Below are 57,671 nucleotides of genomic sequence, written 5' to 3' on the forward strand. Positions count from 1 at the left end.
CATGTGTTAGGCACGCCGCCAGCGTTCGTCCTGAGCCAGGATCAAACTCTCCAATAAAGATTTTTATTGAAGCCATTTGTTGGCTCTATAAATCAAATTAAGAAATTGTTTTTTGGTTGTACTATCAAATGAAATTGCTTCGCTTTCGCTTGCAATGACCTTGGTAGTACGCACGCACATCTGGCTTTTATGATGCATTACTTACACTGTTCAGTTTTCAAGGAACGATGCACATGGGATGTGCTGGTGTCGAGGACGTATTATGGACAATACTCTTTTCCCGAGACCGTCGTGCATGGAATGCACTAGTTACGGACGCATCATATAAAACATAATTTGATTTGCCCGAACATTTCGTCTGTTTGTGACGGAATTTTATTCTAGCATTTAGCTTTCGTTATGTCAATAAAATTATTCATGCCAATTATTTCCGCCGCTTACAGCGACTCTTATAGAATATCATTTTACTTGTAACATGTCAACTATTTTTTACAAAAGGAAATGGTCTAACCTCCTTTACGAAAGGTTAGACCATTTTGGATCGTTACCATTAATTATCGTTCGGCCAATATTTCTTCAGCCCATTCCTCTCCAACGCCCGCACGCGCCAGGATTTCGGTAAATATCGGCTGACACCAGTCACAAGTAACTAAACTACCGCTTTTAGTTTTTAAGAATCAAACAGCTATCTTTAGTAATAGTAAAACAAAAAGCGAAGTAATCAATGTTATAATCAATGAAAATATGAAAGCGGTGCGAATAATCTGGTTTTCCTGTCCTAATTTATCAATAGAAGCCGCCGCATTTTGTAGTTTGGCTGGAGATATCACACTTGCCAGACCACCTCCAAAAGCCAGCCCGGCTGTAATAATAATTGTCCCTAATAAAGTCATATCAAGGTTCTTCGCTGTTGTCATCGTATATTTTGCAAACATAGCAATTGTTGATGCCTCACTGCCAGTAATAAATCCACCAAACAACCCGATAAACGCTACGATAGCCCCGTATGTATCGTGAAAATAGATAGCGGAGTAATCTGCCAGCACTTTCACCATACTAGCTGTTTCAAACTGTCCTGTGGCCATACTGTAGCCAGACATATTCATGATTTCACCTATGGAAAAAAATATGGCCGCGGAAAAAACCGGTCTTGGAGCCCGTTTCCACCAGCTAGTCAGAGTCCTTTTGATTTGTTGACTCGTGGGGCGAATAAATGGTATTGACATAATAGTACTGATCAATATCCATGTATATGCGTTCCACAACGCTCTCGTATCAATTGCACTACCATTAGCCGTTATACCAGTAATTGGTAACTTTAGCGTTCTATATAAGAAATTAAAGATGTCTTTTGGTATGTTTAATAGTAGAATAAGAACGATCAATATAATCCAGGGAGTTAGTGCTCGCCACAAAGAATATTGACGCTCGTACGCAATCTCCTCGGCAGTTAGTTTACTCTTATCAATTACATTTTTCCCTGATAAAACCAGCAACATTACCATGGCTATAATGACAGCAATGCCACATAACACCCCTGTAAGTACGACTAAATTATCATATTTGTTAGTGAAATATGATACGATACCAATGATCGTTCCAGTAATCAGGCAAGGAATTAAGCCTTCTTTGATTCCTCTCCATTGTCCTACAATCCAGAGCATACACAGTCCAATTAAGGTAGAAACTACTGGCAGAAACATGTAAAAAGCCATTCCCGCCTGTGCCAAGCTAATCTCGTTTCCTTTACCGAAAAAACTGTTGGCTACATCGACAAACACAACAATTGGAGCACCTAAAAGCGCATAGGTACACAAAGAGTCATACCCTATTGCAGGCAAAGCAATAGCAACCGTAGTCGAGTAACCCATCGCCAAAAGTATCGGCGGCAAAAGCGAAACCGGAGTTGCACCAACTGATACCATTAAGGTACCGAATCCAATATTAATCAGCATAATTTGAATTCCCCGGCTTTCACTGGCTATTGTTTTGATAAAAATGATAATTCGCTTAAGCGCCCCTGTTTGTTCCATAAAAGCCATTTGTAACAAGGAAGTCGCTACAATAAGCGAAACAGCAAATGATCTAATAAAACCTGCAACTGTCGAACGTAGTATTACTTCAATACTCGTCTGAAATACAAAATAAGCAACTACTGAAATCGCTAACCATCCTACAATGCCACTTACATCTGCTGCCTGTTTCCAAATGATCAGCATAGCTAAAATAACAACAATTGGCAACAGAGTGAATACTAAGGTCTCCATTTTAATCCCCTTCCTACTTTTGCTAACATCCTAGCAATTTTCTGCAAAAATCCCTCCTAAAATGAAATATATGAAAGACTTGGCTTGTGGGGAAATCCTCTAGGACGCCGGCAGAAGCCTTAGTCGTTCAATCCAGGGAAAGTTAACCTTTCCCTCTGAATATTAAAAAACTCCCGCCCCTTAATTAAATAAGGGACGGGAGTATATTCCCGCGATACCACCCTTGTAGAGTCGTTAAACCGGATTGGTTATTGACTCCGCCTCTGCAGAGTACGGGCAGCAAAGCACTAAGCTTACCGATACTCCCTTCCCAATAACGGCGGAAGTTCCGACCACGCCTACCAAGTTCAAAATTATAATAGTTGAACCCTTCAGCTAGCAACTCTGAGGTGTACTTCACGATTCAACTCCAGTCCGGACTTTCACCAACCGCCGGTTCTCTGCGCTGTAATTGAAGGCTACTCTCCTCTTCACAGTCTTTAGGATAGCTATGTAATCAATTGTAACACTACTTTTATCTTATGCATTTTTCAGTCAAAAGCAGTAGATTGAGTATAATATAACAGTACAGATGTATTTTGTCAAGATTCTTTGCTACATAAACTTTCAGAGATTACTCCCTAAAACGTGTTATGAGTCCTTTTTTCTGCTGACTTCTCAATCCCCATATAATAATCTAAGCTGTATTTACCTGGACCAATAAAAGCCGCGCCGAAAAAGCTTATCCCATCCTCCAGCGACTGCGATGCTTTCTGCAGACCTGTACCGCCGATCATCTGACTGGTGAAAGCTACTATCATATTGCTAACCAGTAACAAACAGGCTGGACGGTAAAATAGACCAAGCGCCAAAAGCAGCCCGCCGCCAAACTCAGCAAAGCTGGACATGAATCCCCAAAAAACCGGGGCAAAATCAATCCCAAAAGTCCCCATCGCCTTGCCAAGCCCTGCCCATTTTTCAGTTCCACCGATAATCTTAGGCCAACCATGCCACATAAACATTCCACCTAAGCCTAGACGGAATATAAGTAGGGCCAGGTCTTGGTAGCGAGAAACTGCTTGCGCAAAATACCGCAATAATCGTTTCAATAAAATCACGTCCTCTAAATTATCGTTCAAAATTTAATGATAAAACACCCATACAGGGCCCTTTTGCGCTTCTGCTTCCATTAGCTAACTCTATGTTTAAAACTATCGCACTCTGTTTGCGTGTGATATTCCACCTTGTCTCCACTAACCTGAATAGTATCTAACCGGCAAAGTTTGTTATCGTTATATATACAGGTTTCAACTGCGCATTTTAAACAATCACAAGAACCAGAATTTAACACATTGCTGGTCAACTGGGAATAATGGAGCTTGTTCAAATAAGACCCACAGCAAGTATGACTTTGCTCGGTAGCTGAATTACCAACTATATCAACACAATTGGCATAACATATACCGGAATTATTATGCGAACAACTAGTAACCGTACAATTTATTTTTGCCATCTTTCCTGCGCCCCCTTTTATTTGAAATATCTGTCAAGCAACCCCTTAAAAGCGCACCCATGCCGTGCTTCGTCCTTACACATTTCATGAACGGTATCATGGATGGCATCTAAATTGTGTTGTTTTGCTAATATAGCCAGTTGTTTTTTGCCATCACAGGCTCCATATTCAGCCTCGACTCTTGCACTTAGATTGGCTTTGGTATCGGCTACAACTACCTCGCCCAACAGTTCCGCAAATTTCGCAGCATGCTCGGCTTCCTCAAATGCAATCCGCTTATAGGCTTCTGCCACCTCGGGGTATCCTTGCCGGTCTGCTTGACGTGACATGGCCAGATACATGCCCACTTCAGTGCATTCACCCATAAAATTAGCCCTTAAACCTTCTACTATCTCTACCGGAACTGCTTGCATAACCCCGATCCTGTGCTCATCTGCCCATGCCAGATCTCCTGTCATTTCTTTAAACTTATCTTTGCTGGCTTTACAAACCGGGCATTTCTCCGGAGGCTCTTCTCCTTGATGAACATACCCGCAAATGGTGCACACAAATTTTTTCATTGAATTTCCTCCGTCTTATCCAGAATGAAGTGAACTTGCTTCAGCATAGCTGAAACATCGGCGGGTTCAGGTGGGGAGTCTACCCCACCTGAACAAACGCCGCCTGTAGAGGCGGGAGTCTTAACTCGTCGCAAAGGATCAACCTTCACGAATATAGTATTGGGATTTTTTTTTATAACAATACCTTAATATGTTCAAAACCGGCATTCATCCCGCGAAGAAAGACTACCTGACTTGACGTAAATCGGACAGGCCTGAACACGGAAAACCGATAAATGCCGACCAAAATAAAAAGCACCCGCTAATGAGCATACGCCCCCTACCGCCAGTGTATAAACTACACCTATCTGGCTTGTCAAAAAGCCGGCAAGCAAACTGCCTATCGGCCCAATTCCCATCAATATCATCGTGTAAAAACTCATCACCCTGCCTCGCATTGAATCATCCACCATACACTGCAATAAGGTATTGCTGCCGACAACCTGGATCAAAAAACCAATGCCCAGGATAAACATCAGTACAGTAGATAACCACAGGCTCGCAGGCAACATAAAACCAATAAGCCCAATTCCGATGGTAGTAGCAGCAACAACCAATAACTTCTCTAAGCCCTGAAATTCCGACCTGGAAGCAATAGCAAGAGCTGCCAGCAGCGAACCACAACCAGAAACCGCCATCAAAAATCCCATAACCCCTGCACTGGCACCTAAATTTTTCGATACAAACACCGGCAACAATACCGTATAGGGCATTGCAGTCAGACTAATAATTCCCAACAATACCAGAATGTTGCGCAGTGGCAGTTGCTTAAAGGTATATGCATAACCTTCTTTAAAATGTTCAAGCATATTGTTATGAAACTGTTTGCTACTTACCAATTTTAGTCGTAAAGCAACAAGGGATACAAGAGAAATACAGTAGCTGATAACGTTAAGCCCAAAACAATAGCCTTCACCAATCAATGGAATAAGAATACCTGCTATCAATGGCCCCAACAGCCTCGCCATATTATATGTAACTGAATTTAAAGCAATAGCATTCTGTCGTTCTTCCTGGGTATCTATCATCTCCACCGAAATAGCATGGCGTGCCGGCACGTCAAAAGCATTAACACAACCCAAAAACAGGCTTAAAAACAAAATGTGCTCAATCCCAATCATATCATGTAAAGTAAGCCAAGCTAAAAGTAAAGCCTGCACTAGGCTAAGCAACTGAGTTACTATAAGCACCCTGCGTTTCCCAAATCGATCAAGCCATACACCAGCAAAGGGTGCCAACACAAAGTTTGGAATCTGCCCCATAAAGGCCACCCAACCCAACATAAGTGCTGAATCAGTAAGACGATAACTTAACCAGCTTAAGGCGATATTTTGCATCCATGTTCCAATAACAGACAAGCCCTGACCTGTAAAAAAAATCCGGTAGTTGCGGTTATAAAGCGCCTTTATGATGTTTGCCATATTCCTTCCCTCCCTAAGATACAGTCTTCGCGCTAAAAAAGGATTATCCTACCAAACTAAGCGGAACCAATTTTTGTAGCTTTGTGGTACAATAATATCATTACACTCAGGGAGGCAAGCTATGACAGATCTATCACTGTTAAAAGATCATTTATATACTATTTATTCTGAAAATCCTTTTGTGGCATTGCTGCAAATGGAGATTATTGAATTGGAGCCTGGCAAAGCCACCCTATCCATGCCGATAAAAAACAAACATACTAACTTTTATAATTCGGCGCATGGTGGTGCACTGGCTGCCTTAGCCGATACCGCCATGGGGATGGCCTGTACCACTACTGGTAAAAAGGTAGTCACTCTTGACATGAACTTAAATTATATTCGTAATGTTCCCTGCCAGGAGACGCTCACTGCTGTTGGATTGGTAATCCATAATGGCAGCAGAACCATTGTTGCAACAACAGATATTTTTAACAATACAAATCAGTTAGTTGTTTCTGCCAGAGCCACTTTTTTTGTAACAAGTACCTTTTTCTAAAACAATAGGATAATCGCTAAAAAGGCCCTGCAATCTAAAATAGACTGCAAGGCCTTACAAGCCAACAATTTTACACGAAATAATCACTAATTCCTCGCGCTACCGCTCGCGACATCTCTGTCTGCCAAGCTAAGCCTGCCAGTTTGGCAGCTTCCTCAGGATTAGAAATGAAGGCCATCTCCAAAAGCACTGCCGGCGCATCCGTATAACGCAATATATAGAAATTCTGCTCCTTGTCCGGATCACCATCATCCCAATCAGCCCTAAGCTGTAAGTCTGAAAAACTGGCTGTTACCTGATTTATAATGCAAGTAGCTAAACGATCCCCATCGGTCTCTCCCACTGTTGTATAAATCTCAGTCCCATTAGCTTGTTCACTGGCAGCTGAATTGCAATGAAGAGACACCACTAAGTCAGCTCCCCAATTATTAGCCAGTTCACACCTATACTCCAAACTATCAGTCTCTGCCTGTTCTTCCTTAGTTCTAGTCATCAACACCTCATAGCCAGCAACTACCAAATGCTTTTTCACCTGACTAGCAATGGTTAAATTTACTGTCGCCTCTTGTAACCCCGTTTTACCATTAACTGCGCCTGGATCAATATTCCCGCCTGCATGGCCGGGATCAAGACATATCCTAGCCATTCTTTTCCCCCTCCTTTGTCATTCACTATACTATATTCCATGATTAGTTAATTTTTAACGATAACAATTAAAATGTAAAAAGGACTTTACTTTTCCCTAGTATGATAGTATAATTATAATTGTCCCTATAGGCACAAGGAATATTTCCATTAGTCCTTCTCATTTAGAGAAGCCCAATGAGTAAATCTTCTAAAGTTAAGCCAGGGTAATCTTTATGAGGAGGTCATATAACATGGCCGAAGACAAAACATTAACATGCCGCGATTGCGGCGCTGAGTTCGTATTCTCAGCATCAGAACAAGATTTCTTTGCAGAAAAAGGGTTCACCAATGAGCCTGGCCGTTGCCCGGAATGCCGTGCAGCTCGCAAACAACAAAACCGTGGTGGTTTTGGTGGTGGCCGCAACTCCAACTTCCAACAACGTGAAATGCATGACGTAACCTGCGCAGCTTGTGGTTGCCAAACCCAAGTACCTTTCCGTCCAAGCAGTGATCGTCCTGTTTATTGCAGAGAGTGCTTTAGCCAACAAAACAACAGACGTTACTAGGATACAAACTCCTTTGCTTCCAGCAAAGGAGTTTCCTTATTTTTACCCTAACAGAAAGTTTAACTTCTTAAAAGCAGGATAAGAGTACCATCACATCGGCTTGCGCCAAAAAAGAAAACTCGGCGCAAGCCGTGTTTTCTTTTTTGGCTGTTTATCTAAATTTTTTTCATTAGCAGTACTTCGTTGCCTAGCGCATTATAGATTATTTGATCACAAAACATTTTCATCATCATAATTCCCCGGCCTCGCTCTGACAGGCCCAATTGTTCAAACTCATTGTCTACATCCTTTACACCTAGGGCATTTACCTGTTTAGTGCTAAAACCTGTACCGTTGTCTTTAACTCTTACGACTATTCTGCTACCTGTTCGTTTCAGTTTCACTTGAATACGTTCACTGGCGACTAGACCATTGTTAACGGCCTCATTAATCGCTACCTCAAACAGGACAACGCATGTTGGCGCATGTTGCGCAAGGAACTCGGCTATCATTACTTGCGCCTGAGCAAGCTCGGCAGGGTTTTGGATATTGCATATGCTTATTTTTGTGTTTTTCTCCACAATTTCAATACAAACGACAGAGTAATCATCCATTCGTTCAGGCTGACATGCTAATTTTTTAAACCAGTTTACATACTGACCAAAATTTTCCTGTCTACGTACTCCAAATATTTCAAGCAGGTCAGAGGCGCCATCGCTCAGCATGCAATATATTTCTCCCGGCTTAAAAGGCATTACCTTTGTCTGTACTTCAGCCTTATCAAACATTCCCAGGTAACCACTAAATACAGGTACCAGTTCACACTTAGCCGGTTGTGCTGCCCCAAAAAAGTGTATCCCGCCAGTGATAACCTTAAAATTCCGTTTTTAATGCCAAATTGCTCAAAAAGCCTGTTAATTATAAGGTATTGTCCATTCCTGTTTTTCATCCAAGCCAAACTTGGCATATTATCCAGCAATAATTGTATCTGTCCTAACTTTTGAACTACCACAGCATGATCTCTCCCTCAATCAAACTAAGAACAAGCAATCTTCGAATAAGTTTGGCTCTAGACTGAATTTCCTATCTTTCAGCCTAGAGCCTTCTTACCATTTCTATTAATTTTAACAGCTAGCAAACTAACCCACCTTACTCGATATGTAAAACCTTATCAAGCCTTGTCCGTTTTAATATCTCAGCCGCCATCCCTTGAATACCCTTCAATACAAGCTTACCATTCTTATCCAGAGTACGTTTATGAACCATTACTAACACTCCCAAACCAGAGCTATCAATATACTCCAGCCGTGAAAGCTCCATACTAATATCGGTAACGCCACCTTCGATTGCTGCTAGAAGTTCATCCCGGATTATTCCCGCATCATGTGCATATATTTTCCCATCTAAGGATACCGTAGCATGATTACCGTTAATTGTAAGCATATGTTTCATTTTTCAGCCTCCTGTCCGTCCGTTATAACCTTACTAATCAAACAAAACCTTGCATTGCGGCCTCTTTATTTCCCTGCTTAATGATCTGTTGCTTCATATCCCCAGGCATATACCAAAACCAACTATTTCCACAAAATATACATACAAAATAAATTAAGCAACAGCACCATTGACATACCTAGGACAAAGCTTTTATGTAAAGTCTTAAATTTAGCATATCTAGATAAGCTTGGTAGGCAGACTATTCACTTTAACTTCATTGGGAATAACAATCTTATCTACACTATTAAATTTAGAAAAAACTACGGTAGTAACCAGCCTAGTATTGCTAAATACACCCTGAATGATCGACTTCTGTTCGGCAGGAACCGCCTTATCATTAGCGATATTATTACCAATTGCAGCTAAAATTCCCGACATATCTATAACACTTTTGACAATAGTAGCCGTTTCTTTGTTAATCGTTACCTGATATGTAATATCACCTAAATTCTTAAAAAGTTCATCTGAGAAGCTTACCTTTTTCATATTGGTAGAATTCATAGCCTGTTCCAAATTTTCCTTTAAATAACTTCCATCCATGGTAACCGCAAAAACCGCTACCTCAGCATTCTCCTCAACTGGAATCACACTGGTGATGGCTTTGGAGTAACTAGCATATTCATCAAGCGGGTTATACTGGGGCATATACTGTTTCTCCCAACAACCATTCATATTGGAGTATATCGCAAATTGTCCTTTAGCTTCTTCAATATATTGCACAATCTTTTGCTCATTTTTAGCAGAGGCGTCACCTACGGTAATGGTCATAACATTTTTGGCTACCATCGGTTTTACTTGCGTATCACATTCGCCGTTCATAACCATGTTCATGGTTTGGCCCAGGAAAGACATAGAGCCGGTAGTTTCCAATGTCATATGGTAACTTTTAAGTGCAAACAATTTCTCATAGGCCTGAACCACAAGTTCCTTGTGATCGTCATTTATTGCCGCCATAGCATTACCGATGCTGCAAACAGAAAATAGCATCGTCATTAGATAAACCATTATTATTTTTGCCAAAAATTTTGTTCTACTCATCTAATCGCTCCTTTTCCGGTAAACCTAGAAAATTAAATATCTTACTGTGGTGCAACGACAATCTTTACTGGTAAGTTCGATGCACCTGGCGGGCTGAAAGTAAACGACAGTGGATCACCGCTTTCAAAAGTACCTAAGAATGCAAAATCCTGCTGTTTATGATTCCCGATGAAATACAACCTATCGCGTGGTATTGCCAGTGGACTCCAATATACCTCAGGATGGTTTATCTTTATAGCACCGGCATAGTGCCCAGCTAGCGGCACAAGATAACATGCAATTCTGCTGCCTTTTTTAGAAGGAAGCCGCACTTGATAGACGACGCCATAATTTCCATAATTGACAACCTTGCTGCCATCAGTAGCATCAATACCCTGCAAGTAAGCATCTACTTGATTGTCTGCTAAGGTTATGCCTATTGCGCCATCATGAACAGGATCATACTCATTAAGCGGAGAAATTTCCCGGTTGGCCCCCTCAAATGTACCTCGTAAATGGCATTGATCTGCCGGTAGTACCTTTAATTTTTTGGAAAAATTCACACTATCTTCATTGACGGGTAGCATCACGACTTTCACATTGACCGGGCCATCGACTGATAAATCATAAATACCATTAATCAGCATATTCGGCATCATCATGGATTCTATATCTGCTGCTAATTGCTTCACGCCCCCTGGGGGAATATTGATCTGGTAAGAAGCACTCTTATTTTCAGAAAAATATTGTGTCTGTGCTTCCTTTCCTACCGCCATCCAGTTGTATCCCGGTCCACCAAGGCTAGCTTGACTGACAGTAATATACGCTGTTTTTTTCCCCTTATTTTCTAATAGTACTGCCATCTTTTTAACATCACTCGATGCGTTCACATGGTAGAAGAATAAACGCACCTTTCCTTCTACCAGGTCTTGATACAAAATACCATCATGTTCAACCATCTCCGGACTATCTGAGAATAGAAGTTTACCACCTAATGAATTACTTCTCATTTCCAACTCTGGAAGATTATCAACATCTAAACTACTAGGCCCTACGGCGGCAAATGTTGCCCCACCTCCCCAGTTTCCAATCACCATTATAACCAAAATCAGCATCAGTACTTGTTTCATAGTGTCCCCCCACACGGATAAGATACAATAAGACTTGGCTTATGCCAAGTCCTTTAGGACGCTGGCAGAAGCCTTAGTCGTTCTATCCAGGGAATGTTAACCTTTCCATCTGGATAGAGAAAAAAACAAACAATTCATTTAAATTCTGCTAAACTATGAAATGTCCTGCAACAATTTGTATTTTTAAATCAGATAATATCGTATAATAAAAAAACCACGATTTTCCTGCCATATCAGGAAGATCGCAGTTTTACTATTGCAATTTTCAAAACATTGTCCCTATCAAACATTTTTCCCTTTTATATAATTAGTAGGAATATATTCCGTATAAGCCTGGACATGACCGGCATTTATCTCGTCAAAATCCACAATGAAGACTTCCGGGTTTTTCTCCAAATCAAGTTCAATAAGCTTGTTGACTTCGGTACCATCCTCGCTGGAGATAATGCGAACCACAGGAGTATTTTTACTTTTTATGCCGACTCCTAAAATCAAGGCACTTTGCCGGTTATTAAGCCGTACCGTTTTGCCCATAGGATAGATAGCCACATTCTGGTTAAATTTATCGACAAGCTCCGGGTTAAAATATTCTCCTGCCGCCTTATTCAAAATAGCAGCCGCATAATACACAGGAGTAGGACGGCGATGCGGCATTCCCGCAATCAACCGGTCATACACATCGGCAATACTGATAATCTGCGCATACTCGGAAATAGCATCTCCCGTAAGCCCCATAGGATAACCGCTGCCATTCCAGCGTTCATGATGTTGAAAACAAGCATTAACAATAGCAACAGATAAGTTCTCATTTTGCCGCAAAATCTCTAATGAGTAAAAAGGATGCTGCTTGTATTCCTCCATACCTTCATTAGTTAAATAGTTAGGATACTGCAGCGCCAGGTTCCTGGAAAATTTAACCTTGCCGACATCATGAAACATAGCCGCCAAACCCAATTCATACAGCTGCTTATTATCATATCCTTTGGCAAGACCGGTCATGACCGATAAAATGCACGTATTTACCGCATGCGAAAACATATATTCTTCCTTACGGCGCATATCCAAAAGATGAATCATATTTTCCGGCTTCTGGTCAAGCTGGTTGACCAAGTCGCTGACAATGCTTTTTATTCGATCAAGCTTTACCCCTTTGCCGAGACGAAAGTGGTTGATAACCTCCCTCGCGGCGGTCATTGCCTGCTGCCGCTGTTTGGGGTCATCGCGTTCTTCTTCTATTTCCTTAGCAACCTCTGGGATTTGGGGATCTCCAACAAACAAAGATATAATCCCTTTATCGCGAAGATACTGAATATATCTTTCCTTTATTTCTATGCCCTCATGCAATAAAACGGTACCATCTGCTGCCATGAGCGGCTTTGATAAATACATACCTGGCTGTATTTCATCTAATGATATGCTCTGCATAGAATCACCTCTTACAATAAGTATAATATGCCACCCTATTATATATATCGAGAATAGTGCAAAATACTTAACGCTGAATGGCAAACAAAATTCGACAACGTCATGGTATTCATTTTCTATTCTATAGCAATGCTAGCTTTTGAAAACCATCATAAGAGAACCAACAACCCAGCAAAATAAGAAAAGCTGCACAAATCATCAGTACCCCTTGGTACAGCCTGTCACTAATAAAACTACGACCAGTATGAATGATAAACGAAACCAAGGAAAACCAAGCCAAATCTGATAATATATGCCCCGCAAAAAACGTTATTAAACCTATAGTTCCCAAGCTCATCGCCACCACGACATAGCTCACACCAACCGTAGCCCACCAGAGAGACCAGTACGGATTGGTAAGGCTGAGTATTATGCCCGAAATCCAAGGACGCATAGACTGCCGTTCCATTGTTCTTTCTGAACTATTTCCCAACTCTGAAAAACCCAGCGAAACTTCTCTGTTTTTTGCACTTATATATATTCCCCAGCCAAACCACAGCAGGACTAAGCCTCCTATAAGCCCTATCCCTCCAGTCACGATAGATTGCTGAATATAGTAGGTAAGCCCGCCAGCCAGACAAACTACCAGCAACAATTCAACAATAGTGTGACCTAGAACTATTTGCGGACCTACCCAAAAGCCCCGTCTGGGCGTTTCGCTTATTGTCACTGTAAGCATGGGTCCTGGCATCATGGCACCAGATAGTCCAACAAGAAATGCTGTTGTAAATAAAGTAATATAATCCATACTACTTCTCCATCCCCCTATTCCTATGTGAGCACTCTTAAGACAGCACCTTAATTATATCATTAAATGTTGCTTCCTAATACCATACTTTCTCTGCACTCATTTTTCCTAATTTCAATAGCTTTTTCACTTACCATATACAAAGAAAGCAACATCGTTTTACCGCCAAAACGGTTAAACGATGTTGCTGTATACGGGCCTGGCCTTTATAAGATAAAGTTATCCTGGTTATTCTGCTTAAGAACTGCTCAGCGTCATTCGACGTTGTAATAACCGGGCATAGGTTGATAGTGCATAATTTAATACGAAATAAGTGACAGCAATCATCCCAAAGAGAGTAAACACCTGTGCCGTCGTACCATATTTGCCCATAATAATCATACCTTTGCCAGTTAGTTCTTCAATACCGACAGCCCAAACAAATGACGTATCTTTTATAACCGTTGTCCCCTGTGAAACAAGGGGTGGAATCATATTTTTCAGCGCCTGGGGCAGCACAATATACCGAAGAACCTGGACATAATTCAAACCTTGAGATTTGCCCGCCTCCCATTGTCCACGGGGGATAGAGTTCAATCCACCACGAACTATTTCCGCAACAATAGCCGAGGTAAATACCGTCATGGCAGCGATCCCTGCCTGCACTGGCGGTAAATTGGTCATAAACCTAAATCCGAGAATGAACAATAAGGTTGGGGTATTTCGCACTATTTCCACATATACGGCTGCAATTGGCGAAAAAAAACGCTGACCTGAAAACCGGGCTACACCCAAAACAATACCCAGCACCAGACTAAGCACAATGGATGAGATAGCAATTTCAAGCGTGATTAGCAATCCATCAGCTAAAAATAAGAGAATTTCAGGTTTAAAAAGATCACTAATCATGTATTCACCGCCGCCTTTTGCTCCAGTTTTCTAGCATAAGCTGCTAGTGGCAGGCAAAGAATAATATACAGTACCCCTGTCGCAACATAGGCGGGTCCATAGTACAGGTTAGTAGATGACCAAGAATCAGCCTGATACATAAGTTCTCCCCCTGCCACCATGGCCAATACAGAAGTATTTTTTATCAGACTTACCGCTTGATTTGTCAGCGGTGGAAAAGCCATCCGTTTCGCCTGCGGAAGAATAATATGACGCATAGCACTCCAGAAGGAAAAGCCCTGTGAATAGGCAGCCTCAAGCTGCCCTCGCGGAACAGCTTGGATGCCGGCACGTACTACCTCGGAGATATATGCTCCATGATAAATTCCTACCCCTAATACACCTACCGCAAAGATCGGCAGCATAACACCAAGGTGAGGCAACCCATGATACAGAAAAAACACCTGAATTACCAACGGGGTATTTTGAATGCTTTCTACGTACACCCGCGTAATAGCTTGAAAAAACGTAAACTTAGAACTGCCCAATACACCAAACAGGATACCTAACGCCAAGGCCAATACAAGAGCAAAAAACGATACCAGCACCGTATTAGCAAAACCTTCTCCAAATACGGCCCAATCGTGAGCTAATGCGACCCACTTATAGTCCGCAAAAGGTCCGTTCACTATTTAATACCCCACTTTTGAATTAATTTATCTAATTCACCATTCTTTTTCATTTCAGCAATCACTTCATCTACCGCCTTAGCCAATGCAGTGTTAGATTTTTTCGAAGCCACACCGTACTCCTGGGGCGCAAAGCGATCGTTCAAGATGGTAGTGCTGTCATCAAGATAGCCGGCTAAGATTGAACCGTCAACAGAAAATACATCAACACGGCCTGAGTCTAAAGCAGTCTTAATTTCAGGATAGGTACCAAACTCAAGGAACTGAACCTTAGCACCAGCCTTATCGGCTTCTTCCTGCAGTGCTTTACGACTAGTCGCGCTTTGTGCCACACCGATTTTCTTCCCATTCATATCTTTAACAGACTGAATACCTGAGCTTTTCTTAACCATCATGGCAACGCCATCCTTAAAGTATGGCTCGGAAAAATTATAACTTTGTTTGCGTTCATCAGTAATAGTAAATGTAGCAATTACCAAATCAATTTCACCATTATCAAGCAACGGGCCTCGTGTCTTAGCAGTTACACCCTGGACATCAACCTTAGTAGGGTCACCAAGAATTTTTTTAGCAACAGCCCGGGCAATATCAATCTCTAAGCCGTCAATCTTATTTGTTTGCGGATCTTTAAAACCGAACTTTGGTACATCAACCTTAACGCCAACTTTTAGTGAACCGCGGTCTTTAATCGCTTTTATATCAGCTGCAGCATCACCCTGCGCACTTTGTGCCGGCTTATTTGTGCCACAGCCGACTACCAGAAGCCCAAACACCATTACTATACATAATAAAAAAGCACTAAAACGTTTCATACTCACCATTCCTCTTTTTATAATAGTTTACTTATCAATGGGAACGAAGAATCTTGCTCAAAAACAACTTGGTCCTATCATTCTCTGGGTTAACAAAAAAGTGTTCTGGTGTACCTTCTTCCACAATTCGGCCCGCGTCCATAAAGATCACACGATCAGCAACCTGCCGGGCAAATCCCATTTCATGAGTTACTACTACCATCGTAATGCCTTCTTTTGCTAAATCCACCATAACGTCCAATACTTCTTGTATCATCTCAGGATCAAGCGCCGAAGTAGGCTCATCAAAAAGCATGACCCGTGGTTTCATAGTGAGAGCACGAGCGATTGCTACCCGTTGCTGCTGTCCACCTGACAATTGAGCTGGATAGGCATTCGCTTTTTCCTTAAGACCAACCCGGTCTAAAAAAGCCAGTCCCGTTTCCTCAGCCTCAGCCTTAGGCACTTTTTTAATTAATATTGGTGCCAATGTTAGATTTTCCAAGACTGTCTTATGAGGATAAAGATTAAATTGCTGAAAAACCATCGCAACTGATTCTCGCACTTTGGCAACATTTGCTTTAGGCGCTGTCAATTCTACTCCATCGACAAAAATTTTGCCGCTTGACGGTGTTTCAAGGAGGTTCATGGAGCGAATTAATGTACTCTTCCCAGAGCCACTTGGCCCAATCACTACAACCTTTTCCCCTGCAGCCACCTTCAAATCAATGTCCTTAAGAACATGATTTTGGCCGAAATGTTTCTGTACCCCTTCCATTGAAATCAAGTTTCTCCCTCCTCTCTTAAACAACTAAAAAGACACCTGTCTCTTAATAGAGAACAGGCGTCTTTGCCATCAAATATAATATTAACCTTCATTAGTATATGTTGATAGTATAATTGAAACAAAACATGCTGTCAATATATGAGTTAAGTATATTAATCTGTTGATAGAGTCCGGAGACAGTGGATCTTTGGATATTATTCTTCTCCTTAGAAGCATTATTGAGGTTTTCGAGAAAAAGTTTAACCAAAAAATCATCGTGTCAAGGACACGATAAATTTTATTTATTAAACTCATTAACGATTTTTTTCAAGACCGCTGTGAATTGTTTTTTCTCATCATCAGCAAGACACTTTGTCATCTTGTTCGCAAAATGATAATAGCCCCTGCTCTCCATATCTAAAAGCTCTTTCCCTTTTTCCGCTAAGTATACATGGAAAACCCGTAAATCTTCTGCTGACTGCTGCTTATAAACCATATTACGCTTGATCAATCGATTAATGATGTCCGTGACAGTTGATTTTTGGACATTAAACTTTTCTACTAACTGTTTAAATGTAGGCGCATCCATTTCATTAATTGCATGAAGATAATGCAATTGTGTTATCGTTAGATTTAACAGCTCGCCGCGATCTGCTTCTTCCTTATAAGTCCGCATGGACTGCCGCATAGATTCTGATAGAATATCAATGTATTTTACAATAAGAGCTTCTGTTTCCATCATATCTCCTTCAATCCTTATAGCCCTCTGTATTACATAACAATTATTTTAGACACAGGCATACGTAAACTGACGGGCTGCATATATTTTGCAATATAGCCTATCCTTATTACAAACTGTATATTTCCCCTATGACCAAGCTCTTTAGTCAATTCCATCCGCCAAGGTTCTTCCTCTAATATCTGGGTCATAGGATGAAAAACAATTAACTTCTCCCGCGCACGCAGCCAAGCTGACTGTAATACTCTTCCCGCATTTATCAAGTCTGTTACAGTAGAACTATCGCTTTTCACAACAAGCCACCCGGCACAATTTTGCACCTGCTCCTCAACTAACTTTATCGTCTCATTTTTAAACGTCTTACCCAATACATCATCTTTACTGAAGAAGTGTTGTGCATACCAACGAACAATCCCTTCCATTTCCATACTTTCAGGAGTAAGGCCATTACAGTATTCGCTTGCCTCCCGCTTACTCCATCGGATCCATTGAGCTAACTCTGTCTGAGCATCTTCCCTGTATACTTGCGCTTTATTTGCCAGCAAGTTCGCTTGCCTAATATATGACCCTTCGTTAGAATTCAGCGGATAATAAAATACTGCGTTTTTATTACTTCCTACGAGATGATTTATATCTTCCTCCCTTATCGGCGTATTCAGCAAATGTTTTCTTATCGTCCTCCGTTCTTTGATCACCTGCTCAGAAATATTTATCTGTTTCCCTTTAATTAATCGGACTTCTGCTATCTCAGGGCTAAAGTTATCTTTTCCTAAAATATCAATTTCGGCCTCATATCCTTGTATTCCCGCCGCCACCGACAGATTTTCTATAAAAGCTCCAATGGATAACATCATTTCTCGATTATCAGGATCAACCGCTGGCAGCCATCGTTTCCTATCTGATCCTATTACCCATCGTTTCGGACCTTTAATTGTTATCATCCAGGGCTGCGTATTGTGACCACTGGGAGCAAGGGATGCCAAATATATTATTTTAATTTCATCTTCGCTTACACCCGGTATCTTTTGTAAGGGGCAGCCAAGCCTCATTGTAGCTTCATCCTCCATCTGCAGCCAGGAGTATGAAACCGCTCCAACCCCAAGTGCAATTCCCCCGGCACAAATAGTTTTTATGAATTCCCGCCTGTTCAAATAGTACTCCCTTTCGCCCATTCAATTTATTTTATTAGTTAGTTCAAACTAACTATATGAAAGCATATTTTCTTACCTTTGTAAAGGCCTGCTAAATTATTTTGTGTTTTCTTTTGGATTCTGGAAAGGCTTGCGGAAAAGATACTGCCCGTTTGGATTATCCGTACATACCTTCCCGTTGTTTACCACCTGTTGGCCTCTGAGAAAAACATGAATAGCCTGCCCCTGCTGCTTCATTCCTTCATAGGGACTATAATCCACCTTATGAGCATGAGTGGCAGCACCAATGGTACTCTGCCGCTGCTCGTCCCAAATCACCAAATCCGCATCGCTGCCTGGAGCTATCGTGCCTTTTTTGGGAAAAAGGCCAAAGAGTTTCGCCGGCTGGGTTGCTACTTTGTCAACAAACTGGGTAAGGCTAATTTTCCCGGTCTTGACGCCATAGGTATATAAGAGCCCCAACCGATGCTCCACGCCAGGTGCACCATTGGGTATTTTGCTAAAATCCCCTCTTCCCACTTCTTTCTGACCATGGAAGTTAAAAGAGCAATGATCAGTAGCAACAGTATCCAATATACCTGTTTTCAGCCCATTCCATAAGTACTCTTGGTTTTCCTTGCCTCGCAGCGGAGGCGAGATGACATATTTGGCACAGGAAAAACTAGTGTCCTGATACCTACTATCATCAAGCACTAAGTATTGAGGACAGGTTTCAGCAAACACCTGGACGCCTCGCTCCTTGGCCTTAGCTACTGTCTCCAAGGCCTCCCGGCAACTTAAGTGAACAACCAAAACGGGCGCATCGGCCATCTCAGCCAGCACCATCAGCCGGTTTACCGCTTCCTGTTCCACCCGCGGCGGACGAGATAAGGGATGATAGGCAGGAGTTGTTTTCCCTTGCTGGCGAAACTTTCTGATCAGATTATCAACAATATCGCCGTTTTCACAGTGAACACAGGTGAGAATACTACATTCCCGGCTGCGGTCCAGCACTTGAAATAGAGCGTTGTCATCTACCTGCATTACATTTTTATAAGCCATATACAGCTTTACTGAAGATACACCGGCCTCCCGGCTAAGCCAGAATATTTCCCGGGAAACATTGTCATTCCAATCGGTAATAGCCATATGAAAGCCATAATCTGCATAGCATTTGCCGCCTGCCCGCTGATGCCAGTTTTCCAGACCTTGTTTTAAGGTTTCTCCTTTAAACTGAGTGGCATAATCGATAACAGTAGTAGTGCCGCCGAGGATGGCAGCCTTGGTACCACTGGCAAAATCATCAGCAGTGGACATGGCACCTACCGGCAAATCAAAATGGGTATGAGCATCAATACCGCCAGGAAATATATAACACCCTGCTGCCGATAGCAGCGTATCGCCCGCCTGCCTCACTTGACTGCCAACAGCAGCAATAATCTCCCCTTGGATACGAATATCGGCTTGATAACAAGCAGTATCGGTGACAATCTTTCCAGCCTGCAAAACAATTCCCATAAAACTTACCCCCTCGCCAGGTAGATATCAGTCGTGTTTACCGAGACATGATGTGCTGCTTACTATACAGATACAGACACAAGTTGAAAAGTCGTAACGTCTACCAGACCTTCATCTGTTAGCTTTAAGGCTGGTATGACCGGCAGGCTTAAAAAAGATAAGGTCATAAAGGGATCGTATTCCTCCTTTACCCCTAGATTACGGGCAATTTTGTGCAGTTCTGCCAGTTTTCCCTGTACCTCGCCAATACTCCGGTCAGTCATTAGTCCGGCCAATGGTAAAGGCAGCTTGCCAAGAATATCTCCCTGACTGGCAATTACCAGTCCGCCCTGAATATGTTCAATTTCCTTTATGGCCAGCATAATATCTTCCTCTGTTGCTCCCACCACCACCAGATTATGAGAATCATGGGCAATGGTTGATGCTATGGCTCCCTGCTTAAGGCCTAACCCCTGCAGCAGCCCCACACCTACTTTACCAGTGCCTTTATGGCGCTCCCACACTACCAGTTTCAGAATATCCCGGGTGATATCAGGAACAAATTCTCCCTGAACTATTGGCATTGGCAGTTCTAAAGCAGTGGTTACCAACTGGTGTGGCACTAAACCAATCACTCTGGCGCGGGCAGACCGGGAAGGAAGCCGCAGCTTATCCCGACTGAGTTCTCCCAGATGCAAAGTATTGCGAACCCATTTATCGTCCACGAAAAAGTTCATAGCCAGTGGTTTTCCATTTTTCGCTGCCAACTGTCCATCTTTAAAAACCATAGACGGACGCCAGTCTTCCAGATTGTCAAATACCAGTAGATCAGCCCGATATCCAGGTGCAATCGCACCCAAATCACCAAGCCGAAAGTAATTGGCCGCATTTATGGTAGCCATTTGCAGCACCCAGGCCAAATCTGTACCTGCAGCTACAGCTAACTTAATCATATGATTGATGTGACCCTGTTCAATTAAATCCTCCGGATGACGGTCATCGGTAGCAAACAGACAGCGTCCTACCGTGTACTGATTTACTGCTGGCAACAGCTTAAGCAAATTATGGGCCGCCGAACCTTCCCTCAGCATGACATGCATACCTTGCGCCAGCCGTTCTGTTGCTTCTTCCGCAGTAACACATTCATGATCAGAACAAATCCCGGCGGCAATATAACCAGTTAACTCTTTTCCTGCTAAGCCGGGGGCATGGCCGTCAACCAGCTTACCCTGGGCCAGACGAATTTTTTCGAATACGGCTTCAGATTTATGGATTACTCCGGGATAATTCATCATTTCTCCTAAACCCAGTACCCGGGGATGGTGAATAAACTCGGCTAACTCCTTTGCCGTCAATATAGCGCCGGCATTCTCCAAATGAGTAGCCGGTACACAAGAAGGCAACATGATATACACGTTTAAGGCCAGCTGTTCAGTGGCACTCAACATATAGCGAAGGCCTTCCACTCCTGCCACATTGGCAATTTCGTGGGGATCAGCAATAACCGTTGTCGTGCCACTAGGCACTACGGCACAGGCAAATTGGGCAGGACTTACCATCGCACTTTCGATATGAACATGGCCGTCAATAAAACCCGGAGTTATGTATTTTCCTGTTACATCTATTTCCTTGCGGCCACTATAATCGCCCACCCCGGCAATATACCCATTGACAACTGCCACATCCGCCTTAGTAAACAGTCCTGTAAATACATTAAATACATTAGCATTTTTCAGCACCAAATCGGCAGCCGAGTTTCCTAAAGCCGTGTCTACCAATGCTTGTACCCGATTCATGCTACACCTCCCTGAATATCTGGCGGCCTTTCCCTAATAAAACCTGAATTAGTGCAGAGTTTCTTCTATTTCATGTAACTTCCGATACAAGGTGGCAATACCAATTCCCAGTTGCCTGGCAGCAGCCACTTTCCCCTGGGTAGTATCCTCAAATTGCCGCAGAACTTGCATGATATGTTCCTGTTCTACCTGACGCAATGACTTGAACTCCCTTGCTCGCTGTTGGTCTAATTGAAAATCCTGACTGTCAAAAAAGTTGCGTGGCAGTGTATCCCGAGTCAAATAACCGTTTTCATCTGCCATATTAATCATAAATTCTATCGTATTTTCCAGTTCCCGAATATTGCCCGGCCAACTGTATTGCGTTAATAACCCCATGGTTTCCCGGTCAATGCCACGTATTTTTTTATTAAACAAGCCACCATATTTTTCCATCATGGAATCCACCAACGGCTCAATATCCTCCACTCGTTTACGCAGTGGAGGTATCTCTAAGGGAATTACATTTAACCGGTAATATAAATCTTCCCGAAACTTTTTTTCCTTGATCAGTTCTTTTAAGTCTTTGTTAGTAGCGGCAAGGATTCGTACATCCAAAGATAATAACTGGTTAGAGCCTATACGCACCAGTTTACGTTCCTGCAGTACCCGCAGTAGTTTGACTTGCAAATACAAGGGCATATCGCCAATTTCATCTAAGAAGATAACCCCTCGATTGGCCAGTTCAAATTTGCCGATTTTTCCCCGTGGATCTGCCCCGGTAAAGGCTCCTTTAACATAACCGAATAACTCACTTTCTAGCAAAGTGTCAGGTATCGCGGCACAGTTGATGCAAATAAATGGCTTGTCATTACGATTGCCAACAGCATGAATCGCCCTGGCAACAACCTCCTTACCTGTACCACTTTCTCCGGTTATGAGCACAGTGGAGTTGGAGTCGGCAATTTTCGTCAGCCTACCCTTAAGCTGCTCGGTTATCGGGGAACAACCGACAATATTATCTAAGGTAACTGGCATCGCCACCTTGGTTAAGTCATAAATACCGGATTTTACATTTTTTATTTCATCAAAGATAAAAATCCGGTCATAGGAAGCCAAGCCTGATGATACAGATAATAAATTACCCATAAGAAAATAGGTACTATTGTCAATAACTACCTTGTATTCCTCCACTCCCAGCATGGAGTCACTGGTAGCAACCATAGCAATTTGTTTTTGCAAACAATCGGCAGTAAGATGGAGTTGTTTGCGGGCACTGTCATTAATCTGAACAATCTTGCTACTGCCATCCAGCACCAGCACTCCTTTGTCCACATTATCAATGACTTGCAGCAATATCTCCATCATATGCTGATTACGTTCACTTTCCTGTCGTTCATAAGCTTTAACACTGATAAAATCAGCAATCTGCTCCATAAACAACTGGTAAAAGCTTAAATCCTGCAACAGTTGCTTCTTTTGCGCTTCTTCAAAGCAAATCAGACCGATAACCCCGATTATCTCTTCACCCAAGGTAATGGGGGTGCACAATTCCAGTTTTTCCTCACAACATCCCTGTTTGGGACAGACACTGCATAATTCATGTTTACCCGGCTCTTCGATAAACTGGGATTTTCCTGTAGCCAATACATGTTTATAGACAAAGCCCTCCTGGGACATATCTTCATTAAGGCTCTGGTCATAGATACCTGTACCAGCAATGCGGAATAAGTTAGTATCCACAATTTCAACATCGACGCGAATAACATGGGCAATAACTTTGGCATATTGAATAACAGCGTCTTGGATTTCCTGTAAAATTGATTTTTTCATTTTCTTTGGTTCCATTTGCCTTTACTGATTTATGGCTGCAACCTGATTCGCAACTGATCTATGGGATTCAAAACATGGCTCTTCCGGCCAGCCGCCTAACAGTAAAAGTGCCTCCAGCACACCTCCGCCCACTGACCGGGCTTTATCTGATATGGCATAGCAATGCTCAGGTACACAGCGGGGATCAATATCACCGACTTTTAGTCCTGGAGTTACAGTAAGTCCATCCCGAAGCAATCCACGCAGCACACCTGAAATAGTAGCTCGCACCGGCAATCCGTTTACCTGCGCCACAATCTCGCCGGCCTCTACCTGCTGGGCAATCCGGCACAATGATTGAAAAATACCTTTACCGGGAGCCCGCAAAATACGTTCTTGTGTATAGCCGGCAATTTCGCCGGGGATACCGGTATCAGGTAAAGCCTGTCCCTGAGTAATAACCTGACCCAGATAATGGCCGCGTTTGGTTTCCACAACCGCATGCACATCAACGCCGGCTGTAAAACCAGGCCCCACACCGATAACCACCGGGGCATCCCCTAGTTGGGTTCCTAGATTTCGTTTGGCCAAAATGGCATCAACTACCCCCCAGGGCTTACATAGTTCAACCACTGTAGCCGACTCATCAATAACCACCGCAATTTTCCCCTCATTCACTATCTGCACAGCCTTATTGATCTCGGTTTTTACCGCTGTTACCCCTTCTACTACTGCTACTCCGTTAAAGACTGCTTCCGCAAAAGACACCGTCCGTCGAATCACTGTAGGTTGGGCTAACTCAGTCATAATGATCTGAAAACCGCTGCGAAATAACCGGTGAGCAATCCCTGTTGCCAAGTCACCTGCACCTTTTATTACGATTAATCGGTCCATAACAGCCTCCAAATCCGCCCTCTCGACGATATTACATAATAGAAATTCGCTTGCCCCTGCTTTTTCCCCTTCCTTTTGCTGTGAATATTACTTATTATTCTCTATATTTTTCATAATGAACAGTGCTTCTTATACCACATAGTTATGGCAGCTTATCCATGTTATCCCACAAACGCTGAGCAGACTTACGGGCCTTATCGTAAATAGGGCTGACGTCAAAAGCAAACTGTCTGTTTTCGAGCACAACTTTGCCGTTGATGATAACGGTAATCACGTCACGGGAATCCATGCCAAAAGCAATGTGACCGCCAATGTTGCCAGGTACAAGCGGCGTGGGAGACTGGTAATCAAGCACAGTCAAATCAGCCTTACAGCCGGGAGCCACACGGCCGAAATCAGCAGCAAAGTAACGCTGCAATATCTCGTTGCCGTTGTACAGAAACTTCAGGTAACTGTCAGGCCACATTGAGCCGGTAGCATCTTTATGTTTGAAGTACGCAAATTTCATTTCTTCCCACATATCGCTGCCCATGCCGTCAGTTCCCAATACCAGGTTTTTGTACAGTGGCAGTTTGGTGCTATAACCAACATTGTTGTTCATGTTGGAGCGGGCATTGTGAGCCAGGAACGCATCTTTGGCGTTGATAATTTCAATATCCTGATCTGACAGGTGTACGCCATGCACCAAAAGCGCCTTGTCATTAATCAAATCATAGTCGTTAAGCCGGACAATAAGATCTTTACCATACAGATGGTGGCTATGGGACACGTCATAATGGTCTTCGGCCACATGCACATGTACACCGCGTCCAGTTTCGCGCACAGCATCAGCCATCAATTTGAGGGCAGCGTCAGGCATAGTCACTGGTGCATGGCCGCCAATCATAGCCTCCACCAAGTGATTGCCGCTGGTTGCCTGTTTATCACTTTCGCACAATTTGGCAAAATCAACATTTTCCTGAACACCGGCTTCGACTTCTTTCAGTCCCTCGTTACGGTCGGTGGTCTCATAACAGGTAATACCGCGCAACCCGGTTTCTTCAAAGGCTTGCTTGAGAGTTTTTAGCGAGCCTTTAAGAAAGGCTGGTGAGGCATGGTGGTCAATAACCGATGTTGTCCCGCAGCGAATGGCTTCCAGCGAGCATACCAGCCCGCTGTAATAGAGGATTTCCTCGTCAATGGCCAGGTCAAGCCGCCACCAGAGGTTTTTGAGTACCGAAATGAAGTCAGAGCTGGGATCAATAGTGGCGGTAATACCCCGGGACAAACCGGAATAAAAATGGTTGTGGCTGCAGACAAGGCCTGGCATAACAAGCTTTCCTTGCATATCCAGCACGCGGTCGGCCTGATAATTGGCGGCAACACCCGCACCGACAGCAGCGATTTTGCTGCCGTCAATAACAATATCAACACTGTCTTGTATGAAAGCCGGATAAAATTCAACAATTGTGGCGTTCTTTAATACTAACACAATGTCCCCCCCTTATTCATTCACATGACCGAATAGCGCAGGCCGGTTCGTGTGCAGGTAATTAAATACCTGGACCATCCTGTCAAAGGCTTCATTACCTGTGGACTCAAGCTGGCCGTTTACCAGGCGGTGAGTAGTAACCTCACCCTTAATGCGAACCACCACTGCTTCGCCTGTTACTAAGAAGCCACTGTTTTGGCTATGGTCAAAGTCGTCACGCCGGCTAAATATGGTAAGCTTATCGGTGAATGGACGGCCTTCCCATGGACAGAAGCTGGCACAGTTGCCACATTCATTACAGAAGGCGTCCAGGTGGATAATCTGGTTATAGTTTACGAAACCATCGCTTACGCGTACAGCCAGGTTAGCGCGGTTGGGGCAAACTTCCACACATTTATTGCAAACATAGTTACACTCTAAACAGCGGCTGAATTCTCGCTCTCCTATAGCCACTTCGACTTTACCCGGACCTTCGGCAGTCAGCAGGGAAGCCGTTGTCAGGCCAATTTTCCTGGCAGTAATTTCTTGGGCCTGCTGAGCTGCAGCTTTACCAGTCTTGTCGGCTTTAGCTGCGAAACCAGCTATTTCTTTTTGACAGATGGCATCAGCAGCTTTGCGGCCTTCAGCAATACACTTTACGATCGAAGAAGCGCCTTGACGGGCATCACCGGCTAAGTACACATTCTCCTGATTCGTTACTTGTTGACCTTGGATGGTAATCCCCAGTTTGGCAAGCAACCCTGTATTGATATCTTCACCAATTGAGATGATGATGGTATCGACTTCAAAGGTCTTATACTCACCGGTAGGTTCCGGCTGACGGCGGCCACTGGCATCTGATCTGCCAAGCTGCATGACCTGACAGACAAGATTACCCTGGTCATCTATTTTTTCCGGGTTAACCAGGAAGTTAAAATCAACCTTGTCACTAGCAGCCAGGTTGTATTCAACGCGGTCAGCAGGCATTTCGTTGATGGAACGGCGATACACAATAGTACTTGTTTCCACACCTTTTATCCGCAACGCTGTACGGCTGGCATCCATCGCCGTATTACCGGCACCAATGGTCACAACGGTTTTACCTAAGTGCAAAGCAGCCACATCTTTATTATATTGAGCCAGAAATTTCAGTGCCGGAATGATTTGCGGCGTTTTATCGCCTTCGACTTTAAGGTTGAACGGTTTCTCGGCGCCTGCGCCTACGGCTACAATTACATACTTGTAGCCTTTTTGTTTCAAGTTTGCCGGGGTAAGGTCAGGGCTGGAGTTAAAGACAAACTCAACACCATGTTCTTTGATAAAGTTGATATCACCCTCAATAGTTTCGCGACTAATACGGAAATTAGGAATAACGTGCTGCACCGTACCGCCGGCACTGGCGCGAGTTTCGTATACTGTCACACTAAAGCCGTAGCGAACTAAAAAATAAGCTGAGGCCAGGCCAGCCGGGCCTGCGCCCATAACAGCAACCTTGATGCCATTTTTAATTTGCGGTAATTTATAGTTTTTGCGGTACTCCTCCCAGCCTTGTTCAACAGCCAGACGCTTGACTTCGCGAATATGCACACAGCCTTCATAATCCAGACGGGTACAATTATGCTGACAGACATGATCGCAGATGGTGCCTGTAATGCCAGGCAAGGCATTCTTTTCATAGATGAGCGCCAAGGCCTCGCCATAGCGTTTTTGGCCGACAAGCCGAATGTATTCAGGAATATCCTGGTTAACGGGACAAGCCGTTTTACAAGGGGCAGCGGCACAGTCATACAGCGGCAGCGGGCTCTTGATAGCAGCTTTTGCATAACCGCGGAAATCCTTTTGCGAGTAATCGGCGGTCAGGGCTTTTTGGGCTAATGCTTGCAGTTTAGCAACATCAATCTGGTCATATTCCCAGCCCGCAGCTGTTTCCAGTTTGGCGGCAATAGCAGACATCCGGGCATAACCGCCTGGTTTGAGCATTTCGGTAGCCATGGTAACAGGCTTAATCCCTGTGGCAAATACAGCTGCTACATTGTGTTCAGTAATACCACCGGAGAATGAAATGGGCATTTGTCCATTGAACTCTGCCGATATTTTTGCAGCCAGGTTGACAGATAGCGGAAATAAGGCCCGGCCTGACATGTACATTTCACCACCAGGCAGTTTTCCTTTAAAGTTTACTGCTCCCAGCGTGTTCGTCAGCTTAACGCCAAAGAAGCGGCCATGCTCGTTCGCCAGCTTTTTCAGCCTTATCAGCATGGGAATAGCGTCGGCATATTGCAAGTCATGATCAAAAGCTTCTGCTGACAACTCTATATAACCAAATCCGGTACTAGCAAGGATAGAACGCACACCTTGATAAGTCAGCAGTGTCGGATTAAGTTTAACATACATATCGAGCTTCTTTTCGGTCAGCATATATACGCAAATTCTCTCAATTTCAGCAGGCGGACAGCCGTGCATAGTGGACAGGGTAATTGACTGGCATACATTGCCCGAAATGCGTTTAGATAAACCCTTGAGCGCAGGCAGACGGTCTTCTAACCCTGTGCCTTTAAGGAAACCGCCATCAGCAATGAGGTCTTCTACTTCTGCCAGGCATTGTTTAAAGTACGGATGGTTAGAGGCATCCAGCAAGTTGTTCAGATAGGCGTCCATACGCGGCGACTGGATACCTTCCAGGTTGTAGCCTGCGCTCATATTGAAGATAAAGGAGCGTTTGCCGCTTTTACTAAGTCCCAGTGTTTCTTCGATAACATGTAGTAACACCCAGGCTTTGATGTACTCTTCATAGGCTTTTTCTACCGTGTATTCGCTTGACCACTCGGTGTTAAAGCCCTCATCCTCGGCATCAATACAAGGTTTAGCAACAGGCGGCTCCTGTTCCTGCACTGTCTTGAGTTCAATAAAGCGGGCACCGGCCAGGTAGGAAACAGCAATGTTCTGGGCTAATTGGGTGTGAGGACCGGCAGCCGGGCCTACGGCTGTCTCAATGGTTTCACCAAACAGAGAAAAGGTTTTATCGCTTTGCTTATGAAAAAAATGGCTGACCGGATAGCCGAAGATGGCACACTCTGCCGCATATTCCTCGAAAACCCGCGCAATAAGTGTAAGCAGGGGAACAGGTCTCATCAAGTCGCCCATTATTTATTCCTCCCAGTTATTTTATTTATTTTTTGCACACAGCAATGGCTTCTACTTCTACCAGCGCGTCTTTAGGCAGACGGGCTACTTCGACGCAGGCGCGGGCAGGAAACTCTTTGGTAAAGTATTGCGCGTAAATTGCATTGACAGCGGCAAAATCATTCATATCTTTCAGGAAAACAGTTGTTTTTACAACATCTTCCGCACCCAGTCCATCGCTAACCAAAATAGCCATTACGTTTTCCAGTGATTGTTTGGCTTGCTCTTCAACCTTGACCGTAATGGTGCCGTCAGCCGGATTTACCGGTAATTGTCCGGATATGAACAACAGGCCGTTGGCCTTGATGGCTTGCGAGTAGGGACCAATAGCGGCGGGAGCTTTATCGGTGTTAACAATAGTTTTCATAGTTGAATAACCTCCAAGATTAAATTATTTTAAAATTATTTTTTGCGGCTATATGGTGTATACGCAAGCGGCAGCTCTGGGCGTACTTTGCCGTCCAGCCGAAGATAAGCACCGGCAACGGCCGGGGCTATGGCGACAGAAGTAATTTCGCCTACGCCTTTGGCACCATACGCCAATTCGGTTTGGTTTTTTTCCACGATTATAGTTTCTATTTCAGGAATACTACTGGCCCGAAGCAAGCCTAGCGTTCCGAATTTGACCTGTGGTATGCCAGCTTTGAGTGGGAAATCTTCGGTCAAAGCATAGCCTAAGCCCATAACCACGCCGCCTTCAATTTGACCCTCGACCCCCAGCGGATTAATGGCTTTGCCGACATCATGGGCGGCGACTACTTTGACTAGCTTGCCGGCGTGATTAAGAATAACTACCTGACTGGCGTAACCATAAGCAACATGGCTGACCGGATTTGGTTTGTCACAGCCCATAGGATCAGTTACACCAGAGTATTCTCCGTAAAATTCGCAGCCTTCCAGGTCAGTCAGCGAGGCTGTTGCCAGCGCCTCCTGGAGCTTAAGCGCTGCCTGACGGGTGGCCTCGCCGGTGAATACTGTCTGCCGGGAGGCTGTGGTGGTGCCGGAATCAGGAGTAAGGTAGGTGTCAGGCTCAACAGCCATGATTTGAGAGGATTCAATTCCTGTTGTTTCACATAAAATCTGGGTCATTACAGTGACTAATCCCTGTCCTATGCAGGCAGCACCGGTAAGAATAACGACTGTGCCGTTTTCGATTTTTAGCTTGACCCGGCCAATGTCAGGCAGGCCGACACCAATGCCGGCGTTTTTCATAGCGCAGGCCAAACCGGCGTAGGGATTGGATTCAAACGCTGCCTTAACAGCTAGCAGCGTTTCTTTAAGAGCCGTACCTTGGTCGGCAATTTGGCCGTTGGGCAGTACCTTGCCTGGTTCGATGGCATTACGCCAGCGTATCTCCCATTGGGAAATTCCCACTTTTTCTGCCAGTATGTTGATATTATTCTCCATGGGAAAGCAGGACTGCGTTACACCGAAACCCCGGAAAGCCCCACCTGGCAGATTATTGGTATAGACGCCTAAACCAACTATATCCACATTGGGGATTTGGTAGGGTCCGGCGGCGTGGGTACAGGCCCGTTGCAGTACCGGCCCGCCGAGCGAGGCATAGGCTCCGGTATCGGCAATAAGTTCAGCTTTCATGGCTGTAATAATCCCATTTTCATCACAGGCGGTCGTAAATTCCATTTCCATGGCATGACGCTTAGGATGAACATTAATACTTTCCTGGCGGCTCAGCGTATTTTTGACTGGTTTTTTAGTGTGCCAGGCGAGCAAGGCGGCATGATGCTGTACCGATAAATCTTCCTTGCCGCCAAAGCCACCACCCACCATTTTACTGATAATGCGTACTTCATTTTCTTCTACACCCAGAAGCGAGACAATGCCATGGTGATCATCATATACATTTTGACTGGCAGTGTACACCGTTAAAGTGCCGTCATTATTGGGGACTGCCAGAGCACTTTCCGGTTCGAGAAAAGCATGTTCAGTAGCCGGAGTGATATAACGCTGGGTTACAACATAGTTGGCCTTAGCAATGGCTTCCTCGACATTACCACGTTTAAGTACTGTTCTGGCTAATAGATTGCCTGTAGGGTGAAGCTGGGGAGCATCGTCCGCCAGCGCTTGGCGGGGCACAAGCAGCGGCGTTAATTCTTCATAATCTACCTGTATTAATTTCACAGCCTCTTGGGCTATTTTTTTGCTTGTGGCAGCAACAGCGGCTAGTGCATCGCCGATATAGCGGGTTTCTTCCCCTTCAGCGATAAAGGCCGGCCAGTCAGGAATAATATGACCCTGGTTACGGCGTCCGGGAATATCCTTCGCAGTAATTACGGCTTCGACACCAGGCAGTGCCTGAGCAGCTGCCGTATCAATTTTTTTAATGAAGGCGCGGGCGCTGGGTGCGCGGAGGATAGCGGCGTACAGCATACCGTCCACAATCATATCATCAACATATTCGGCCGTACCTAAGGTTTTATCTTTAGCATCGACCCGTGGCATTCTATCGCCTACTTTATAATTACTATCACCTGACGGCGTGAAGCCCTCACGCAGAGCTTTAGCCGCCTTCAACACAGCTTGTTCAATTTTGACATAACCGGTACAACGGCAGATATTGCCGTGCAGCGCTCTTTTCACTTCGTCACAAGTAGGATCATGGGTTTTGTCAAGTAAAGCTTTCGCACTGATAACCATGCCGGGAATGCAGAAACCGCACTGCACAGCACCTGCTGTGGCAAACGCCCAGCTATAGATGTCTTTTTCCTGTTTAGACAAGCCTTCAACAGTCAGCACTATTTTGCCGCTGATTTTGGCGGTTGTCAACACACAGGCCCGCGTAGCCTTGCCTTCCAGCAGTACCATACAAGCACCGCAGGCCCCTTCGGCGCAGCCGTTTTTTACAGAAGTGAGACGGGCATAGTCTCTTAAATACTCTAACAAATTTATATTGTGACCAACATCGACCTGCTGGCCATTCAGTACGAAATTATACACACTCATCCCTCCTGATTTAGGAAAGGTTTGCGGCTGCTATGCCTGGTTACAATCAGCATTTTCGCAAATATCACTAGCTGCTTTTTTACCATACTCATTGAAAAAATAATTGAGAACAAGAGCAACAATGCTGCCGGCGGTAATACCGCTATGAAGAATTAATTGGGCGAATTGGGGCAAATTATGGTAAAATCCGGGCACAGCCAGCGGAATAAGACCAACCCCAAGACTAATGGCTACAATCATTGCATTTTGATTGCCCTCAAACTCTACTGTTGTCAAAGCACGGATACCGCTGGTGGCTACCATACCAAACATAGCGATACCTGCCCCACCTAGCACCGGATTAGGAATGGCTGCAACTACAGCGGCCGCTTTGGGGAATAAGCCAAGAGAGGCCAAAATGATACCGGCAGCGACTACCACATAACGACTTTTGATGCCAGACAAGGTCAATAGACCGATGTTTTGAGCAAAAGCCGAGTGGGGGAAGGTGTTCATGATACCACCAAGCAAAGTAGAAAATGAATCGGCCTTAAGCCCTTTGGCCAAATCATCGCGACTCACCGGTTTACCGACAATCTCGCCTATGGCGATAATATCACCTGTGGTTTCGGTCATGATAACCAGAAACGCCAGTGTCATAGCAAAAATAGAAGAACCGTCAAATATCGGCATACCAAAGGTCAACGGAGTAACAACGGAAAACCAGGCAGCTGTAGCTACTTGTGAGAAATTAGTCATGCCAAGTGGAATGGCAATCAATGTACCTATCACCAGCCCAATCAGTACGGCAATATTACTCCAAAAACCTTTGAGCATACGGTATAGGACAATAATAATGGTTAGTACAGTAAAGGCTACACCAATACTCTGCAAATCAGCAAAACTCGCTGCAGCCGGGTTCCCACCTCCTGCCCAGCGCACAGCTACAGGCAGAAGCGACACACCAATTAACGTAATGATCGTCCCTGTTACTACTTTGGGAAAAAAACGGATGAGTTTACTGAAAACAGGACTCAAAAGATAACCAATCATCCCGGCGGCGATAGTAGAGCCAAAAATACCAGGTAGCCCATACGTTTTACCCACCAAAATCATCGGCGCAACAGCAGCAAATGATACGCCCTGCATAATCGGAGCTTTTACCCCCATATTCATAAAGCCCAGTGCCTGAATCAGGGTGGCAACCCCACCCACTAGTAAATCGCATTGAATGAGGTATATCACTTGCTCACGCGGCAGACCTAATGCATTTGCAATAATAAGCGGTACTGCCACCGCACCGGCATACATAGCCATAACATGCTGTAGTCCATAGGTAAATAACTGGCCTTTGGGCAGCATTTCATCAACTGGAGCTACTTCCTTTTCCATATTTTGCACCTCTTTTAAATATTCGCAATATTTTTGTTACTCTTATTTGCGAAGTACTTATCCTGCCAGCATTTTATGATATTGACCTTTTTCCACCACTCGCTACCATTCATCAAAATATGCTCAATGTCTCACCGGATACTGAACAGGGTCTTGTAAAAACGGCAGAGATACTCCCTACCGGGAGCATCTCTGCCGTCTGCTACCGATATACGTGCGTTCCGGTTTTTCCGGCTACCGCCTCTTCCAGAGACTCAGGATTAGTGATAATCGCCTTGCTTCCGCCATTTTCCAGGAAGCTGATCACTGCCTGAATCTTAGGCAGCATGCTGCCAGGCGCAAAGTGATTTTGTTTTACATATTCTTTTAGCTCAGCAAGCGTCACCTTATCTAAAGCTTGCTCGTCAGGGTTACCGTAATTCAAATAAACTTTGGGCACACCTGTGGAAATGATCAATTCATCGGCTTGAACTTGCGCGGCCAGCAGGCTGGAAGCAAAGTCTTTGTCAATAACAGCGTCCACACCTTTAAAACTGCCATCCCCCTGCCGGATAACCGGAATACCACCGCCACCCACAGCAATCATGCAGTAGCCTTCCCGTACTAATTTACTAATAACATCTTTCTCCACAATCTCCTGTGGTTGCGGTGAAGCCACTACCCGGCGGTAACCCCGCCCGGAGTCGTTGACCATCACCCAGTCGGGATTATTCTTTTGAATTTTTTCCGCCTGTTCCTGGGAGAAGAAAGAGCCAATAGGTTTTGTCGGTCTTGTAAAGGCCGGGTCACTGGCGTCCACCACTACCTGCGTAACCAGGGTAATGGCTGATTTGTCCAGGCCTCTTTTCTTAAACTCATTATCCATAGCCTGCTGAATCTGATAGCCGATAGCACCTTGGGTATCGGCACCACAAGCTACCAGGGGCACACTATGCATACCTGCTGTTTCACAGGCAATTTCAGATCTTCTCAGAATAAAGCCTACCTGTGGTCCATTGCCATGCGTAATAATGACATCATAACCTTGTTCGATCATGCCAACAATGTGCTTAGCGGTCTCACAGACAGCATCATATTGGTCTTCCACCGTCTGGCGCATGTTATCTCGAATTAAGGAGTTGCCCCCAATGGCGATAACAGCTAACTTGGCCATGCTTATCTGCCACCCATTAATAATGTCATAACAGCTTTGGCTGTATGCAAACGATTTTCAGCTTCATCATATACGACAGAATGCGGTCCATCAATAACAGAATCTTCGACTTCGTTGTTACGGTCAGCCGGCAATGCATGCATATACAGCATGTTTTTGTCGGCTGTAGCCATTTTAGCTTCCGTACACTTCCAGGATTTTTGGGCCTTTAGTTTGTCATCCACTACCGCTACCGCACCGGAAGCAGCCACACCGGTTTGGTCAGTTACCCAGTTGCCCCAGTTTTTCGGAATAACGATATGCGCGCCTTCGTAGGCCTCAGCTTCGTTATCGGTAACAGTAACACTACCGCCGTATTTTTCTGCATTGGCTTTAGCCTGGGCAATCACCCAATCAGGCAGTTCCCAGCCTTTGGGATGCGCCAGCACGACGTCCATACCATAGCGAGGGAAAAGCAGAACTTGCGATACAGGTACAGATATCGGTTTTTTGTGGCTTTCGGCATAAGCCCAGATGATAGATACTTTTACCCGTTTTAAGTCGCCGATTTTTTCTTTCATGGTCATAAGATCAGCCAAGGCCTGGAACGGATGATACAAATCGCATTGCAGGTTCATGATGGGTTTGGTAGACCATTTAGCCATTTCGGTAAGGTATTTGTTGCCATAACCCCAGTTGCAATACCGGCAGGCAATGGCATGGCCGAAGCGGGACAGGATGATAGCTGTGTCTTTGGCACTTTCGCCATGAGCGATTTGCATACTGCTGGAATCCAGGAATCCAGCATGGCCGCCTAATTGGGCAAAACCGGCTTCCATCGAATTTCTGGTACGGGTAGATTGTTCAAAGAACATAAGAAACATGGATTGATGTAATAAATAGGGAGTTGGCGTTCCCATGGCAAATTTTTTCTTTAAATCTAACGAAACCTCCAACATGGTATCTACTTCTTCTTTGGTGAAATCTTCCAGATTAATAAAATGTCTTCCTCTAAAGATAGTTTGCATTGTCATTTCCCCCAATATTTTCATTTTTTATCCAGATGACCAAGTACTATACTACGTTTTCCGTGCGCTCAGTCATTTTGTCTGCATATTCGTTAACATACAGCAGCGGAATGGCCGCATACATGGCCGCACAGTCTACCAGCTCCTTTTTCCAGGTGCGTTCGTTAGGCGCATGGGCTTGATCTTCGTGCCCAGGACCAAAACCGATACAAGGAATACCAAAGCGCCCCATAATGGAAACACCGTTAGTGGAGAAGGTCCACTTGTCGACCTCGGGATCTCTTTTGAATAAACCTTTATAGCTATCCACTAAGGTATGGCATACAGGATGCTCATTTTGGATAAGCCAGGTCGGGAAGTAGCACTCCGTCGGATAGACTAAACCAGTATAAGCCGGTCTCTCATAGGTGTACATGCTTACTTTAGCATTAGCGGCTTTTACGGAAGGCAGATTTTTAATCTGCTGCAAAGCATATTCGCCGGTTTCACCGGCTGTTAACCGCCTGTCAATAGAAATCCAACAGCTATCGGCTACAGCGCAGCGCGAAGGCGAGGTGTGAAAGATTTCCGAAACTGTCAGGCTGCCTTTTCCCAGGAAGCCATCATCGATTAAATTTTCATGTAGTGCTTTTAAATCGCTTAAAATAGGACCCATTTTATAAATAGCATTATCACCTCGTTCCGGTGCTGAACCATGGCAGCTTACCCCGGTTGTTTTCACCTGAATTTCCATCCGGCCGCGTTGTCCCCGGTAGATTTTGCCATCTGTTGGCTCGGTGCTTATCACAAATTCAGGACGCAGCTTATCTTCCTGGATAATATACTGCCAGCAAAGGCCGTCACAGTCTTCTTCCTGCACTGAACCAACCACCACCAGGGTATAGTCGTCTTCTAAGCCAAGTTCTTTTATAATTTTTCCGGCATATACCATGGAAGCCATACCGCCTTCCTGGTCGCTGGCACCCCGGCCAATGATGATTTCCTCATCTTCATATCCTTTATAAGGATCATATTTCCAGTTTTCCGGGTTGCCAATCCCTACTGTATCGATATGAGCATCCATAGCGATAAGATGCTTACCATGACCGATGTAGCCGAGGATATTGCCCATCGGGTCAATTTTCACTTTATCAAAGCCTACTTTTTCCATTTCTTCTTTTATCCGCAAAACAACTTTTTCTTCCTGGCAGCTTTCGCTGGGAATAGCAATCATGTCGCGTAAAAATTTACTGATTTCGGGTTCATATTTTTTGGCAAGTTCCACTATTTGTTCAAATTTTATTTTCAAAATATTAGGCCCCTTTCACTTGTTTGCTTATATTTTATCCTCCCTGTCATTTGGAAGGAGAGGGAGGTCTTATCTAGCTGGAACAGGATATTCTCCATTCCAGGTAATACTGCGATATTTCACCGGGTCGGTATCGCCTTCGGTGCTGAACAGGAGGACTCTTGAATTTTCATTTAACCCTAGTTTAGCTTTGGCTGCCGCCATATCCGGGTTAGTCATAAGCTCTGCCACCAGCCCGGCAGTAACAGCTCCCGATTCACCGGAAATCACTCTGGCATCTTTGCCTAACGGATTACCTAGCAGCCGCATTCCCTTTGCTGCCACCCAGTCAGGACAGGAAGCAAACATATCGCTGTAATCCCTAAGCACATTCCAGGCAATTGTATTAGGCTCACCACAGGCTAAACCGGCCATGATGGTGGTTAAATCCCCGCTAACAATTCTTGGCTTACCGTCATTAGCCAAGGCCGCTTTATATAAACAATCGGCCTGATCGGATTCTACAATCACCGTTATTGGACGATCACCTTTACAGGCTGAAGCAAAAAACCCCTGCACCGCACCGGCTAACGACCCTACCCCGGCCTGAACAAACACATGGGTTGGTTTTTCCACGCCTGTGGCCTGCATTTGTTCCAAAGCTTCCAAGGCCATGGTGCCATAACCCTGCATAATCCAGGCAGGAATCTCTTCATAGCCCTCCCAGGCGGTATCCTGAACAACCACCCAGCCATACTTTTTAGCATTTTCTGTTGCCAGGCGTACCGCATCATCATAATTCAGATCTGTTATCGAAGCCTCGGCGCCTTCAGCCCGGATATTTTCCAGCCGGGTAAGCGAAGAACCCTTGGGCATATATACCACAGATTTTTGCTTTAAGCGGTTGGCTGTCCAGGCAACTCCCCGGCCATGATTACCATCAGTAGCTGTAGTAAAAGTAATTTTCCCCAGTTGTTGGCGAATTTCCGGCGATGTCAGCTGTGCATAGTCCAGCTCACTGATATCTTTACCCAGGCGCTGCGCTAAGTACTTGGCCATTGCAAAAGAACCGCCCAGTACCTTGAAGGCCTTTAAGCCAAACCGATAAGATTCATCTTTTACATACACACCAGCTACGCCCAAGTAACCAGCCAGTTCATTCAGCTGACACAGTGGAGTTGTGCTGTATTCCGGGAAGCTTTTATGGAATTGCCTCACCTTGCCAATTTCCTGACAACTCAGAAAATCAATCGCAGCCTTTTCTTGGTTTTCCATCATTTGATTTTTAACCCATTTAATTTTCTGGTCCATTGCTAGTACCTCACTTCTGGTTTTTATGGTTTCCGTCGTTAATTATTTTAAGCAAAAACCATGCCAAGTTTGGTTATTTTTTAAAAATTATTGTGCAATTGGTTCAGAGCTCCTTACCTTTGGCATAAATCCAGCGAAATTTGACTTCAACTATTTTTCTTCTCTTCATACTAAAAAAAATCTGGCTAGTATTCACTGGAATTGTCTGATTTTTATTTTATCAAATTGATAACTTTATCATTTTGATAATACAGCTTGGTAAAACCTCGGTATCGCCGTTCGCTATAAAAAAAGCGCGCTTTTCGGTTTTTGTTTTTTCTGCATCACGCCTACTATTTATCAAATTGATAATAATAAAATATAGGCTTGCTACCCTTCGGTGTCCGAAGATAGCAAGCCTATATATAAATTTTTTCTTTTTCCATTTGCTTGGTCCCTTGTAAGCAAACTTAAATCCACGCAAAACTGCTCCTTGCCTTAAGCTTAACTTTAATAACCAGCAAATACTTGCACCCCATACAGAGAACCATTTTCTCCGGGATATAGACCTAAGCCGACATGGGTGTAGCCGGTATTAAGAATATTGGCACGGTGTCCCGGGCTATTCATCCAAGCCTCTTCCAATTTCTCAACAGAATAATTGTAGGCAATATTTTCACCGGCTGACCGGTATGTAATTCCATTCGCTTTGAGACGATCAAAAGGCGACTGTCCCTGTAGATTAGTATGATTAAAATAATGCCGCACTACCATATCGGCAGCATGCTCCCGTGCCACCTTGGTCAAATTTGGATCAGCAATCAGCCGCGGCAGCCCGTGTTGTTCCCGGTCATTATTCAGCAATTCAATCCCTAGCAACTCATTCGCGCTGATGCCTGCGATTTGACTGTTGCTGCCTGGGGTTGCCGTTTGCCTGGCAGCTTGGTTCGGCTCTCCCCAGATTAAGTGAGCGCCGTTAACACACATAGCGAACTTAGAAAAATTGACCGTATGGCGATTAGAACCCGCAGGACAGGACTCGCCATCATAATAGCGAAACTTATTATTAATTACCGTGCGGCGAACAGCATCCTCCTCACCGTCGCCTGTCCATACTGTACTATATAGATACGCATACGCAGGACTTGTTGAACCGGAAAAATTATACTCTTTAGTCGTATTGGCCGGCACATTGTACCAGCCTCTGCATAGCCATTTGTTTGTACTATCCTCATGATATAGAATGGAAAAAGACTTGGCTTTGTCATAGTTATTGGTGACTGTAAGTTTGACTGCCTCCGCCTGCGGCAAAGCAGCAATAGAGACTGCCGCAAGGATAAATAAGCTCATTACCAGTTTACTTATCGTCCATGTATACTTTTTCATGACCTATCAACCCACCCCAAAATTCCGTAATACGTTCTTCTGTCTCTTTCCAACCGTACAGCTCAATTATGATGTTGTTTTCTGATTTTAGCCAATTCAGCACCATTACCCGAATATGCATAGATATATGTGTTCTTTTCGCTCAGATTATCCCCGGTCTGGCCTTGATACATGTTGATCAAGTTAACTGTTGCTTGCTTATAAATATTGGCTTTTGCTGATAAACTTGCGCTTGCGGCGCCTGTACCAAAGCTTCTGTGCTTAGGCTCCGCATTCGTATCAGACCAGTTGAGCCAGGCCACAGAACCGGCCGCTGCGGCAACCTGCTCATAAGCTGCTGTATAAGTGTCAATACGGTCTTTATCCTCCTCAAACTGATATTGCTGCTTAATGACCGCAGCGGCATTGTTCATTTCCGCTTTCCAGGCCTGCATATACTTTTCCGCTACGTAATTCATCTCTGATGTAGCTGTCGCCTGAGTAAAATCCTTGTCAAATGCCTGATCAATGGGATTATCTGAATTCTCCATTGCCATACCCGTGTTAGTAACGCTCACTACCAATAAGAAAAGTATCCCCATTAAAACAACTATTTGTTTTCTTGTCATTTTCTACGCTCCTTCAGGCTAAATTAATCGGCAATATGAAACTTGTTTAAGAAGCTTTGTAAATTATTCCTGGCTTCTTGATAGCTTTTCTCTTTTTCGGCGACCTCTGTCTGACTGACCTTGCCGGAGGCATTTTGTTCAAGTGCCAATTCATATTCTAGCTTGCGGATCTCATACTCCTGCTTGCACAGGGTTCCCTCTATAGACTTTACCCAGTTATAGAAAGCCAGGTTCTGTACTTCCCATCCTAAATTTCCCACTTGTTGTTTTTCCTCTGGCGATACCCTGTCTGCGGTAAGCTTGGTTAACTCACGAAAGCTTGTAAGCCAATCATTAATATATTGAACCCCTGTTAAGGCGTTAGCAAGGCTAAACCGGTCATTATCCAAATTATCTACCGTCTGCACATTGGAACCATATGCATAAGGGACATTTACTGCCAGACATAAAACCGTGAAAATAATAAATACTTTGATTTTCTTCATTAAACTACCCCTCTCCCTTTGCAGCATCGCCTACTCTCATTTTGTAACAATCTCTATAATCTCGCTAATTGCAATTGCTATTCCGCCAGGCCAATATATCGATTTCCCGTCGGTCTTCACCGCTTGAAACACCTGTTCATCTCTAAGCTCAGAAAATCGGGCAGTATGCAGTTTCTCTTTCATATCAATCGTCACCAAGTGATTGTTATCAAAGCGAACTGCAACCAGATAATCATTACCGTAAGTCACTCCCGTGATTTTCCCCATAAATTCACCTCACTTTAAAGAAGAAGCAATCTACTTTAATAATAAAATGAATTTGCCACGAGCGATACTATCCGAAAGTATACTCTTTTCCCTCAGTCAGTCCTGTGCTCAATTATTATCCTGGCCAGAGCCGTCCGACTGTTGATCCCCAGCTTGGCAAAAATATTCTGCAGCGCTTTTTTTACCGTTACCTCAGCTATGTGCAATTTTGTTCCGATCGCCCGATTTGTCATTCCTGCTGTAATAAGCTCCGCAATAGTCCATTCCCTCTCGGTAAGCGGCAACTTGCTGCCACCGCTGCTTAGTTCTGCCGCCATCGTTTTCCTATTCTTTTCAATTGAGGGAAATATCCCGCGTATCCTGCTGATTAATTCCAGATAATGCCCACCTGCTTCCACCTCGGCAAGCATAGCTGCCAGGTACTCCCCATTTTCCACAAAAGGCATTACGACCTGATCAGGAGACGCAATAGCCAATGCTTTTTCGAGGGATAACCGCGCCTTTTCCTGATGCCCCAATTTAGACTTAGCAACTGCTTCATAGATATACGTGTACACCAATCCCAACAGATTGGGAAAAACGCTTGCATGATCGACGAATGTTTCGGCTAAGCCAATTAACTTCAAATATTGACCACTGTTTAGCAGTGCCTTGCCCCAGACAATATTGAAAAAGGCGTAACTGGGGAATAAGATTGACTGGCCCTGTAAATCACCGTTTACTATCCATGCCGGGGCTTTTTTCGCCATATTGAGATAGGTGAAAACGAAGCCCTCACACATATCCCAGGTGTGAAGATACTCATATAGTCCTCGGTGTTTAATTTCCTCCCTCGTTTGCCGCAGGTTGTTCATCACATAGGCTAATTCTCCCTTGACTACCGCCAGTCGCAATTGGAGAAACAGTGCGCACAGCTCAATCGCTGTTTGGCCTTGTGACCGGGCACTGTACAGCGCCTTATAAAGCGTGATTTCCGCATTTTCAAAATCACCGGTGTAATAATACCGCTCAGCCTGCATTACAGATTCAGCACCCAATCCATGTCCGTCTGTTAACCGGCAGTAATAGGGTATGGACTCATTCATCTCCTGCACTTCCTGTTCGAGCTGTCCGCTTTCACGATAAAACATGTACAAGACTGACGGTGAACCAAAGGTCCATGAACCATTTTTATCAATGAACTCCGATGGTCTCTTTAGCAGGCAGCTGGCCCGCTGGATATGTTCATACATCCCGGTAATATGATTATATTTGGTAAAGATGCACAGCAGTTCAAATTCTCCTGACAACTGATTTTTCTCATATTCCATTTCTTCTGGCAAAGCTTCAATGTATCTGCCGATTTCTTCGCACTGCTCGGCAAACAACTCCATTTCATTAAACGAAAACAGATTGATGGCATAAATCAGACAAGCTTGCACATGCTCTCTTTTTATCTTTACCGGGCAATCGCCGAAATACCGGATAAGTTTTTCTTTATGCTCACTCCATATGCTGTTGCCTTTATCAAATTCAATAGCTGCTAACAGATTGTTGAAATCAGCAGTTTTATAAAAATAATCCAAGGCATGAATACATTCACCGACATTTACATACCATTTTCCCGCCCTATTCCAAACAGCCTTCTTCTGTTCTAAACTCAGCCTGTTAAACAATTTCCGCAAATAACTTGTGAAAATATTATGCATATAATAGGTTCCTGCGGCTTGGTCATACCGGATGAAAGCATTGTTTGCCGCTAATTGTCGCAGCAGAGTCTCGACATTTTCCTGGTGCCACATGTATTCGGCCTGCTCTAAGGTAAAGTTATCAAAAATGCAGATAGTTAGCAGAAGTTCACGGGCTTCTGCTGAAATGCGCCGATAGACGACCTTTTCAATCAACTCATACAGGCTGACCTGATGCTCAATTCGCCCATCCTGCAGATAACCTAGTAAACAAAGATATACCGCGCTGATCCAGCCTTCGGTATAAGAAACTAAAAAATTCACTTCCTCTGTATTGAGAATAACTCCGCGCAACCTGCAATACTCAATGATGTCATCCCGCGAAAACACAAAATAGCTCTTGTCAATAACCCAGCAGTACCCTTTGAGGGCAAGCTCTTCTGCATTCTCACCAAAAACACTGCGAGATATGATCACGATATGTAGATTAGGAATCTCGGCCCTGACCAGCAATTCAAAAAATCGGTCGACATCGGTAGAAGACAGCAAATGGTAATCATCCACAACAAGCGTCGTTCTTGCTGGAAACTGTATCCCCTCCACAATACCAACAGCCTCTTCCAAAAAAACGCTGTTGCTTGGGACTCCTACTCCTGCAAGACTCGCTGCTGCATCAGGATTAAGCCTTCTAAAAAGGCGGCAAAACCCATTCCAAAAAACAGTTATTGACTCATCCAACAACGTTTGCCACAATACCTCGGCCTGATTTTTCTTTAAATGCTCCTTTACCGTGGTCGTTTTGCCATAGCCCATCGGCGCTTCCACCACAGTCAGCGGATATTCCCATATTTTATTCAGAGCCTCATTGATCGACTTACGCATGTAGATGGTTCTGGTATCAATTTTAACCATGAAGCCCTCCTGCATTAGCTTTGTTATCCAAAAATATACTCTCGGTTTCTATTCTGAAAATAAAAATAGCCATAATTTACTCAAACTAAGTAAAATATGGCTATTTTCTCTATTCAAATCGCTAAATCCTGCAACCATTAACAAATTATGTCATCTTTTCTTATCAGTCTATGATACCCTAATACTATTATACATACGTAATAGCCTGAGGAGTTATGCTCAAATATTGCGGCCCGGTTTCGGTCATAACAAAGCTATTTTCTATACCAATAGCCCCTTCAGGAAAAACAAATTTGGGTTCAAGTGCAAAAGTCATGCCTGGTACTATTGGCGTCTTCATTCCTTTCGCCAATATCGGCCATTCATCTAATTCCAGACCGATACCATGACCAACAAACTTCACCTGGTCTGGCTTATAGCCCATAAAATTATCCTGATACCCCAGTTCTGCCGCCAATTTGACTGCCAGCAGATACGGTTCCTCAGCCAAAGTACCAGGTTTACAGCTTTTTACTATTTCTGCCTCAATAAGTAAGGCAGCTTCATAGGCCTTTACCAGTTTTTGGGGAAGCTCACCAATACAGAATATCCGGGTTTGGTCACCAGTATAACCTTTAACGACGGAAGTATAGTCAATATAAATAACTTCATTACGGTTTATCTTTTTCCAACCGGCCCCTTGCGGCTGAGCAGCACTGGCACCCTGTCCACCCACCGGCCCATCGAAATAGTTGGGATAAAAACCACTGCCGCCGGTACATACATTACCTAAGAAAAAATCCTGATTGAAGGCTCTCATCTTGCAAGGGCCCGCATAGCCGCGTTTTCGCATTTCAGCCTCAAATAAGGCCGCTAATTCCAGCTCTGACATTCCCGCTTGCAAAAAAGAAGGTACAGCTAAAAATGCTTGATCAATAACCGCTAAGGCACCGCGCATTAGCTCGATTTCATACGCTGATTTTACCGCACGAATGGCTTTGATGGCAGGTGAAATATCAATAAGCTCGGTAGTAGGAAAAACAGTTTGATAAGACTTATATAAGTTGAACGGTAATACATCTAATTCCAGTCCTATTTTGCTAAAACTGCTATACCCATATGCCGCCAGAATTTCCGGGATTTGCTTCGGGTTCTTAATGGCAACAATATTTTTCAATGGCGACTCTTGCTGACCACGTGTTAGACTTTTTTTCACCATAAGAACCGGCTGGCCGCTGGCCGGGATATACAAATAGGAATTTTGCACTGTACCAGTAAAATAGAATAGATCACTTTGCAGTAAAATAATAGCTCCATCGGTGGCTTGCTCACTTAGTTTCTGCTGGAGGTTACAAATTCTGGACTCAATTTCTGCTGGCGTTATTTCCATGATTAACTTCCTTTCCTTTGTAGTAGTTCTTACTTATTCACATACCTTTGCACTACTTGCTCAGCCAGTGTATAGGAATCAATTAATTAACTAATTCTCCTCCTGTTGTCCATCTCCTCTCTCCCGGGAAGATTTACCAATACCTTTAGGATCATATATAGCATAAAAAAAATAAAACACCGCTTACCCCTTGAGGTAAACGGTGTTTAGCCTGATAACTCCCGTTCAAAAGAACTGTCCCTTTGCCACGTTAAAAAACCATCTCCCTGGCACATTTATTTTGGCAAAATCGATCGTCATCTTAGTCTGGATAAGTTTATCATGCTCATCATACTCTTTGACTAGTACCTTTACGGCCTTTTCCGGTTGCACACGCTTGCCTTCCACATCCATATAGCTGACTTCTTTTCGAACACTAGTAAAGGATTGGTTTACGTTATCCATAACTAACCCTCCTTGTCAGACTGTATTAATTTAAAGCTGACTTAGCGTCTAAGACTCCACTAATAATTATTGGGGCGTATCTATTCCCGTTGTTTACTACCACGCAGGCGCTTTTAGTACAAAAAACAACAAGCCTACAAACTGATCCGTATTGGCAGTCACATACCATTTAACCGATTATAGCTTCACACTCCTTTTACATCATTATATTTCTAAATATTCAGTTATATTATATATTTTATTATAGCGCTTCAAAAAAAAGAAAAAATCCCCCAAATGGGGGATTTGCACAACTAACCCTTATTTTTCCATTACTTCACTGTCTATCCGAAAGTATTTTCATACTATGCGATAGTAATTCTGTTCTGGACCTTGCACTCGTTTTAGCAAACAATTTTTTCAGATGAGTTTTTACGGTCTCCGAACTAATAAACAGGCGTCCGCCAATTTCTTTATTCGACAACCCTTGGGCAAGGAGGAGGAGGATTTCCGCCTCGCGCACAGTAAATGGAACCATTGTTTGCCTACTAACTACAGCTTGTTGCTCTTTATCAACAAGCATAGCATTCTTCTCATCTCTAAGCTTTGCAAAAATATATTGCATTTGTTCACCTAACATCTTGAGTAGCTTCCTCTCACCATCATCGAAATCCCGGTGCTTTTGTGTACGATGAATAGTGATGTCAGCCAATACATTTCCACAATGCATTAGTCGAACACCTGTCAGATAATGCATTGTATTGGCAATAAGAAAGCCTACACGCAGCTCATTCTCCTCTCTGTCGTCAAAGTCAAGCAACTCTTTGGCTTGGCCAGCCACAGGAAGGGACTGCCGTGAGAATACCCTCTTCCGGTATATTTCATGATCTTGATAGCACTCACGATAATACTTAAACAACTTTTTCGCTTCCTCTTGGTGATAGGAACAATCAAATAATTGCAAAGGCGGCTCAGCGGAAAAAAAAGCACCATTTTCATAAGGGACAACTCTACGGATAAGGGACATAGCTTCTGTAATAAAACTCTCAAGATTGCTGCATTGGTGTAAACGTAATACAACTTGGCTAAAGTCATGAACTTTTCGCTGCGATATATACATTGCGTATTCATCTCCCAGCTGCTTACCACCATTGAATGCTTCCCTTAAATTCCATCACCATAAAGCCCGCATAAATCCTCAGAATTAGTCAATTTGTCAAGATCAAAGGGTGTTCCCTGGTAAACATAGTAGTTAAGCCAATTGGCAAATAGTAAATTGGCCGCACTCCGCCAGCGCACCAGCGGCTGCTGCAGCGGATCATCGTTAGGATAATAATTAGCGGGAACATTAATTGGCAATCCTTGAGCAATATCGCGATCATATTCTGCTTTAAGCGTTAAGGGATCATATTCAGAGTGACCGGTGATAAATAAGTGTCGATATTTTTTATCTATAACGGCATAAATACCGGATTCTTCTGATTCGGATAGTATCGATAATTGCGGCACCTTCTCAATATCTTCCCGTCTCACTTCAGTATGCCGGGAATGCGGAACGTAAAACACGTCATCAAACCCTCGAAATAGCATTTTTTCCTTAATATTTACCGTATGAGGAAATACGCCAAACATCTTTTGCGGCAAATCATATTTGGGAATACCATAGTGGTGATATAAGGCTGCTTGTGCTCCCCAACAGATATGGAACGTCGAATACACATTTCTCCTGCTCCAATCCATAATTTCGCACAACTCATTCCAATAGACAACTTCTTCAAAGGGAATTTGTTCTACTGGTGCTCCGGTAATAATCATACCGTCATATTTACGATTTTTCACTTCGGCAAAGGTCTCATAAAATTTAACCAAATGCTCATGTGACGTATGCTTAGGTTCATAGGTGGCTGTATACAGGAAATCAAATTCTACCTGCAACGGAGAATTTCCAAGCAGCCGAAGCAATTGCGTCTCTGTGACTATTTTGGTAGGCATCAGATTTAACAATAATATTCGAAGCGGACGTATATCTTGCGAATAGGCGCGTTTTTCATCCATTACGAAAATATTTTCTTTTTCAAGAATGTTTACAGCAGGTAAATTATTAGGGATTTTTATTGGCATAATCTTCCGCTCCTTTGCGTTAATTTTTCAGCTATTTATTAACTAATAGTATACTGTTTTGGTTTAATTTGCAATAAACAACCTTATATGCAGCGCTCCATTTATACTACTGCAAGCTCTTGGTCACAGCTGTTTCCGGAGTGTCTATTTGAATAAATCGAGTCGAAATAAGATTTAAGAGCGCAATAACCGCCCCACCTATGAATACATATTTGTAACCGTTTGGCCCGCTGTTATACCAAACCAGCCCAGCGAAAATCGGCAGGAACATGGTTACAAGGTGATCAATGCTTATCCCCAAAGACAAACTTGGAGAAACATCTTCCGGCTGCAAGGCAATTTTTTTCATATAAGTAGCTCTGGCCATACTCACGGCAGTCATTATCTGGTCCAAAATATAACAGAGGCAAATAACAAGGATCGCCAACTGTGAGCCAAATACATCATCAGCAAACGCATAGCCTAAACAAACAAGAAAACAGCCAAGGGCTTCACTGCTAAGCACAAACTTTTCTCCCAGATGATCAATCATCCGCCCAATCCACGGTTTGGTAAAAACACCGGCAATTGATACAATAAAAAACAGCATCGTCATGGTGGTAACAGGCTGACGAAAGACATCTACCAGCACCCAGGGACCAAAAGTAATAAATATCTGCTTGCGGGCGCCGTAGAGTACACAGAGCCAATAATATAGCCGATATTCTTTTCTGAAAATAAACCGGCCCGCCTTTCTCACGGAGTGAACTGGTTTCATAAAAAAAAGTGGAACCGCTGCCAGCAAAAAAGCAATAGCGCCAATAGTAAACGCTGTCATATAACTAATATGAATATATTTAAACAACACCCATAGGACAGCGCTGCCGCAAACCAACGCCAAGGTATTAACCGCATTCATCTGTCCTAATTTTTTCCCCAAATCGCCGGCACTGGCAAAACTCATACCAATGCTGTTGGATAAAGGCAGATAAACATGTGTCCCTAGATTATAAACAAAAATACTAAGTACAATATAACTGTATTCAGCCGGAATAATCCCCATGGCGAACATCCCTACAGCTGAAAATAAATTGCCCACCAACATGGTTTTGACATCCCCGAGAAAGGAAAGCATACCAATAACGCCAACCATCAATAATCCTGGCATCTCCCGCGGAAACTCCAATGCGGAACGCTCCAAAATCATCATGCCTAGACCCTCTTTTAGATAATTGGTCAGCGCTGCACCATCGACGCTTTGCGCAAGCCCCACAAAGGCAGTAGACAAAAGAAATAAGACATAATTGCGGTCTAAGCTGTAAAAAAAATTCGATTTCATGACATCCACCTCAACTACAGCAATAACAACATATGCATTAAATTCTACCACAAAATTCGGATGAGATATATAAAAAACCCATTTCCCTGCCAATCAGGCAGAAAAATGGCTTTTTTAACATAACGAAGTTAGTTGTTATTCCCACTTGCTATTATTCCCAAAATAAGCCCGGCAATCGTCGCTAAGGCCTTATCATGTCTTTCTCTTTCCCGCTCCTGGCGTTCGTGCCATTCCCGCTCGCTTTCATGGTCACGACGACGCATTTCACGCTCATGCCGTTCATTTTCTTTTTGGATTCTGCGCTCCCGTTCCTGATCCTGCTGCTGCCTGTCATCACCTTGTTCCTGCCGCGGCGGCTCAGACTGTCTGTGCGCAGCTTCAATTACGGAAACCCCTAAACCAAATTGCAGCAAACCTACCATCGAGAAAATAATTACTTTCTTCGCCATCTTATTCATATATGACCGCTCCTCTACTTAATTAATTACTATTTTACTACTTGCTGCCGTCCGGCTCCTGCCAAGGCTTATCATTGTCCGGATGCTGCTGATGCTGTTTATCATTACCCTGCTGATGCTTGTCGTTGTTGTCCTGTTGCTGCTGTTGCCAAGGTACTTCAGGTGCTGCTTCGATTACAGAAGTACCTAACCCGAGCTGAAATAAACCTACCATGGAGTAAATAACTACTTTCTTAGCCATTTTGTTCATATTTGATACTCTCCTCTATCTAATTAATTTAATACTATTTTACTGCTTGTTGCCGTCTGACTCCTGCCAAGACTTATCCTTGTCCGGATGTTGCTGGTGCTGATTGTCTCCTTGTTCCTGGCTATGTTTATCAGCGTCTTGTTGCTGTTGTCTGTTATTATCCTGCTGACGCTTGTCAGTATCTTGTTGCTGCTGTCTGTTATTATCCTGCTGACGCTTGTCGGTATCTTGTTGCTGCTGTCTGTTATTATCCTGCTGACGCTTGTCGGTATCCTGTTGCTGCTGTTTGTTATTATCCTGCTGACGCTTGTCGGTATCTTGTTGCTGCTGTCTGTTATTATCCTGCTGACGCTTGTCAGTATCCTGTTGCTGCTGCCAGGGATAGGCTTCCGATGCTGGTGCTGCTTCGATTACAGAAGCACCTAAACCAAGTTGAAATAAACCTACCATGGAGTAAATAATTATTTTCTTAGCCATTTTGTTCATAGGTGTTACGCTCCTCTACTTTTATCTGCATTATCTATAGTTCTATCATACATAGTCTTTTTTTGAATTTAGTTAGAAAACTATGGATACCAAGAAAAAAAGTTCCAACAGTCTTCAAACTAAGAAATCAATTTGTAGTTACAGATTTTTTCCTGGCTTTTCGCCAGTTAGTAAATTTTTCGGTCACCTGTTCCACCACAACAAAGAGCACGGGAATTAAGAATATGCCTAGTGTAGTCGCAGCAAGCATACCACCTACAACTGCTGTTCCCATTGAGTTTCTCGCACCGGCACCGGCCCCGGTGGCTATAGCCAGCGGAATGCAGCCGATAATAAAGGCGAGTGAGGTCATCAGGATGGGGCGCAGCCGGATTTTGGCGGCTTCAATAGCTGCCTGCACCGGATTCATACCCTCGTCGACCCTGACTTTGGCAAACTCCACAATTAATATGGCATTTTTGGCAGCCAGGCCGATAAGCATGACTAAGCCGATTTGCATATATACGCTATTTTCGAGATTGGTCAGGTACTGGAACAGGAAGGCTCCAAAGACGCCAGTGGGTACCGAAAGCAGCACCGCGAAAGGAACACTCCAGCTTTCATACAAGGCCGCCAAACACAAGAATACGAATACTATCGCCATCCCAAACACAATGGCGGTCCGTGAACCTGCCAGTTTTTCCTCACGGCTTTGTCCTGACCACTCATAAGTATAACCATCAGGTAAGGTTTGTTTGGCCACTTCTTCAAGTGCCGTCATGGCCTGCCCGGAACTGTAGCCGGAAGCCTGTGAGCCGCTGATTTGAACGGCTTTAACCCCGTTAAACCGGGTAATAATGGTTGGTGCGTTGATCTTCTTAGGCTTAAGCAGCGTATTTAAGGGCACCATTGCATCATTAGAGCTTTTTACATATAGATACCGGGTCGCATCGGCATCACCGCGAAAAGTATTTTCGGCCTGCACTGTAACCTTGTAGGAGCGGCCAAATTTATTAAAATCATTCACCTGACTGCCACCCAGGAAAACCTGCAGGGCAGTAAACACATCATCAACATCTACGCCCAGCTGCTGGGCTTTTTCCCGGTCTACCTCAAATTCATAACTGGGAGTATCAGCTTTAAAGGTAGACATAACCGACGCAATTTCCGGCCGTTCTTTGGCTGCCGCCACAAATTTTTGCGCCACATTGTCTAAATCAGTCAGCGAGCCGCCACTCCGGTCCTGCAGCATCAGCGTAAAGCCGCCAACCATTCCCAGACCCGGCAAACTCGGCGGTGTAAAGGCTATTACCGTACCTTCAGGATACTGAGCGCCTTTCATAAAGGTCTGGCCAACCAGAGCATTTAGCTGCATTTCAGGAGTTTGCCGTTTATCCCAGGATTCCAGGGAGGTAAACATGGCACCGGCATTGGACTTGGTGCCGCCGCCCATGATATCCATACCGGCCAGCGACATACTATTGAGCACTCCCGGCATTTCACGAACCTGTGCGGCAAATTGATTGACTACCTCTTCGGTACGGTTCAGACTGGAAGCTTCCGGCAATGTGATCGAGGTTATGAAATACCCCTGGTCCTCGCTGGGTACAAAGGAAGAAGGCACCAGCTTATAGAGTCCGCCTGTCAGAATAAGCAATACTGCCAGCAAAACCATACACAGCCGGGCTTTAGGGATAATGCGGCCCAAACTGCCGCCATAGCGTTCAATATTGTTTTCAAACCAATTGTTGAATTTGGTAAAAAATTTGGCTAACACGCCCTGATGTTCCTCATGGGTATGCGGTTTGAGCAGCATAACACACAAAGCCGGGGTAAGCGACAAGGCCACAATGGCCGACAACGCCATAGACACTACGATGGTTAAGGCAAATTGTTTGTACAAAATACCGGTAGTGCCACTTAAGAAAGCAACCGGCAAAAATACCGAAGCCAGCACAAACGCAATGGCAACCACCGGTCCGGACACCTCACTCATGGCCTTTTTCGTAGCTTCACGCGGCGACAGGCCGGAATAACGCATATGATGCTCGACCGCCTCAATAACGACAATGGCATCATCGACAACCAGGCCGATGGCCAGCACCAACGCAAACAGGGTTAGAGTATTAATGGTAAAACCCAGCAGGCTAAAGGCGCCAAAAGTACCCAGCAGCGATACCGGAATAGCCAATACTGGAATCAGGGTGGCCCGCCAGCTCTGCAGGAATACAAATACCACCAGCATAACTAACAGCAGCGCCTCGGCAAAGGTTTTTACCACTTCTTTCATGGATTCGCGCACAAATTCGGTATTATCAACAACAACTTTATATTCCATATCACCGGGGAAATTCTTTGACGCTTTTTCCAGTACGGTTTTTACGTTGCCAATGGTTTCGAGCGCATTGGCATCACTTGTCAGTTTAATGGCAAAACCGGCGGCCACATGGCCGTTCATTAAACTTTGGAAATTATATTCCTTGCTGCCCAGCTCCACCCGGGCAATATCCTTGATCCGCACAAATGAACCATCTGACTGGGAGCGGACAATAATATTCTCAAACTCTTTCTGGTCGGTAAGACGGCCTTTTACCTTGGCCGTATATTGGAATTGCTGCTGGGAGGCCACCGGCATATTGCCGAAAGACCCGGCCGCAGCCTGGACATTTTGTTTTTCAATTGCTGAAGTCACTTCACTGACGGCAATCCCGAGCTGGGCCATTTTTTCCGGCTGCAGCCAAATCCGCATACTGTAATCTGAACCAAAAGCCGATACCTCGCCAACACCGCTAACTCGTTTAATATCATCCACCATGTAAATACTGCCGTAGTTTTTGAGGAAATTGGTATCAAACTGGTCACTGGGCGACCACAGTGTAAAAATCAGTGACATATCCTGCGAGGATTTGCGGGTTGTGACCCCGGTGGTTTGCACTGTTCCCGGCAAAGAAGCATTAGCCTGGGCTACCCGGTTTTGGGTTTGCACCGACGCCGTGTCGGAATTTTTTTCGGTTTCAAACTGCACATTTAATGAATAGGAACCTGAATCGGTACTTGTTGAAGACATATATACCATGTCTTCAACGCCATTTACCTGTTCTTCAATGACCTGGGCAACGGTTTGGTCGACAACATCGGCATTGGCCCCCTGGTAGGTTGTGCTTACCGAAATGGTCGGCGGTGAAATCTGCGGGTACTGTGCGACCGGCAGAGTAAAGGCAGCCGTTACCCCCAATAAGGTGATAACAATGGAAAGAACAATGGCAAATACAGGGCGATTAATAAAGAAATTAGCCATATGAACGCCCTCCTACTGCTTAGCCGGAGTCTGCGCATCCGGTTGTATCATAGTTACCTGCAAAGCAGTTCCCTGTTTTACCTTGTCAATACCTTCGACCACAATCCGGTCGGTGGCGCTCAAGCCTTCTTCCACCAGCCACATATCGCCGATTTTATTGCCAAGCTTGACCTGTCTGCTTTCGGCTTTGTTATCATCAGTTACCACAATAACAAAGGTATTATCAAGCACTTGCTTAACGGCTTTTTGCGGAATGAGGAGCGCGCCCTTGCGTACATCTTCCTGGACAACTACCCGCGCAAACATTCCCGGCAGCAGAAACTTCTGCGGATTGTCAAAGCTGGCTTTTAGCGTAATCGTGCCTGTCGTATCACTAACCCCTCTGTCAATTTGTTCAACCCGGCCAATAAGCGAATATTCTTTGCCATCACTTAGGATGAGCTGCAGATGTTCTTTAAAATTGTCAGGCAGCGTTCCATTGCCGTTGCGAATATATTTCAGGTATTCGGTTTCACTCATGCTAAACTGCACCCACACCGGATCAATGGAAGATACGGTCGCCATGACGGTGGAACCGGCTGCCACATAATACCCCTGGCTTACATCATTGACATCAATACGGCCATCTACCGGCGAAAGAATTAAGGTATCCTGTTCATCCTGAATGGCTTGCTGCAAACTGGCCCGATTAACTTCAACAGTAGCCGCTTCTTCTTCGGCCTGAGACTGGTAGGCATCTACCGTTTGCTGCGCAACCCCTTTTATCGCTGCCAATTTCTCATAGCGCTCCACGTCTTTTTGCGTATTGTTAAGGGTGGCCTGGGCTTTATTCACTGAGGCCCGCGCCGAAATAATAGCTGACTGATATTGTTTATTGTCAATCTGGAATAACGGCTGTCCCTTATAGACGGTGTCGCCGCCATTTACCATCTTCGTCACAATATTACCGGATACTTTGGACATGATTTTTATTTCACTTTTTGCTTTTACCTGCCCGACAAATTCACTGGTAATTGGCGTATCGCACGTTACTACTTGCATCGCCTTTACCGCAATGGTCTGAGCGGCATTAGTCGGTTGCGTTTTGGACAACATTCCGCTGCGTACAACAACAATGCCAAGCAAAACAACTACAACAAACAATCCAACATACAGTTGCTTAGAACCCTTGATCCTCACTTGTCATTCCTCCATTTTCACTGTTATTGTACCGGCAAACCCATCGCCTGTTCCAGTTTCGCTTTGTTTGTATTGTAATCATACAACGCCTGAATATAATCCTTTTTAGCAGAATCCAGTGAAAGTACCGCGTCACGCAAATCAAGATTGGTTCCAATCCCAACCTCATAACGGGCTTTCTGGATCATTAAACTTTCTTCTGCATAGTCTACAGATACCTTATTGGCATCAATCTGTTTTTCCGCCTCATGCATACTCAAATAATACTGACGCACATTCAGCAAAATTGTATCGCGCTCTTGCCTGGACTTATCCATTACCATATCCACATTATGCCGGGCTTGCTTAACCTGGGCATCGGTTACACCGGCATCAAATACATTGATCGATGTAGTTAATTTCAACAGCCAATTGCTGTTTTTTGATCCTGGTAAATGGCTGTCATACCAGTCCTGTTCAGCTGTCAAGTCGACAGTTGGCCGACGACCGCTTTTAGCAATATCTACATCATACTGGGCATTGGTGATTTTAGCTTCATATTGGGCCAACTCCGGCCGGTGGCCCTCAGCATAGGTAAGACATTCTTCCAGGGTCTGAGGGTATTTTATGTAAGCAAAATTATCTTTGATCGTAACTTCAGTGGTATGTGGCAAGCCAATGTCATTGTTTAGTGCGGCTACCGCATTCGTATAATTGTTTTGCGCCTTAACTAAATCATTCTGGGCTCCGGCCAAATCTACCTGACTTGACAATACATCGGTCTTAGCCACCATACCTAAGTCAAATTTATCCTTAACCAGCTTCAGGTGTTCTTCATAATTACTGACCGTTTCCTGATTCACCTGTACTTCATTAAGGTATTCCAACACAGTAAGATAGTCGGTAATTACCGTCAGTCTAAGCTGCTGCTTGGCCGCATCAATATCCAGTTCTGCCACCTTAAGATCAAGTTTGGCCTGTTCAATCTTACCTTCCAGTTTACCACCAGAATATAAAGGTAGCGTAAGTGCAACCTGATTATCAAAATTAGTCGTATATTCATATGTAGATGTTTCGGTTTCCGCCGGTGGAGTGTTATACCGCTTGTCGGTATGAGTTAAATCAATGGAAAGCCCTTTGTTTTTCTTGGCTTCCTTCATGGCCCAATAGTACTTTGCTCTAGACGATTGGGCATATTTGATGTCATAGTTATTTTTTAAAGCTAGAGCAACACAGTCTTCTACCGATAGTTCCACCGCCGTGGCAGACACCGGCTGGATTACTGTCAGCAGCATGATAATCGGGATAATTACCCAAAAGTATCGCTGGTATCTTCTCATACTAAAAACCTCCTAAAAATCATTGTATTTGCGAGCATTCTTTGTTTCTCCTTACAACTTGTGAATTTTTCTTTGATTTGCTGTGTTATCTGTGATATAATATAAATAAATATTTATTATTTATTTATATTGATGGTAAATCTTTATTTACTATTTTACGCCTTTTAGTCTCCTATTGTCAATACAAACTTAGGGGTGAGCTTTTTGAGTTATATAACAACCGCCGAAACACTATTTCATTTGATTCCGCTTCTTGATAAAAAGTTTATACGGCCTGTCGCCCAACATTTCAAACCCCAGCTTACTCAGATTCAGTTTCATGTATTAACAATAGCAAGAGAAAATAAAGCTACTATGACCGAGCTTGCCAATGAAATACTCCTGTCAAAGCAACAAATGACACCGATTATTGACAAATTAGTCACCGAGGGCCTTGTACAGCGGGAATACGATGCTATTGATAGAAGAATTATCCGAATAAGCATAACTTCGGCTGGCTTACAGCTATGTGAACAGGCAAAAGTGCAAACAATCACGGTGCTCCGGAATAAACTTGAGTGTTTGAGTGAGAACGACTTAATCTCTTTGGATAAAGTTATCAGTGAATTTTCGCGAATTGCCCATAAACTGCCTTAATTCTTTTGATTTTGTTCAATCATCACTGTATGGACAAAAGTATATTGTAATTGCAAAAAGATGATTGAAACCCGCGAGGTTCGCGGGTTTCAATCATCTTTTTGCAATTACAGTGCTGGCTGCAATCCCTTGCACTGCTAAGCCGCCTTTGAAAATACTGCTTTGACAACATCGCTGACAATCCTGGCATAAAAAGCAAACGTCTCAAAACTTTCCCGTAATTCTTCCACTGTATCAGTAAACTCGCCTGGCAGGGCCCGGACGGCCCTATTTGTATGGTCAGTAGTTTCCTTCAAGCTTACGGTAAGTTCATTAATATTGGTAAGCGTCTCCTTAAACAACGAAACAGTTTCACCGATATCGTCCTGATGTGCATCCAAAACGCCGCGTACCAAACACAACACACCTAGTGCTCGACGCAAAACTGCGATAAGGTAGCCACCAATAATAACAAGTAACACAAACAAACTGAACAACCCGGCGTCGTATAATGAGATATACAAGCTATCCCCTTCTTTCAGCGCAATAAAGTGATGATGTTATAACCCAATTTGAAGCTTGCTCAACCGATGAATTAACAAGTGGCCGGGCATTGCTGCCCGGCCATCCAGCCTTTTTCCACGGAAATAAGTTATTGCGGGACTTCCTCATTCACATCAGAATTTGTCCGGCCAGCAATTTCCTTCTTAACCTCTGCAACCTTTTCTTTTGTCTTTTCGACGATTTCTTTGGCTTTTCCAGGGAGTTCTTTAGCAGCCTCAGCAATGTCGGCCCGAGTGTCCTTGCCAGATTTAGGTGCCAATAGTACGCCGGCAGCAGCTCCGACAGTCACACCAATGGCGGCACCAATCGCTGCATTTTGCAGGGCTTTTTTCTGTTGCTTTTGCTTACGCTCCTTTTTTCCTCTTTCGATTAAATCCATAATCGACATGCCTACCACCTCCGGTAATTATTGGATATTAACTATGTTCTTTAACCTTCGACAAAAATCTCAAAAACACCTGCTAATATCTTTTCTAAAAACAAAAAGTCTGGATAGATTTTTTTAATTATTGCTGCATACATCGCTGAAAATAATTGTCATTTCATAGTACCAAGGCTATAATAAATTTAAACAGTGTTTCATCTCTTTTTTAATCTTAACTTTGTGGCAATTTGCTGCGTAATGAGGTGAAAAAGCAAAATGGATAAAGCTCTGCGTGTTGGTATTGATATTGGTTCAACAACAATAAAAATGATTATTCTTAATAAGCAAAACAACATTATTTTTCAGCACTATGTAAGACACTGCTCTGATATAACACTTGCGTTTCAGACCGTTGTGGCCAAAGCCCAGCATGTCCTGCGGCAAACCTTGGCATCGGTTATGTTTACAGGCTCAGCAGGTATTAGCATTGCTAAGACACTTGAGCTGCCGTTTATCCAGGAGGTAATCGCCTCCACCACGGCGGTCAGGCACCTTATCCCCACTACCAGCACCGCCATTGAGCTTGGTGGGGAAGATGCCAAAATTACCTATTTTG

53 protein-coding genes, 1 pseudogene and 1 other annotated feature (1 of these 55 running past the window's edge) are annotated in these 57,671 nt (G+C 44.0%); of the genes and pseudogenes, 4 read left to right on the forward strand and 50 right to left on the reverse strand.

All coding sequences use genetic code 11. The annotated features are described in order from the left end of the window. Positions 1–677: 677 nt before the first annotated feature. The 5 genes from SALPA_RS03855 to SALPA_RS03875 form a co-directional block, all read right to left on the reverse strand. Entirely contained in the window at positions 678–2,267 is a 1,590-nt protein-coding gene (locus SALPA_RS03855; protein ID WP_145089840.1) for an L-lactate permease, read from the reverse strand. A 188-nt stretch (positions 2,268–2,455) separates the two neighbouring features. Next, positions 2,456–2,750 (reverse strand) — a binding site (T-box leader). 137 nt (positions 2,751–2,887) lie between these two features. Then, entirely contained in the window at positions 2,888–3,364 is a 477-nt protein-coding gene (locus SALPA_RS03860; RefSeq protein WP_255451397.1) for a DoxX family protein, read from the reverse strand. Positions 3,365–3,435: 71 nt separating this feature from the next. After that, a complete protein-coding gene (locus SALPA_RS03865) occupies positions 3,436–3,759 on the reverse strand; it encodes a DUF1540 domain-containing protein (protein ID WP_145089843.1) in 324 nt (107 codons plus the stop codon). Positions 3,760–3,776: 17 nt separating this feature from the next. Beyond that, positions 3,777–4,319, reverse strand: a complete 543-nt coding sequence (locus SALPA_RS03870) for an NADH peroxidase (RefSeq protein WP_145089846.1) — start codon at positions 4,317–4,319, stop codon at positions 3,777–3,779. 194 nt (positions 4,320–4,513) lie between these two features. Further along, on the reverse strand, positions 4,514–5,779 hold the full coding sequence (locus SALPA_RS03875; protein ID WP_145089851.1) for an MFS transporter: 1,266 nt from the start codon (positions 5,777–5,779) through the stop codon (positions 4,514–4,516). Between the two features lie 121 nt (positions 5,780–5,900). On the opposite strand from SALPA_RS03875, the gene SALPA_RS03880 reads away from it, so the two are divergent. After that, on the forward strand, positions 5,901–6,317 hold the full coding sequence (locus SALPA_RS03880; protein WP_145089854.1) for a PaaI family thioesterase: 417 nt from the start codon (positions 5,901–5,903) through the stop codon (positions 6,315–6,317). A 70-nt stretch (positions 6,318–6,387) separates the two neighbouring features. Here the strand turns inward: SALPA_RS03880 and SALPA_RS03885 are convergent, their stop codons facing one another. After that, positions 6,388–6,963, reverse strand: a complete 576-nt coding sequence (locus tag SALPA_RS03885) for an N-acetylmuramoyl-L-alanine amidase (RefSeq protein WP_145089857.1) — start codon at positions 6,961–6,963, stop codon at positions 6,388–6,390. Positions 6,964–7,195: 232 nt separating this feature from the next. Between SALPA_RS03885 and SALPA_RS03890 the strand changes: the two genes are divergently transcribed. Next, a complete protein-coding gene (locus SALPA_RS03890; RefSeq protein WP_021168948.1) occupies positions 7,196–7,510 on the forward strand; it encodes a zinc-ribbon domain containing protein in 315 nt (104 codons plus the stop codon). Positions 7,511–7,665: 155 nt separating this feature from the next. Here SALPA_RS03890 and SALPA_RS03895 read toward each other — a convergent pair whose 3' ends face one another. From SALPA_RS03895 to SALPA_RS04095, 42 genes and pseudogenes are all read right to left on the reverse strand, one after another. Next, positions 7,666–8,277 (reverse strand): ATP-binding protein, encoded by a 612-nt coding sequence (locus tag SALPA_RS03895; protein WP_145089860.1) that lies wholly within the window; start codon positions 8,275–8,277, stop codon positions 7,666–7,668. 361 nt (positions 8,278–8,638) lie between these two features. Then, positions 8,639–8,941, reverse strand: a complete 303-nt coding sequence (locus SALPA_RS03900; protein ID WP_145089863.1) for an STAS domain-containing protein — start codon at positions 8,939–8,941, stop codon at positions 8,639–8,641. A 219-nt stretch (positions 8,942–9,160) separates the two neighbouring features. Continuing rightward, positions 9,161–10,021, reverse strand: coding sequence for a DUF6612 family protein (locus SALPA_RS03905; RefSeq protein WP_145089866.1), 861 nt, complete (start codon positions 10,019–10,021; stop codon positions 9,161–9,163). A gap of 41 nt (positions 10,022–10,062) precedes the next feature. Beyond that, positions 10,063–11,130, reverse strand: coding sequence for a hypothetical protein (locus tag SALPA_RS03910; RefSeq protein ID WP_145089869.1), 1,068 nt, complete (start codon positions 11,128–11,130; stop codon positions 10,063–10,065). A 282-nt stretch (positions 11,131–11,412) separates the two neighbouring features. Further along, a complete protein-coding gene (locus tag SALPA_RS03915) occupies positions 11,413–12,555 on the reverse strand; it encodes an HD-GYP domain-containing protein (protein WP_255450754.1) in 1,143 nt (380 codons plus the stop codon). Between the two features lie 121 nt (positions 12,556–12,676). Next, positions 12,677–13,342 carry a LysE family transporter gene (locus tag SALPA_RS03920; protein ID WP_145089872.1) on the reverse strand — a complete coding sequence of 222 codons (666 nt, stop codon included), beginning with the start codon at positions 13,340–13,342 and terminating at the stop codon, positions 12,677–12,679. 237 nt (positions 13,343–13,579) lie between these two features. Continuing rightward, on the reverse strand, positions 13,580–14,230 hold the full coding sequence (locus SALPA_RS03925; RefSeq protein ID WP_145089876.1) for an amino acid ABC transporter permease: 651 nt from the start codon (positions 14,228–14,230) through the stop codon (positions 13,580–13,582). Further along, on the reverse strand, positions 14,227–14,898 hold the full coding sequence (locus SALPA_RS03930) for an amino acid ABC transporter permease (RefSeq protein ID WP_145089880.1): 672 nt from the start codon (positions 14,896–14,898) through the stop codon (positions 14,227–14,229). Before SALPA_RS03930 ends, SALPA_RS03925 begins: the two co-directional genes overlap by 4 nt. Beyond that, positions 14,898–15,710: a transporter substrate-binding domain-containing protein gene (locus SALPA_RS03935; RefSeq protein WP_145089883.1), complete on the reverse strand. Its 813-nt coding sequence runs from the start codon at positions 15,708–15,710 to the stop codon at positions 14,898–14,900. Before SALPA_RS03935 ends, SALPA_RS03930 begins: the two co-directional genes overlap by 1 nt. A 34-nt stretch (positions 15,711–15,744) precedes the next feature. Continuing rightward, positions 15,745–16,476, reverse strand: coding sequence for an amino acid ABC transporter ATP-binding protein (locus SALPA_RS03940; RefSeq protein ID WP_145089886.1), 732 nt, complete (start codon positions 16,474–16,476; stop codon positions 15,745–15,747). 277 nt (positions 16,477–16,753) lie between these two features. Further along, a complete protein-coding gene (locus tag SALPA_RS03945; RefSeq protein ID WP_255450756.1) occupies positions 16,754–17,197 on the reverse strand; it encodes a MarR family winged helix-turn-helix transcriptional regulator in 444 nt (147 codons plus the stop codon). Positions 17,198–17,226: 29 nt separating this feature from the next. Further along, positions 17,227–18,135 (reverse strand): nitroreductase, encoded by a 909-nt coding sequence (locus SALPA_RS03950; protein ID WP_255450757.1) that lies wholly within the window; start codon positions 18,133–18,135, stop codon positions 17,227–17,229. A gap of 150 nt (positions 18,136–18,285) precedes the next feature. Continuing rightward, positions 18,286–18,366, reverse strand: a pseudogene (locus tag SALPA_RS33140) (twin-arginine translocation signal domain-containing protein); the annotation flags it as partial. Positions 18,367–18,441: 75 nt separating this feature from the next. Beyond that, positions 18,442–19,842: a dihydropyrimidinase gene (hydA, locus tag SALPA_RS03955; RefSeq protein WP_145089892.1), complete on the reverse strand. Its 1,401-nt coding sequence runs from the start codon at positions 19,840–19,842 to the stop codon at positions 18,442–18,444. Positions 19,843–19,904: 62 nt separating this feature from the next. Continuing rightward, entirely contained in the window at positions 19,905–21,617 is a 1,713-nt protein-coding gene (gene ade / locus SALPA_RS03960; protein ID WP_145089895.1) for an adenine deaminase, read from the reverse strand. A 48-nt stretch (positions 21,618–21,665) separates the two neighbouring features. Then, positions 21,666–23,429 (reverse strand): sigma 54-interacting transcriptional regulator, encoded by a 1,764-nt coding sequence (locus tag SALPA_RS03965; protein WP_145089898.1) that lies wholly within the window; start codon positions 23,427–23,429, stop codon positions 21,666–21,668. 21 nt (positions 23,430–23,450) lie between these two features. Beyond that, entirely contained in the window at positions 23,451–24,302 is an 852-nt protein-coding gene (gene yqeB / locus SALPA_RS03970; protein WP_145089901.1) for a selenium-dependent molybdenum cofactor biosynthesis protein YqeB, read from the reverse strand. A 142-nt stretch (positions 24,303–24,444) separates the two neighbouring features. After that, on the reverse strand, positions 24,445–25,773 hold the full coding sequence (ssnA, locus tag SALPA_RS03975) for a putative aminohydrolase SsnA (protein ID WP_145089904.1): 1,329 nt from the start codon (positions 25,771–25,773) through the stop codon (positions 24,445–24,447). Between the two features lie 12 nt (positions 25,774–25,785). Further along, a complete protein-coding gene (gene ygfK / locus SALPA_RS03980; RefSeq protein WP_145089907.1) occupies positions 25,786–28,896 on the reverse strand; it encodes a putative selenate reductase subunit YgfK in 3,111 nt (1,036 codons plus the stop codon). 25 nt (positions 28,897–28,921) lie between these two features. Further along, a complete protein-coding gene (locus SALPA_RS03985) occupies positions 28,922–29,302 on the reverse strand; it encodes a RidA family protein (RefSeq protein WP_145089910.1) in 381 nt (126 codons plus the stop codon). 35 nt (positions 29,303–29,337) lie between these two features. Further along, positions 29,338–31,893, reverse strand: coding sequence for a selenium-dependent xanthine dehydrogenase (gene xdh, locus SALPA_RS03990; RefSeq protein WP_145089913.1), 2,556 nt, complete (start codon positions 31,891–31,893; stop codon positions 29,338–29,340). A gap of 36 nt (positions 31,894–31,929) precedes the next feature. After that, positions 31,930–33,270, reverse strand: a complete 1,341-nt coding sequence (locus SALPA_RS03995) for a nucleobase:cation symporter-2 family protein (RefSeq protein ID WP_145089916.1) — start codon at positions 33,268–33,270, stop codon at positions 31,930–31,932. Positions 33,271–33,472: 202 nt separating this feature from the next. Next, complete coding sequence (arcC, locus tag SALPA_RS04000; protein WP_145089919.1) at positions 33,473–34,423, reverse strand: carbamate kinase; 951 nt, start codon at positions 34,421–34,423, stop codon at positions 33,473–33,475. Between the two features lie 2 nt (positions 34,424–34,425). Continuing rightward, positions 34,426–35,430 (reverse strand): ornithine carbamoyltransferase, encoded by a 1,005-nt coding sequence (locus SALPA_RS04005; RefSeq protein ID WP_145089923.1) that lies wholly within the window; start codon positions 35,428–35,430, stop codon positions 34,426–34,428. Between the two features lie 46 nt (positions 35,431–35,476). Next, positions 35,477–36,718, reverse strand: coding sequence for a YgeY family selenium metabolism-linked hydrolase (locus SALPA_RS04010; RefSeq protein WP_222427867.1), 1,242 nt, complete (start codon positions 36,716–36,718; stop codon positions 35,477–35,479). Positions 36,719–36,787: 69 nt separating this feature from the next. After that, positions 36,788–38,008 (reverse strand): diaminopropionate ammonia-lyase, encoded by a 1,221-nt coding sequence (dpaL, locus tag SALPA_RS04015; RefSeq protein ID WP_145089929.1) that lies wholly within the window; start codon positions 38,006–38,008, stop codon positions 36,788–36,790. A 489-nt stretch (positions 38,009–38,497) separates the two neighbouring features. Then, positions 38,498–39,373, reverse strand: coding sequence for a CAP domain-containing protein (locus tag SALPA_RS04020; RefSeq protein ID WP_145089933.1), 876 nt, complete (start codon positions 39,371–39,373; stop codon positions 38,498–38,500). Between the two features lie 62 nt (positions 39,374–39,435). Beyond that, positions 39,436–39,981, reverse strand: a complete 546-nt coding sequence (locus SALPA_RS04025; RefSeq protein WP_145089936.1) for a lysozyme inhibitor LprI family protein — start codon at positions 39,979–39,981, stop codon at positions 39,436–39,438. A 23-nt stretch (positions 39,982–40,004) separates the two neighbouring features. Then, positions 40,005–40,466 (reverse strand): hypothetical protein, encoded by a 462-nt coding sequence (locus SALPA_RS04030; RefSeq protein ID WP_145089938.1) that lies wholly within the window; start codon positions 40,464–40,466, stop codon positions 40,005–40,007. A 36-nt stretch (positions 40,467–40,502) separates the two neighbouring features. Next, positions 40,503–40,733 carry a DUF2442 domain-containing protein gene (locus SALPA_RS04035; RefSeq protein ID WP_145089941.1) on the reverse strand — a complete coding sequence of 77 codons (231 nt, stop codon included), beginning with the start codon at positions 40,731–40,733 and terminating at the stop codon, positions 40,503–40,505. A gap of 92 nt (positions 40,734–40,825) precedes the next feature. Next, positions 40,826–43,312: a LuxR C-terminal-related transcriptional regulator gene (locus SALPA_RS04040; RefSeq protein ID WP_186450895.1), complete on the reverse strand. Its 2,487-nt coding sequence runs from the start codon at positions 43,310–43,312 to the stop codon at positions 40,826–40,828. A gap of 187 nt (positions 43,313–43,499) precedes the next feature. Further along, complete coding sequence (locus tag SALPA_RS04045; protein WP_145089947.1) at positions 43,500–44,681, reverse strand: Xaa-Pro peptidase family protein; 1,182 nt, start codon at positions 44,679–44,681, stop codon at positions 43,500–43,502. 225 nt (positions 44,682–44,906) lie between these two features. Continuing rightward, positions 44,907–45,125, reverse strand: a complete 219-nt coding sequence (locus tag SALPA_RS04050) for a hypothetical protein (RefSeq protein ID WP_145089950.1) — start codon at positions 45,123–45,125, stop codon at positions 44,907–44,909. Positions 45,126–45,441: 316 nt separating this feature from the next. Then, on the reverse strand, positions 45,442–46,224 hold the full coding sequence (locus tag SALPA_RS32405; RefSeq protein WP_145089953.1) for a LuxR C-terminal-related transcriptional regulator: 783 nt from the start codon (positions 46,222–46,224) through the stop codon (positions 45,442–45,444). A gap of 44 nt (positions 46,225–46,268) precedes the next feature. Beyond that, a complete protein-coding gene (metA, locus tag SALPA_RS04060) occupies positions 46,269–47,225 on the reverse strand; it encodes a homoserine O-succinyltransferase (protein WP_145089956.1) in 957 nt (318 codons plus the stop codon). A 106-nt stretch (positions 47,226–47,331) separates the two neighbouring features. Then, on the reverse strand, positions 47,332–48,594 hold the full coding sequence (locus SALPA_RS04065) for an MFS transporter (RefSeq protein WP_222427868.1): 1,263 nt from the start codon (positions 48,592–48,594) through the stop codon (positions 47,332–47,334). A gap of 77 nt (positions 48,595–48,671) precedes the next feature. Then, positions 48,672–49,001, reverse strand: a complete 330-nt coding sequence (locus SALPA_RS04070) for a hypothetical protein (protein WP_145089962.1) — start codon at positions 48,999–49,001, stop codon at positions 48,672–48,674. Positions 49,002–49,038: 37 nt separating this feature from the next. Further along, complete coding sequence (locus SALPA_RS04075) at positions 49,039–49,251, reverse strand: hypothetical protein (RefSeq protein ID WP_145089965.1); 213 nt, start codon at positions 49,249–49,251, stop codon at positions 49,039–49,041. A 39-nt stretch (positions 49,252–49,290) separates the two neighbouring features. Then, positions 49,291–49,737: a hypothetical protein gene (locus tag SALPA_RS04080; RefSeq protein WP_145089968.1), complete on the reverse strand. Its 447-nt coding sequence runs from the start codon at positions 49,735–49,737 to the stop codon at positions 49,291–49,293. A 127-nt stretch (positions 49,738–49,864) separates the two neighbouring features. Then, the gene (locus SALPA_RS04085; protein WP_145089971.1) at positions 49,865–53,014 is read right to left on the reverse strand and encodes an efflux RND transporter permease subunit; all 3,150 of its coding nucleotides are present in this window, start codon (positions 53,012–53,014) and stop codon (positions 49,865–49,867) included. Positions 53,015–53,026: 12 nt separating this feature from the next. Next, positions 53,027–54,193: an efflux RND transporter periplasmic adaptor subunit gene (locus SALPA_RS04090; RefSeq protein WP_255450759.1), complete on the reverse strand. Its 1,167-nt coding sequence runs from the start codon at positions 54,191–54,193 to the stop codon at positions 53,027–53,029. 23 nt (positions 54,194–54,216) lie between these two features. Then, positions 54,217–55,512: a TolC family protein gene (locus tag SALPA_RS04095; RefSeq protein WP_145089974.1), complete on the reverse strand. Its 1,296-nt coding sequence runs from the start codon at positions 55,510–55,512 to the stop codon at positions 54,217–54,219. Between the two features lie 204 nt (positions 55,513–55,716). Between SALPA_RS04095 and SALPA_RS04100 the strand changes: the two genes are divergently transcribed. Then, on the forward strand, positions 55,717–56,148 hold the full coding sequence (locus SALPA_RS04100; protein WP_145089977.1) for a MarR family winged helix-turn-helix transcriptional regulator: 432 nt from the start codon (positions 55,717–55,719) through the stop codon (positions 56,146–56,148). 137 nt (positions 56,149–56,285) lie between these two features. On the opposite strand, the gene SALPA_RS04105 is transcribed toward SALPA_RS04100, so the two are convergent. Then, the gene (locus tag SALPA_RS04105) at positions 56,286–56,651 is read right to left on the reverse strand and encodes a hypothetical protein (RefSeq protein WP_145089980.1); all 366 of its coding nucleotides are present in this window, start codon (positions 56,649–56,651) and stop codon (positions 56,286–56,288) included. 128 nt (positions 56,652–56,779) lie between these two features. Continuing rightward, entirely contained in the window at positions 56,780–57,079 is a 300-nt protein-coding gene (locus SALPA_RS04110) for a YtxH domain-containing protein (RefSeq protein ID WP_145089983.1), read from the reverse strand. 252 nt (positions 57,080–57,331) lie between these two features. Here SALPA_RS04110 and SALPA_RS04115 point away from each other — a divergent pair, with 252 nt between their 5' ends. Further along, positions 57,332–57,671: the beginning of a 2-hydroxyacyl-CoA dehydratase gene (locus tag SALPA_RS04115; protein WP_145089986.1), read on the forward strand. It continues 3,881 nt past the right edge of the window; only the first 340 of its 4,221 coding nucleotides appear in the window; the start codon lies at positions 57,332–57,334; its stop codon lies off the right edge, out of view.

This window comes from Sporomusa sp. KB1 (genome assembly GCF_007830295.1).
In the GTDB taxonomy this organism is placed as follows: domain Bacteria; phylum Bacillota; class Negativicutes; order Sporomusales; family Sporomusaceae; genus Sporomusa.

Bases quoted from the DNA above. Each gene is read 5' to 3' on its own strand.
- ade (WP_145089895.1), bottom strand. From the start codon at position 21,617: ATGAATCGGGTACAAGCATTGGTAGACACGGCTTTAGGAAACTCGGCT.
- yqeB (WP_145089901.1), bottom strand. From the start codon at position 24,302: ATGGACCGATTAATCGTAATAAAAGGTGCAGGTGACTTGGCAACAGGG.
- SALPA_RS03910 (WP_145089869.1), bottom strand. From the start codon at position 11,130: ATGAAACAAGTACTGATGCTGATTTTGGTTATAATGGTGATTGGAAAC.
- metA (WP_145089956.1), bottom strand. From the start codon at position 47,225: ATGCCAATAAAAATCCCTAATAATTTACCTGCTGTAAACATTCTTGAA.
- SALPA_RS04110 (WP_145089983.1), bottom strand. From the start codon at position 57,079: ATGTCGATTATGGATTTAATCGAAAGAGGAAAAAAGGAGCGTAAGCAA.
- SALPA_RS04095 (WP_145089974.1), bottom strand. From the start codon at position 55,512: ATGAGAAGATACCAGCGATACTTTTGGGTAATTATCCCGATTATCATG.
- SALPA_RS04035 (WP_145089941.1), bottom strand. From the start codon at position 40,733: ATGGGGAAAATCACGGGAGTGACTTACGGTAATGATTATCTGGTTGCA.
- SALPA_RS03905 (WP_145089866.1), bottom strand. From the start codon at position 10,021: ATGAGTAGAACAAAATTTTTGGCAAAAATAATAATGGTTTATCTAATG.
- SALPA_RS03995 (WP_145089916.1), bottom strand. From the start codon at position 33,270: ATGGAAAAGGAAGTAGCTCCAGTTGATGAAATGCTGCCCAAAGGCCAG.
- SALPA_RS03945 (WP_255450756.1), bottom strand. From the start codon at position 17,197: ATGATGGAAACAGAAGCTCTTATTGTAAAATACATTGATATTCTATCA.
- SALPA_RS03915 (WP_255450754.1), bottom strand. From the start codon at position 12,555: ATGCAGAGCATATCATTAGATGAAATACAGCCAGGTATGTATTTATCA.
- SALPA_RS03985 (WP_145089910.1), bottom strand. From the start codon at position 29,302: ATGAAAACTATTGTTAACACCGATAAAGCTCCCGCCGCTATTGGTCCC.
- SALPA_RS03920 (WP_145089872.1), bottom strand. From the start codon at position 13,342: ATGGATTATATTACTTTATTTACAACAGCATTTCTTGTTGGACTATCT.
- SALPA_RS04030 (WP_145089938.1), bottom strand. From the start codon at position 40,466: ATGAAGAAAATCAAAGTATTTATTATTTTCACGGTTTTATGTCTGGCA.
- SALPA_RS04075 (WP_145089965.1), bottom strand. From the start codon at position 49,251: ATGAACAAAATGGCTAAGAAAGTAGTTATTTACTCCATGGTAGGTTTA.
- SALPA_RS04050 (WP_145089950.1), bottom strand. From the start codon at position 45,125: ATGGATAACGTAAACCAATCCTTTACTAGTGTTCGAAAAGAAGTCAGC.
- SALPA_RS04025 (WP_145089936.1), bottom strand. From the start codon at position 39,981: ATGACAAGAAAACAAATAGTTGTTTTAATGGGGATACTTTTCTTATTG.
- SALPA_RS04085 (WP_145089971.1), bottom strand. From the start codon at position 53,014: ATGGCTAATTTCTTTATTAATCGCCCTGTATTTGCCATTGTTCTTTCC.
- hydA (WP_145089892.1), bottom strand. From the start codon at position 19,842: ATGGGAATTGTTTTGCAGGCTGGAAAGATTGTCACCGATACTGCTTGT.
- SALPA_RS04080 (WP_145089968.1), bottom strand. From the start codon at position 49,737: ATGAACAAAATGGCTAAGAAAATAATTATTTACTCCATGGTAGGTTTA.
- SALPA_RS03965 (WP_145089898.1), bottom strand. From the start codon at position 23,429: ATGAAAAAATCAATTTTACAGGAAATCCAAGACGCTGTTATTCAATAT.
- SALPA_RS03865 (WP_145089843.1), bottom strand. From the start codon at position 3,759: ATGGCAAAAATAAATTGTACGGTTACTAGTTGTTCGCATAATAATTCC.
- SALPA_RS04005 (WP_145089923.1), bottom strand. From the start codon at position 35,430: ATGCAAACTATCTTTAGAGGAAGACATTTTATTAATCTGGAAGATTTC.
- SALPA_RS03890 (WP_021168948.1), top strand. From the start codon at position 7,196: ATGGCCGAAGACAAAACATTAACATGCCGCGATTGCGGCGCTGAGTTC.
- SALPA_RS03880 (WP_145089854.1), top strand. From the start codon at position 5,901: ATGACAGATCTATCACTGTTAAAAGATCATTTATATACTATTTATTCT.
- SALPA_RS04045 (WP_145089947.1), bottom strand. From the start codon at position 44,681: ATGGAAATAACGCCAGCAGAAATTGAGTCCAGAATTTGTAACCTCCAG.
- SALPA_RS03855 (WP_145089840.1), bottom strand. From the start codon at position 2,267: ATGGAGACCTTAGTATTCACTCTGTTGCCAATTGTTGTTATTTTAGCT.
- SALPA_RS32405 (WP_145089953.1), bottom strand. From the start codon at position 46,224: ATGTATATATCGCAGCGAAAAGTTCATGACTTTAGCCAAGTTGTATTA.
- arcC (WP_145089919.1), bottom strand. From the start codon at position 34,423: ATGGCCAAGTTAGCTGTTATCGCCATTGGGGGCAACTCCTTAATTCGA.
- SALPA_RS03935 (WP_145089883.1), bottom strand. From the start codon at position 15,710: ATGAAACGTTTTAGTGCTTTTTTATTATGTATAGTAATGGTGTTTGGG.
- SALPA_RS03900 (WP_145089863.1), bottom strand. From the start codon at position 8,941: ATGAAACATATGCTTACAATTAACGGTAATCATGCTACGGTATCCTTA.
- SALPA_RS04040 (WP_186450895.1), bottom strand. From the start codon at position 43,312: ATGGTTAAAATTGATACCAGAACCATCTACATGCGTAAGTCGATCAAT.
- SALPA_RS03895 (WP_145089860.1), bottom strand. From the start codon at position 8,277: ATGTTTGATAAGGCTGAAGTACAGACAAAGGTAATGCCTTTTAAGCCG.
- SALPA_RS03950 (WP_255450757.1), bottom strand. From the start codon at position 18,135: ATGATAACAATTAAAGGTCCGAAACGATGGGTAATAGGATCAGATAGG.
- SALPA_RS04020 (WP_145089933.1), bottom strand. From the start codon at position 39,373: ATGAAAAAGTATACATGGACGATAAGTAAACTGGTAATGAGCTTATTT.
- SALPA_RS03870 (WP_145089846.1), bottom strand. From the start codon at position 4,319: ATGAAAAAATTTGTGTGCACCATTTGCGGGTATGTTCATCAAGGAGAA.
- dpaL (WP_145089929.1), bottom strand. From the start codon at position 38,008: ATGGACCAGAAAATTAAATGGGTTAAAAATCAAATGATGGAAAACCAA.
- SALPA_RS04070 (WP_145089962.1), bottom strand. From the start codon at position 49,001: ATGAATAAGATGGCGAAGAAAGTAATTATTTTCTCGATGGTAGGTTTG.
- SALPA_RS03885 (WP_145089857.1), bottom strand. From the start codon at position 6,963: ATGGCTAGGATATGTCTTGATCCCGGCCATGCAGGCGGGAATATTGAT.
- SALPA_RS03875 (WP_145089851.1), bottom strand. From the start codon at position 5,779: ATGGCAAACATCATAAAGGCGCTTTATAACCGCAACTACCGGATTTTT.
- SALPA_RS03925 (WP_145089876.1), bottom strand. From the start codon at position 14,230: ATGATTAGTGATCTTTTTAAACCTGAAATTCTCTTATTTTTAGCTGAT.
- ygfK (WP_145089907.1), bottom strand. From the start codon at position 28,896: ATGGGCGACTTGATGAGACCTGTTCCCCTGCTTACACTTATTGCGCGG.